General features: G+C 72.8%; 54 protein-coding genes and 1 tRNA gene (2 of these 55 only partly in view). 31 read left to right on the forward strand and 24 right to left on the reverse strand.

Annotated elements, in window-relative coordinates:
* The 3 genes in view from ACE3QY_RS02685 to ACE3QY_RS02695 are tightly spaced (at most 9 nt apart) and all read right to left on the reverse strand, a layout consistent with a single transcriptional unit that may run on beyond the window.
* Window positions 1-114, reverse strand: the beginning of a protein-coding gene (locus tag ACE3QY_RS02685; RefSeq protein WP_374454455.1) for a phosphotransferase family protein. Its footprint begins 780 nt before the window's first position; the window shows 114 of its 894 coding nt (coding positions 1-114); it begins with the start codon at window positions 112-114; the stop codon falls past the left edge of the window.
* 9 nt (window positions 115-123) lie between these two features.
* Entirely contained in the window at window positions 124-1,470 is a 1,347-nt protein-coding gene (locus ACE3QY_RS02690; RefSeq protein WP_374454457.1) for a sensor histidine kinase, read from the reverse strand.
* A complete protein-coding gene (locus tag ACE3QY_RS02695; protein ID WP_374454458.1) occupies window positions 1,467-2,150 on the reverse strand; it encodes a response regulator transcription factor in 684 nt (227 codons plus the stop codon). The genes ACE3QY_RS02690 and ACE3QY_RS02695 overlap by 4 nt, the downstream gene beginning before the upstream one ends.
* 153 nt (window positions 2,151-2,303) lie before the next feature.
* Between ACE3QY_RS02695 and ACE3QY_RS02700 the strand changes: the two genes are divergently transcribed.
* Both ACE3QY_RS02700 and ACE3QY_RS02705 read left to right on the forward strand, forming a co-directional pair.
* Window positions 2,304-2,789, forward strand: a complete 486-nt coding sequence (locus ACE3QY_RS02700; RefSeq protein WP_374454459.1) for a hypothetical protein — start codon at window positions 2,304-2,306, stop codon at window positions 2,787-2,789.
* Window positions 2,790-2,822: 33 nt separating this feature from the next.
* Complete coding sequence (locus ACE3QY_RS02705) at window positions 2,823-4,304, forward strand: methyltransferase (protein ID WP_374454460.1); 1,482 nt, start codon at window positions 2,823-2,825, stop codon at window positions 4,302-4,304.
* Here the strand turns inward: ACE3QY_RS02705 and ACE3QY_RS02710 are convergent.
* On the reverse strand, window positions 4,297-5,064 hold the full coding sequence (locus ACE3QY_RS02710; protein WP_374454461.1) for a hypothetical protein: 768 nt from the start codon (window positions 5,062-5,064) through the stop codon (window positions 4,297-4,299). The two genes, ACE3QY_RS02705 and ACE3QY_RS02710, sit on opposite strands and share 8 nt — an antisense overlap.
* A 230-nt stretch (window positions 5,065-5,294) precedes the next feature.
* Between ACE3QY_RS02710 and topA the strand changes: the two genes are divergently transcribed.
* On the forward strand, window positions 5,295-8,021 hold the full coding sequence (gene topA / locus ACE3QY_RS02715) for a type I DNA topoisomerase (RefSeq protein WP_374454462.1): 2,727 nt from the start codon (window positions 5,295-5,297) through the stop codon (window positions 8,019-8,021).
* A gap of 342 nt (window positions 8,022-8,363) precedes the next feature.
* Here the strand turns inward: topA and ACE3QY_RS02720 are convergent, their stop codons facing one another.
* From ACE3QY_RS02720 to ACE3QY_RS02730, 3 genes are all read right to left on the reverse strand, one after another.
* On the reverse strand, window positions 8,364-9,557 hold the full coding sequence (locus ACE3QY_RS02720) for an IS110 family transposase (RefSeq protein WP_374454463.1): 1,194 nt from the start codon (window positions 9,555-9,557) through the stop codon (window positions 8,364-8,366).
* 155 nt (window positions 9,558-9,712) lie between these two features.
* Window positions 9,713-10,114, reverse strand: coding sequence for a hypothetical protein (locus tag ACE3QY_RS02725; RefSeq protein WP_374454464.1), 402 nt, complete (start codon window positions 10,112-10,114; stop codon window positions 9,713-9,715).
* A 65-nt stretch (window positions 10,115-10,179) separates the two neighbouring features.
* On the reverse strand, window positions 10,180-10,881 hold the full coding sequence (locus ACE3QY_RS02730) for a hypothetical protein (RefSeq protein ID WP_374454465.1): 702 nt from the start codon (window positions 10,879-10,881) through the stop codon (window positions 10,180-10,182).
* 61 nt (window positions 10,882-10,942) lie between these two features.
* On the opposite strand from ACE3QY_RS02730, the gene tmk reads away from it, so the two are divergent.
* The 4 genes from tmk to ACE3QY_RS02750 are packed head-to-tail and all read left to right on the forward strand — an operon-like array spanning window position 10,943 to window position 14,545.
* Complete coding sequence (gene tmk, locus ACE3QY_RS02735; protein ID WP_374454466.1) at window positions 10,943-11,581, forward strand: dTMP kinase; 639 nt, start codon at window positions 10,943-10,945, stop codon at window positions 11,579-11,581.
* Window positions 11,578-12,750 carry a DNA polymerase III subunit delta' gene (locus ACE3QY_RS02740; RefSeq protein ID WP_374454467.1) on the forward strand — a complete coding sequence of 391 codons (1,173 nt, stop codon included), beginning with the start codon at window positions 11,578-11,580 and terminating at the stop codon, window positions 12,748-12,750. Before tmk ends, ACE3QY_RS02740 begins: the two co-directional genes overlap by 4 nt.
* Window positions 12,747-14,303: an alpha/beta hydrolase gene (locus ACE3QY_RS02745; RefSeq protein ID WP_374454468.1), complete on the forward strand. Its 1,557-nt coding sequence runs from the start codon at window positions 12,747-12,749 to the stop codon at window positions 14,301-14,303. The genes ACE3QY_RS02740 and ACE3QY_RS02745 overlap by 4 nt, the downstream gene beginning before the upstream one ends.
* Before the next feature lie 53 nt (window positions 14,304-14,356).
* Complete coding sequence (locus ACE3QY_RS02750) at window positions 14,357-14,545, forward strand: DUF6767 domain-containing protein (RefSeq protein WP_374454469.1); 189 nt, start codon at window positions 14,357-14,359, stop codon at window positions 14,543-14,545.
* Here ACE3QY_RS02750 and ACE3QY_RS02755 read toward each other — a convergent pair.
* Entirely contained in the window at window positions 14,517-14,960 is a 444-nt protein-coding gene (locus tag ACE3QY_RS02755) for an OsmC family peroxiredoxin (protein WP_374454470.1), read from the reverse strand. The two genes, ACE3QY_RS02750 and ACE3QY_RS02755, sit on opposite strands and share 29 nt — an antisense overlap.
* 129 nt (window positions 14,961-15,089) lie before the next feature.
* Between ACE3QY_RS02755 and ACE3QY_RS02760 the strand changes: the two genes are divergently transcribed.
* Window positions 15,090-15,162: transfer RNA gene (locus ACE3QY_RS02760), tRNA-Thr, on the forward strand.
* 41 nt (window positions 15,163-15,203) lie between these two features.
* Here the strand turns inward: ACE3QY_RS02760 and ACE3QY_RS02765 are convergent.
* A complete protein-coding gene (locus ACE3QY_RS02765) occupies window positions 15,204-15,779 on the reverse strand; it encodes a TetR/AcrR family transcriptional regulator (RefSeq protein WP_374454471.1) in 576 nt (191 codons plus the stop codon).
* Window positions 15,780-15,907: 128 nt separating this feature from the next.
* Here ACE3QY_RS02765 and ACE3QY_RS02770 point away from each other — a divergent pair, with 128 nt between their 5' ends.
* Genes ACE3QY_RS02770 through ACE3QY_RS02780 form a run of 3 tightly spaced genes read left to right on the forward strand, consistent with a single transcriptional unit; the run spans window position 15,908 to window position 19,281 of the window.
* Window positions 15,908-16,489, forward strand: coding sequence for a hypothetical protein (locus ACE3QY_RS02770; protein ID WP_374454472.1), 582 nt, complete (start codon window positions 15,908-15,910; stop codon window positions 16,487-16,489).
* Window positions 16,482-17,975, forward strand: coding sequence for an NAD(P)/FAD-dependent oxidoreductase (locus tag ACE3QY_RS02775; protein ID WP_374454473.1), 1,494 nt, complete (start codon window positions 16,482-16,484; stop codon window positions 17,973-17,975). The genes ACE3QY_RS02770 and ACE3QY_RS02775 overlap by 8 nt, the downstream gene beginning before the upstream one ends.
* Before the next feature lie 43 nt (window positions 17,976-18,018).
* Window positions 18,019-19,281 (forward strand): hypothetical protein, encoded by a 1,263-nt coding sequence (locus ACE3QY_RS02780; RefSeq protein ID WP_374454474.1) that lies wholly within the window; start codon window positions 18,019-18,021, stop codon window positions 19,279-19,281.
* On the opposite strand, the gene ACE3QY_RS02785 is transcribed toward ACE3QY_RS02780, so the two are convergent.
* Window positions 19,278-20,444 (reverse strand): ROK family protein, encoded by a 1,167-nt coding sequence (locus ACE3QY_RS02785; protein WP_374454475.1) that lies wholly within the window; start codon window positions 20,442-20,444, stop codon window positions 19,278-19,280. The two genes, ACE3QY_RS02780 and ACE3QY_RS02785, sit on opposite strands and share 4 nt — an antisense overlap.
* Window positions 20,445-20,535: 91 nt before the next feature.
* Between ACE3QY_RS02785 and zwf the strand changes: the two genes are divergently transcribed.
* The 6 genes from zwf to ACE3QY_RS02815 all read left to right on the forward strand — a co-directional run bounded on the left by zwf (window position 20,536) and on the right by ACE3QY_RS02815 (window position 28,361).
* Window positions 20,536-22,014, forward strand: coding sequence for a glucose-6-phosphate dehydrogenase (gene zwf, locus ACE3QY_RS02790; RefSeq protein ID WP_374454476.1), 1,479 nt, complete (start codon window positions 20,536-20,538; stop codon window positions 22,012-22,014).
* 5 nt (window positions 22,015-22,019) lie between these two features.
* Window positions 22,020-23,879: a phosphogluconate dehydratase gene (gene edd / locus ACE3QY_RS02795; protein WP_374454917.1), complete on the forward strand. Its 1,860-nt coding sequence runs from the start codon at window positions 22,020-22,022 to the stop codon at window positions 23,877-23,879.
* Window positions 23,863-24,486, forward strand: a complete 624-nt coding sequence (gene eda, locus ACE3QY_RS02800; protein WP_374454477.1) for a bifunctional 4-hydroxy-2-oxoglutarate aldolase/2-dehydro-3-deoxy-phosphogluconate aldolase — start codon at window positions 23,863-23,865, stop codon at window positions 24,484-24,486. The genes edd and eda overlap by 17 nt, the downstream gene beginning before the upstream one ends.
* A gap of 11 nt (window positions 24,487-24,497) precedes the next feature.
* The gene (locus tag ACE3QY_RS02805) at window positions 24,498-25,490 is read left to right on the forward strand and encodes an aldo/keto reductase (protein WP_374454478.1); all 993 of its coding nucleotides are present in this window, start codon (window positions 24,498-24,500) and stop codon (window positions 25,488-25,490) included.
* A 4-nt stretch (window positions 25,491-25,494) separates the two neighbouring features.
* Entirely contained in the window at window positions 25,495-26,508 is a 1,014-nt protein-coding gene (locus tag ACE3QY_RS02810) for an App1 family protein (protein ID WP_374454479.1), read from the forward strand.
* Between the two features lie 173 nt (window positions 26,509-26,681).
* Window positions 26,682-28,361 (forward strand): methyl-accepting chemotaxis protein, encoded by a 1,680-nt coding sequence (locus ACE3QY_RS02815; RefSeq protein WP_374454480.1) that lies wholly within the window; start codon window positions 26,682-26,684, stop codon window positions 28,359-28,361.
* Window positions 28,362-28,755: 394 nt separating this feature from the next.
* Here the strand turns inward: ACE3QY_RS02815 and ACE3QY_RS02820 are convergent, their stop codons facing one another.
* Window positions 28,756-30,258: a hypothetical protein gene (locus ACE3QY_RS02820; RefSeq protein WP_374454481.1), complete on the reverse strand. Its 1,503-nt coding sequence runs from the start codon at window positions 30,256-30,258 to the stop codon at window positions 28,756-28,758.
* Window positions 30,259-30,394: 136 nt separating this feature from the next.
* On the opposite strand from ACE3QY_RS02820, the gene ACE3QY_RS02825 reads away from it, so the two are divergent.
* Window positions 30,395-30,805: a hypothetical protein gene (locus tag ACE3QY_RS02825; protein ID WP_374454482.1), complete on the forward strand. Its 411-nt coding sequence runs from the start codon at window positions 30,395-30,397 to the stop codon at window positions 30,803-30,805.
* A 30-nt stretch (window positions 30,806-30,835) separates the two neighbouring features.
* On the opposite strand, the gene ACE3QY_RS02830 is transcribed toward ACE3QY_RS02825, so the two are convergent.
* Window positions 30,836-31,648: an IclR family transcriptional regulator C-terminal domain-containing protein gene (locus tag ACE3QY_RS02830; RefSeq protein ID WP_374454483.1), complete on the reverse strand. Its 813-nt coding sequence runs from the start codon at window positions 31,646-31,648 to the stop codon at window positions 30,836-30,838.
* Window positions 31,649-31,651: 3 nt separating this feature from the next.
* Window positions 31,652-33,133 carry an amidohydrolase family protein gene (locus tag ACE3QY_RS02835; RefSeq protein ID WP_374454484.1) on the reverse strand — a complete coding sequence of 494 codons (1,482 nt, stop codon included), beginning with the start codon at window positions 33,131-33,133 and terminating at the stop codon, window positions 31,652-31,654.
* Between the two features lie 173 nt (window positions 33,134-33,306).
* Here ACE3QY_RS02835 and ACE3QY_RS02840 point away from each other — a divergent pair, with 173 nt between their 5' ends.
* From ACE3QY_RS02840 to ACE3QY_RS02865, 6 genes are read left to right on the forward strand one after another with little or no spacing between them, the layout of a single operon-like run.
* On the forward strand, window positions 33,307-34,470 hold the full coding sequence (locus tag ACE3QY_RS02840) for a CaiB/BaiF CoA transferase family protein (protein ID WP_374454485.1): 1,164 nt from the start codon (window positions 33,307-33,309) through the stop codon (window positions 34,468-34,470).
* Window positions 34,467-35,252 carry a citryl-CoA lyase gene (locus tag ACE3QY_RS02845; RefSeq protein WP_374454486.1) on the forward strand — a complete coding sequence of 262 codons (786 nt, stop codon included), beginning with the start codon at window positions 34,467-34,469 and terminating at the stop codon, window positions 35,250-35,252. The genes ACE3QY_RS02840 and ACE3QY_RS02845 overlap by 4 nt, the downstream gene beginning before the upstream one ends.
* A 13-nt stretch (window positions 35,253-35,265) precedes the next feature.
* The gene (locus tag ACE3QY_RS02850) at window positions 35,266-36,144 is read left to right on the forward strand and encodes a hypothetical protein (RefSeq protein ID WP_374454487.1); all 879 of its coding nucleotides are present in this window, start codon (window positions 35,266-35,268) and stop codon (window positions 36,142-36,144) included.
* Window positions 36,141-36,500, forward strand: coding sequence for a hypothetical protein (locus ACE3QY_RS02855; RefSeq protein ID WP_374454488.1), 360 nt, complete (start codon window positions 36,141-36,143; stop codon window positions 36,498-36,500). Before ACE3QY_RS02850 ends, ACE3QY_RS02855 begins: the two co-directional genes overlap by 4 nt.
* Window positions 36,500-37,486 carry a zinc-binding alcohol dehydrogenase family protein gene (locus ACE3QY_RS02860; protein WP_374454489.1) on the forward strand — a complete coding sequence of 329 codons (987 nt, stop codon included), beginning with the start codon at window positions 36,500-36,502 and terminating at the stop codon, window positions 37,484-37,486. The genes ACE3QY_RS02855 and ACE3QY_RS02860 overlap by 1 nt, the downstream gene beginning before the upstream one ends.
* Entirely contained in the window at window positions 37,483-38,520 is a 1,038-nt protein-coding gene (locus ACE3QY_RS02865; protein ID WP_374454490.1) for an aldose epimerase family protein, read from the forward strand. Before ACE3QY_RS02860 ends, ACE3QY_RS02865 begins: the two co-directional genes overlap by 4 nt.
* On the opposite strand, the gene ACE3QY_RS02870 is transcribed toward ACE3QY_RS02865, so the two are convergent.
* Window positions 38,507-39,649 (reverse strand): MFS transporter, encoded by a 1,143-nt coding sequence (locus ACE3QY_RS02870; protein ID WP_374454491.1) that lies wholly within the window; start codon window positions 39,647-39,649, stop codon window positions 38,507-38,509. The two genes, ACE3QY_RS02865 and ACE3QY_RS02870, sit on opposite strands and share 14 nt — an antisense overlap.
* Before the next feature lie 38 nt (window positions 39,650-39,687).
* On the opposite strand from ACE3QY_RS02870, the gene ACE3QY_RS02875 reads away from it, so the two are divergent.
* On the forward strand, window positions 39,688-40,248 hold the full coding sequence (locus ACE3QY_RS02875; RefSeq protein WP_374454492.1) for a TetR/AcrR family transcriptional regulator: 561 nt from the start codon (window positions 39,688-39,690) through the stop codon (window positions 40,246-40,248).
* 1 nt (window position 40,249) lies between these two features.
* Here the strand turns inward: ACE3QY_RS02875 and ACE3QY_RS02880 are convergent, their stop codons facing one another.
* Together ACE3QY_RS02880 and ACE3QY_RS02885 are read right to left on the reverse strand one after the other, a co-directional pair.
* Window positions 40,250-40,891 (reverse strand): response regulator, encoded by a 642-nt coding sequence (locus ACE3QY_RS02880; RefSeq protein WP_374454493.1) that lies wholly within the window; start codon window positions 40,889-40,891, stop codon window positions 40,250-40,252.
* Window positions 40,879-42,081 (reverse strand): sensor histidine kinase, encoded by a 1,203-nt coding sequence (locus ACE3QY_RS02885; RefSeq protein ID WP_374454494.1) that lies wholly within the window; start codon window positions 42,079-42,081, stop codon window positions 40,879-40,881. The genes ACE3QY_RS02880 and ACE3QY_RS02885 overlap by 13 nt, the downstream gene beginning before the upstream one ends.
* 155 nt (window positions 42,082-42,236) lie before the next feature.
* Between ACE3QY_RS02885 and ACE3QY_RS02890 the strand changes: the two genes are divergently transcribed.
* Window positions 42,237-43,394 carry a serine hydrolase domain-containing protein gene (locus ACE3QY_RS02890; protein ID WP_374454495.1) on the forward strand — a complete coding sequence of 386 codons (1,158 nt, stop codon included), beginning with the start codon at window positions 42,237-42,239 and terminating at the stop codon, window positions 43,392-43,394.
* Between the two features lie 6 nt (window positions 43,395-43,400).
* On the opposite strand, the gene ACE3QY_RS02895 is transcribed toward ACE3QY_RS02890, so the two are convergent.
* Complete coding sequence (locus ACE3QY_RS02895) at window positions 43,401-43,961, reverse strand: sugar O-acetyltransferase (protein WP_374454496.1); 561 nt, start codon at window positions 43,959-43,961, stop codon at window positions 43,401-43,403.
* Between the two features lie 148 nt (window positions 43,962-44,109).
* Here ACE3QY_RS02895 and ACE3QY_RS02900 point away from each other — a divergent pair, with 148 nt between their 5' ends.
* Window positions 44,110-45,486, forward strand: coding sequence for an L-serine ammonia-lyase (locus ACE3QY_RS02900; protein WP_374454497.1), 1,377 nt, complete (start codon window positions 44,110-44,112; stop codon window positions 45,484-45,486).
* On the opposite strand, the gene ACE3QY_RS02905 is transcribed toward ACE3QY_RS02900, so the two are convergent.
* Window positions 45,467-46,720, reverse strand: coding sequence for an MFS transporter (locus ACE3QY_RS02905; protein WP_374454498.1), 1,254 nt, complete (start codon window positions 46,718-46,720; stop codon window positions 45,467-45,469). The genes ACE3QY_RS02900 and ACE3QY_RS02905 overlap by 20 nt on opposite strands.
* A gap of 188 nt (window positions 46,721-46,908) precedes the next feature.
* Between ACE3QY_RS02905 and ACE3QY_RS02910 the strand changes: the two genes are divergently transcribed.
* Window positions 46,909-47,940: an NADPH:quinone reductase gene (locus ACE3QY_RS02910; RefSeq protein ID WP_374454499.1), complete on the forward strand. Its 1,032-nt coding sequence runs from the start codon at window positions 46,909-46,911 to the stop codon at window positions 47,938-47,940.
* Between the two features lie 18 nt (window positions 47,941-47,958).
* Here ACE3QY_RS02910 and ACE3QY_RS02915 read toward each other — a convergent pair whose 3' ends face one another.
* Together ACE3QY_RS02915 and ppk2 are read right to left on the reverse strand one after the other, a co-directional pair.
* Window positions 47,959-48,987 carry an alanine racemase gene (locus tag ACE3QY_RS02915; protein ID WP_374454500.1) on the reverse strand — a complete coding sequence of 343 codons (1,029 nt, stop codon included), beginning with the start codon at window positions 48,985-48,987 and terminating at the stop codon, window positions 47,959-47,961.
* Between the two features lie 33 nt (window positions 48,988-49,020).
* Window positions 49,021-49,833, reverse strand: coding sequence for a polyphosphate kinase 2 (ppk2, locus tag ACE3QY_RS02920; protein ID WP_374454501.1), 813 nt, complete (start codon window positions 49,831-49,833; stop codon window positions 49,021-49,023).
* A gap of 48 nt (window positions 49,834-49,881) precedes the next feature.
* On the opposite strand from ppk2, the gene ACE3QY_RS02925 reads away from it, so the two are divergent.
* Window positions 49,882-52,149, forward strand: a complete 2,268-nt coding sequence (locus ACE3QY_RS02925) for an aminotransferase class III-fold pyridoxal phosphate-dependent enzyme (protein ID WP_374454502.1) — start codon at window positions 49,882-49,884, stop codon at window positions 52,147-52,149.
* Between the two features lie 10 nt (window positions 52,150-52,159).
* Entirely contained in the window at window positions 52,160-52,636 is a 477-nt protein-coding gene (locus ACE3QY_RS02930; RefSeq protein WP_374454503.1) for a PPOX class F420-dependent oxidoreductase, read from the forward strand.
* Between the two features lie 12 nt (window positions 52,637-52,648).
* Here the strand turns inward: ACE3QY_RS02930 and ACE3QY_RS02935 are convergent, their stop codons facing one another.
* Entirely contained in the window at window positions 52,649-53,755 is a 1,107-nt protein-coding gene (locus tag ACE3QY_RS02935; RefSeq protein WP_374454504.1) for a sensor histidine kinase, read from the reverse strand.
* Window positions 53,748-54,425, reverse strand: coding sequence for a response regulator transcription factor (locus ACE3QY_RS02940; RefSeq protein WP_374454505.1), 678 nt, complete (start codon window positions 54,423-54,425; stop codon window positions 53,748-53,750). The genes ACE3QY_RS02935 and ACE3QY_RS02940 overlap by 8 nt, the downstream gene beginning before the upstream one ends.
* An 87-nt stretch (window positions 54,426-54,512) precedes the next feature.
* On the opposite strand from ACE3QY_RS02940, the gene ACE3QY_RS02945 reads away from it, so the two are divergent.
* A complete protein-coding gene (locus ACE3QY_RS02945; protein ID WP_374454506.1) occupies window positions 54,513-55,139 on the forward strand; it encodes a D-alanyl-D-alanine carboxypeptidase family protein in 627 nt (208 codons plus the stop codon).
* Here ACE3QY_RS02945 and ACE3QY_RS02950 read toward each other — a convergent pair.
* Together ACE3QY_RS02950 and ACE3QY_RS02955 are read right to left on the reverse strand one after the other, a co-directional pair.
* The gene (locus ACE3QY_RS02950) at window positions 55,031-55,930 is read right to left on the reverse strand and encodes an alpha/beta fold hydrolase (RefSeq protein WP_374454507.1); all 900 of its coding nucleotides are present in this window, start codon (window positions 55,928-55,930) and stop codon (window positions 55,031-55,033) included. The two genes, ACE3QY_RS02945 and ACE3QY_RS02950, sit on opposite strands and share 109 nt — an antisense overlap.
* A 68-nt stretch (window positions 55,931-55,998) precedes the next feature.
* Window positions 55,999-56,006, reverse strand: the final stretch of a protein-coding gene (locus tag ACE3QY_RS02955) for an SRPBCC family protein (RefSeq protein WP_374454508.1). The gene runs 436 nt beyond the window's last position; the window shows 8 of its 444 coding nt (coding positions 437-444); the start codon falls outside the window, past its right edge — the gene reads right to left on this strand; its stop codon occupies window positions 55,999-56,001.

Below are 56,006 nucleotides of genomic sequence, written 5' to 3' on the forward strand. Positions count from 1 at the left end.
GTGGGCGCCCCACCCGACAGGGAGGTGCTCGACGTCATCGGCGCGCGGCTCCCAGCATCGGCGGACGACATCGAGCACGTCGTCGTCGGACACGTCGGGTGGCGGCTCCAGCACGGCGCCACCTCACACCGGCGGCGCCGCCTCCGGCAACCGGATTGCGAAGCACGCGCCTCCCTCGGGCGCGGCGCCGGCGGTGATCGTGCCGCCCATCCGCCGCACCAGCCCGGCGCCGAGGGCGAGGCCGAGGCCGTGGCCCCCGGTGGCCCGACGGCCGCGGTAGCGCTCGTGCAGCACGCCGGGCTCGAAGGCGACCGGGAGATCCTCCGGCGCCAGGCCGGGGCCCGAGTCGCGCACCTCGACCACGCCGCCAGCCCGCGCCGCCAGCACGATCGTCCCGCCGCGCGGCGTCACCCGGAGGGCGTTGTCCAGCAAGCCGTCGAGCACCTGCCGCAGCCGCGCCGGGTCGGCTCGTACGACGACGGGCGCGGCCTCGGCGACCACCGACACCCCGGCCGCGCGAGCCCGGGCCGACCACGCCTGGGCGGTCGTGGTGACGAGGTCGCCCGCATCGACGTCGGAGGGGGCGATCCGGAAGTCGTCGGCCTGGAGGCGGGCCAGTGCGAGGAGGTCGGCGACGTAGCCCTCGAGGCGCTCGGCCTCGCCGACGAGGGTCGCGCCGACCTCGCGGACGTCCTCGGGCGGGATGGTGCCGTCCGCCAGCCCCTCGGCGTAGCCGCGCACCGCGGTGAGCGGCGTGCGCAGCTCGTGGGAGACCGACAGGAGGAACCGGCGCTGCCGGTCCTCGCTGGTGCGCAGCGCGCCGTCGAGCTGGCCGAGGGCGACGGCCACGTCGGCGACCTCGGACGGCCCGGAGGTCGGCAGGGCGACGCCCCGCTCACCGGACGCGAGCCGACGGGCGGCGGCCGCGGCCTGGGTCAGCGGAGCGCCCAACCGTCGGGCGAGCCAGGCAGCCAGGCCGAGCGCCACCAGCGAGCCGAGGCCGAGCGCGAGGACGACGCGGCGGCGTACGGCACCGAGCGCCTCGTCGGCGCTGGACACGTCGGAGGCCAGGACGACGGCGCCGCCGCCGACGGAGGGCCGCGCCTCGACCAGCACGGGCACGCCGTCGAGCTCCCCGCTCGCGGACACCGACCGGCCGGCGCGCAGGTCGGCCAGCTCACCCTCGGTGAGGGCCGCGGCCGCGCCGGTCGCCCGGTCGGCCGTGACGATGCCGATGCTCAGCCCGGAGACCGCGGTGACGCGGTCGAGGCGCTCGAGGCGGTCGGCGACGAGGGTGAGCTGCGGGATGCGGGAGAGCAGCTCCACCTGGCGGGACAGGGGCGTGCGGACGGCGTCCTCGCGGGCGCCGGCGAGCAGCGGCGCCACGAGCAGGCCGGCGAGCAGCGCCGACACCGCGGCCACGGCCGCCATGGCGAGCGCGAGGCGGCCCGTCAGGCCGCCCGGCCTCACGTCCGGCTCCGGGCGCGGTAGCCCACGCCGCGCACGGTCTCGACCGGGCAGTGCTCGCCGAGCTTGGAGCGGAGCTGGGCGACGTGGACGTCGACGGTGCGGCTGGTGCCGTAGTCCGCCTGCCCCCACGCCCGCGAGAGCAGCTCGGCGCGGTCGAAGACCCGGCCGGGGGAGCCCATCAGCACCTCGAGGAGGTTGAACTCGGTGGTGGTGAGGTGGCAGGTCTCGCCGTCGACGGTCAGGGTCCGCGACCCCGGGTCGAGGACGACAGCGCCGTCGCGCACCGTCCGGGGTCCGGCGGGGGCGCTGCTGCGGCGCACCACGGTCCTCACGCGCGCCACCAGCTCGCGCGGAGAGAACGGCTTGGTGACGTAGTCGTCGGCGCCGAGCTCGAGCCCGAGCACCCGCTCGACCTCGTCGTCGCGCGCGGTCACGAACAGCACGGGCGTCCAGTCGCCGGCGTCGCGCATGGCACGGCAGACGTCGGTGCCCTCCCCGTCGGGCAGGCCGACGTCGAGCAGCACGACCGCGGGGCGGAGGCGGCGTACGGCCGCGAGCGCGCCGACCACGTCGGTCTCGAGGTGCACGCCGAAGCCGGCGGCGGTGAGGTAGCGGCGGACGAGGTCGCTGATCGCCGGCTCGTCCTCCACGACGAGCACGAGTCCACGCGGCTGGTCCACGCCACGAACGCTAGTGGCCGTAGCCCGGCGGGACAGGCGGACGACGACGTCCTTACGCAACTCGAACACAGCCCTGACACGGCCGCCACCCGCCGCGACCACCGTCGTGGTCAGGAGCCGGCACCACGGCCGGCCCACGAGAAGGAGACGGACATGCCACTGATCCAGACGGCCGGGCTCTTCACCGCCGGCCTCATCGCCACCACCTCGCTGGTCGCCGGAGTGACGTCGAACGGCACCGACGACGCCGCGACGGACATCCAGGACGTCCCGTGCGGCGCGCTGTGGTCCAGGCTGCCCGCGGACCTGCGCGACGACCTCGCCGCCGTCCGGGACCTGCCCGAGGGCGAGCGCATCGCCGCCCTCGAGCAGCTCCGGGAGGACGCCCTCGACGGCGACTACGGGGACCGGGTCCAGCAGCTCGCCGAGGGCCGGGACGAGCGGGTCCGTGCGGTCCGGCGGTTGCTTCCCGCCGACCTCAGGGTCGACCTGCGCGAGGCCCGCGACCTGACCGGGGACGAGCAGGTCGCGGCGCTCCGGGCGATCCGCGACGGCGCGCTCGGCGGCGACTACGGCGACCGGGTCCAGCAGGTCGCGGTGACCGTGCAGCAGCGCCTCGAGGCCTGCGAGACGCCCTGACCCTGCCGCAGGGGCGTCTGCGAGGCTGGTGCCATGCCCTCGGACACCGACGTCGCCGGCCCCCTGCGCGAGGCCCTGCTCGCGGCCGACTTCACCTACGACCGTGTCGCGGAGGCGATCGGCGAGGACGCCCACCGGGCGCTCGGTCGCAACGAGACCCTGCCCGCCCTGCGGCGTACGACGTCGGGCGGGCCCCTCGACACCCTCGTCCGCCTATTCCTGCTCCAGACCACCGTCGCGCGCAAGGAGGCGGACCGGGCCCTGCCCGGCCTGGTCGACCGGCTCTGCAACGCCGGCCTGCTCGAGCAGAGCGTCAGCGAGGTGGCGGCGCGCACCGACTGTCGCCCGTACGCCACCTCCGAGGCAGGCCAGGACCGTGACCTCTGGATCGTCTCCGACCTCACCCCGGGCCTCGACGGGTCGCCCGTCGCCGTCGGACCCGACCACGTGCTCGGCATCTCCAGCGCCTCGACGAGCCTGGCCCAGCTCACCATGCGCGAGCCGGTCGGCAGCGCGCTCGACCTCGGCACCGGCTGCGGCGTGCAGGCGCTCCACCTCGCCGGCCACGCCGGTCGGGTCGTCGCGACCGACGTGAACGCCCGCGCACTCTGGATGACCCGGCTCAACGCCGCACTCAACGAGGTGGACGTCGACGTCCGCGACGGCTCCTTCTTCGAGCCGGTCGCGGGGGAGCGCTTCGACCTGATCTCCACCAACCCGCCCTTCGTGATCTCGCCGGCGACCGGCGAGCGGCTCGTCTACCGCGACTCCGGCCTGCCCGGCGACCGCGTCGTCGAGCACATCGTCCGCACCGGACCCGACCACCTCGCCGACGGCGGCTGGCTCCAGGTGCTGGCCAACTGGGCGATCGTCGACGGGCAGCCGTGGGACCAGCGCCTCGGCTCGTGGCTGCGCGACGACTGCGACGCGCTGGTCGTCCAGCGCGAGACGCTCGACCCGGCGTCGTACGTCGAGCTGTGGCTCAAGGACAGCGGTCACCACGGCGGCCCGGAGTACGCCGCCCGCTACGACACCTGGCTGTCGTGGCTGGAGGAGACCGGGATCGAGGGTGTCGGCTTCGGCTGGATCAACGTGCGCCTCGGCGGCGCGGGCTCCCACCAGCTCCTCGAGTGGCCCTACGGCGTCGAGCAGCCGATCGGCCCGGCCATCCACGCGTGGGGCGACGCGGTCACCGACCTCCGGGGCCTCACGGACGACGACCTGCTGGCGATGACCCTGCGCGCCCGCGGGGACGTCCAGCAGGAAACCGTCGGGCGGCCGGGCGCCGAGGACCCGGAGGCCATCGTGCTGCGCCAGCAGCGCGGCTTCCGCCGGGCGCGCACCGCCGACACGATCGAGGCCGCGTTCGTCGGTGCCTGCGACGGCGACCTCACCGTCGGCCAGCTCCTCGGCGCGGTCGCGCAGCTCACCGAGCGTGACGCCGACACCCTCCGGACGACGTACCTCCCGGTCGTGCGCGAGCTGGTCGGGGAGGGCTTCCTCGAGCTCAGCTGACCTCATCGAGCCGCACCTGCTCCGCCAGCGCCTCGTCGCGCATGAGCACCAGGTCGGCGACGACCCCGGCCGACAGCAGCTCCGGACGCCCGGTGGCATAGAGGTCGGGGTGGTCGCGCGGCCACGGCCGTGGCGCGGTCCAGCCCACCCGGCGCAGGTGGCCGGCCACGGCGTTGCCGTGCGGGGTGAGCGAGGAGACCCCGAGGTGGGTGGCGACGGTCCCCTGGGTCACCGGTCCCGCCGGCCCGATCGCGGCGTTGGCCTTGCCGACCAGCCACACGACCCCGGCAGCGATGCGGTCGGGCGCGGTGCGCTCGGCCAGCCACGGCGCCCGGTCGCGCAGCAGGAGCAGGCAGCGGCGCAGCGGTGCCTCGAGGTCGGGCGTGAGCAGCGCGTCGCAGACGTCGCCGGCCAGCTCGTCGACGACCAGCCACGGCTCGTCGGCAACCGGGTCGAGCACGTCGCGCAGGAGCGGCACGCGCGGATCGGGCGCCAGGGCGACGAGCGCCTCGCGCCCGCCCACGATCCCGTCGAGCCACGCCAGCACCTGCGCGTGGCGCGGCGGAGGGGGAGGGCTGTGCACCACCTGCGGCCGTCGCTCGGCGTCGAGCTCGCGGGCCAGGCCCGCCCACCGCGTGTCGTGGTGGCTCTCGGTCCAGGCGTCGACGAGCCGGCCGTCGAGGAAGACCAGGTGGCTGACCCGGCCGTCCCCGGCGAGCAGGGTGGGCGGCGGGCCGAAGAGCGAGTAGTCGTCGTACATCGAGGGTGTCCTTCCGAAGGGCGTCACCTCACCTTCGGGGGGTCCTCCGACACGGGGACGGTGAGCCGGCCGGACCCTGTGGAGGAGTCGCGGACGGCCCCGGCTGTGGACGGAAAACGGCGCGGTCCAGACCGGGCGAGCCGCGTCCCGGGGTGGCCATCTGCGGATGTGGCGCTACCGTTGCGGCGCTGAGCAACATCTCGGCAGCGTCAAGAGGGAGCAGAGAAGAAGTGGCAAAGCTCGTCATCGTCGAGTCCCCGGCCAAGGCCCGCACCATCGGTGGGTACCTCGGCCAGGACTACGTCGTCGAGTCCTCGATCGGACACATCCGCGACCTGCCCAACAACGCGGCGGACACCCCGGCGAAGATCAAGGACAAGCCGTGGGGCCGCCTCGCGGTCGACGTCGACAACGGCTTCGAGCCCTACTACGTCGTGCCCCGCGACAAGAAGAGCCACATCGCCAAGCTGAAGAAGCTGGTGAAGGAGTCCGACGCCCTCTACCTCGCCACCGATGAGGACCGCGAGGGGGAGGCCATCGCCTGGCACCTCCTCGACGAGCTCAAGCCGCCGAAGGGCCTGCCGGTCCACCGGATGGTCTTCCACGAGATCACCAAGCCCGCGATCCTCGCCGCCGTCGACAACCCGCGCGAGATCAACGACGACCTCGTCGAGGCCCAGGAGGCGCGCCGCATCCTCGACCGCCTCTACGGCTACGAGGTCTCCCCGGTGCTGTGGAAGAAGGTCATGTCCGGCCTCTCCGCCGGCCGCGTGCAGTCCGTGGCGACCCGCTTGGTCGTCGACCGCGAGCGCGAGCGGATGAAGTTCAAGGTCGCCTCCTACTGGGACCTCGACGCCACCTTCGACGCCGGCACCGGCCACGACCCGCGGATGTTCCCCGCCAAGCTGCACAGCATCGACGAGGTCCGCGTCGCCCGGGGCTCCGACTTCGACAACACGGGCGTCCTGAAGGGCAAGGCCGACCGGGTCCACCTGAGCCGCGCCGACGCCGAGGCGCTGGCCACGGGCCTGAGCGAGACGTCGTACGCCGTGCGCTCGGTGGAGTCCAAGCCCTACCGCCGCTCGCCCTACCCGCCGTTCCGCACGACCACCCTCCAGCAGGAGGCGAGCCGCAAGCTCGGGATGAGCGCCAGCGTCACCATGTCGGTGGCCCAGCGCCTCTACGAGAACGGCTACATCACCTACATGCGTACGGACTCCACGACGCTGTCGGGTGCGGCGATCGGGGCCGCCCGCGACCAGGTGCGTGAGCTCTACGGCGCCGAGTACCTCCCGGACTCCCCGCGCACCTACGCCTCGAAGGTCAAGAACGCCCAGGAGGCGCACGAGGCGATCCGCCCGGCGGGCGACACGTTCCGCACGCCCGCCCAGACAGGCCTGTCCGGCGAGCAGTTCCGGCTCTACGAGCTGATCTGGATGCGCACCGTCGCCTCCCAGATGAAGGACGCGACGGGCAACTCGGTCACCATCCGCCTCGGCGGCGCCGCTGCCGACGGCCGCGACGTCGTCTTCAGCGCGAGCGGTCGCACCATCACCTTCCACGGCTTCCTCAAGGCCTACGTCGAGGACATCGACGACGCGTCCAAGCGCCGCGACGACGCCGAGACCCGCCTGCCCAACCTCACCGAGGGCGCGCCGGTCTCCGCCGCGACGCTCACCCCGGAGGGCCACGAGACCAAGCCGCCGGCCCGCTACACCGAGGCGACGCTGATCAAGGAGCTCGAGGACCGCGAGATCGGCCGCCCGTCGACCTACGCCTCGATCATCGGCACGATCCTCAACCGCGGCTACGTCTACAAGAAGGGCACCGCGCTGGTGCCGGCGTGGCTGGCGTTCTCGGTGACCCGGCTGCTGGAGGAGCACTTCCCACGGCAGGTGTCCTACGAGTTCACCGCCTCGATGGAGGACGTGCTCGACGAGATCGCCAACGGCCAGCGCGACCGCGCGACCGAGCTCGGCGAGTTCTACTACGGCTCCGGCGACGTGATCGGCCTCAAGACGCTGGTCACCGACCTGGGCGAGATCGACGCCAAGGAGATGGCGACCTTCGCCATCGGCACGCCCGACGACGGCATCAACCTCCGCGTGGGTCGCTACGGCCCGTACGTCGAGGGCCCGGGCGAGGGCGAGGCGGGAGCACCGGTCCGCGCCAACGTCCCCGACGACCTGCCGCCCGACGAGCTGACCGTGGCCAAGGCCAAGGAGCTGCTCGCCAACCCGGCCGGCGAGGAGCAGGTGATCGGCAACCACCCCGACACCGGCCTGCAGATCGTCGCCAAGAACGGCCGCTTCGGCCCCTACGTCACCGAGCTCCTGCCCGACGACGCACCGAAGAGCGCCAAGCCGCGCACCGGCTCGCTCTTCAAGTCGATGACCCTGGACACCGTCTCGCTCGAGCAGGCCGTCAAGCTGCTCGACCTGCCGCGGGTCGTCGGCGTCGACGAGGACGGCACCGAGATCACCGCCCAGAACGGCCGCTACGGGCCCTACCTCAAGAAGGGCACCGACTCGCGGAGCCTGACCTCCGAGGACCAGATCTTCGACATCACCCTCGACCAGGCCAAGGCGATCTACGCCCAGCCCAAGCAGCGCGGCCGTGGTGCGGCCACCCCGCCGCTCAAGGAGCTCGGCAACGACCCCGTCTCCGGCCAGCCGGTGATCGTCAAGGCGGGCCGCTTCGGCGAGTACGTCACCGACGGCGAGTACAACGCCACGCTCCGCAAGGACGACACCGTCGAGTCGATCACCCTCGAGCGCGCCGCCGAGCTGCTGGCCGAGCGTCGCGAGCGCGGCCCGGCGAAGAAGGCGGCCAAGAAGGGCGCGAAGAAGGCGCCCGCCAAGAAGACGGCTGCCAAGAAGACCGCGGCCAAGAAGACGACTGCCAAGAAGACGACAGCCAAGAAGACGACAGCCAAGAAGACGACGAAGAAGTCCTGACCCCGACGGTGGAGTCCTGAGCCCGGCCTAGCTGGCTGTAGGGGCTGTCAACTGCGTTGTGGCGCGCATTGGTGTGCTCCGGCGGCGGTGTCGTCGGAGTGAGTTCCGCGACGGGGTGAGGCTCAGTCGGCGACGGTCGCCGGGGCGCTCACGCTGACGTATGCGACCTCGAGTTGGGTCATCTGGCGTCGTTCGAGCTGCGGACGGGGGCGAAGGGCTGGGCGCCAAGCTAGTTGCGGCGTAACACCAGGGTGTCCGCCATAGCGGCAGCGGCGTCTGATCCAGCCCTTCGTCACTGACCAGCCTGCACCCGATCGCGTGGCGTGGAAAGGGGGGCCTCGCTCAGACCTCCCGCGTCCAGCGGGTCGGGTCGTAGGGGTGTTGGTCGCGGACCAGGGCGTAGGCGATCCGGTTGGCACGGTTTGCCAGTGCGCAGGCGATCACTCCGCCCTTCTTGCCGCGGGCCCGGAGCGCGGCGGCGTAGGTCTTGGCGGCCGGGTCGTTGAGCCACAATCCGACGCCGAGGTCGATCAGGGCACGCCGCAGCTCGACGCTGCCTTCCCGGCTGATGGCGCCGTCGCGGCGCTTGCCGGCGGACTCGTACTGCATCGGTGACAGGCCCGCTGCGCGGTAGATCTGCTTGGGTCCTGGCCACCGGACCGGGTCGCCGATCGCCGCGCCGTAGGCACTGGCCCGGATGGTCGCCCAGCCGGGCACGCTGGTCAGGACTATGAACGGCGTCTGGGGCAGCAACAAGCTCAGGTGGTCTTCGGCCTGCGCGGCCTGCTGGTCGAGCACGGTCAACATTCGCAGATCGTTGGCCACGATCTCGCGCGCGACGACTGCATCTCGGGTGGGCAGCGCGTCCCTCGCGGCAGCGACCACGCGGACAGCCACACGACGCTGGACGACCAGCCCACGGGTCGCGGCGAACCGGATGAACCGACTCTCGCCCAGCGATGCCAGGCGCGTTGGATCGGTGAAGTGCTCGGCCACGAGCCGGCCGACCTTGGTGCCCAGCACGTCGGGCAGCGCCAACGTCAACCCCGGGAACGCACGGTCGAGTTGGCCGAGCAGCTGGTTCTTCAACGCCGTCCTGGCCTCGATCCGCCGGGACCGGTGACCCACCCACGCGGCTAGCTCGACGAGCATCACCTCGCGTTCGGCGACCGGGCTGCCCCGACCCGCCAGCACCAACTCTGTGATCGCCTCCAGATCGATCGCGTCGGTCTTTACCCGACGCCTGCCCTGGACTCGTCGCTGCTCGGTGACATGGGCTGGATTGAGCTCCACCAGCACCCAGCCGGCCGGCCAGGACGACGTCATCATCAACGGCTGGTGGTAGTGACCGGCAGCCTCGATCCCGACCTTGACCGCGACATCGGCACGCACGAGCTCCTGGATCCGCGCGACCGTCGAGTCCAGACCGGCCCGTGTCATCGCAAAGTCGACCGGCCCGAACAGCCGGTGCCGCTTCTCGTCGGTGACCGAGCAGGCCACCGTGTTCTTCCCGACGTCGACGGCCACCACGACCATCGACGATGAGCAATCATGATCAGACACAACCCACCTCCGGAGGGCTCGCCAGGAGGAACCGGCGCGCCAACGCCAGATCCTCGAAGGAATCAGATGGATCCCTTCTGGCACCTCCGGAGGTGACTTGTGAAGGACTACCGACCTATATCAGCGGCTCACGGCTCCACGGTCGGCGCAGGCGTCCCGGCCTTGGCGTCCTTGAGCTCGAGGACGGCGCCGACGACCCAGGCGATGCCGCCAAATAGGGTCAGGTAGAGGCCGATCGCTGCGGCACCGTTCATGTCGAGCAGGCCGATCAGGGTGACCAGCCCGGAGAACACGAGCGAGGCGATCAGGCTCGCGCGCGCCGGCACCTTGACCTGCGGGAGCAGGCCGACCCGGATGGCGAGGGCGACCGCGCCGAGGATCGCCAGGATCAGCGTGAGCACGCCGTCGCCGCGGATGCCCGAGATGCCGATGCCGAAGATCGACACCCACGGCAGGAACGCCGCCAGCGCGACGACGACGATGGCGATGCCGGACACGCGCTGCGGCGTGGAGAAGCGGGAGAGGTCCATGCGCGCACGCTAGTGGTGAAGTGGTGTCTGGGTGGAGCATTCGGCCCGGACGGGGGCCGAATTCGTCAGCGCATCGCTGCGCCGATGGCGCTGGCCAGGAGGAACGCCCAGCCGCCGGTCAGCCGGCGGCTTCCCGGCCGCGGTGGCAGCAGCCCGGTCAGGCCGCCGAAGAGCAGGAACAGGGGTGCGCCGATCGGTGTCAGGAGGACGAACCAGGCCCATCCCCACCGGGTCGCGCGCCACGGCTCGATCGCGCCGATCAGGAGCAACGTGGCGCACACGGCGCCGAGACCGACGAACGCGAGCCAGCCGGGAGCCCGGAAGCCCAGGATCGTCGTCCAGGTGCCCCCGTAGTAGTCCCTCGTCGGGCCGGTGATCGTGACCTCGCGGCCGTTGGTGGTGAGCGCGTCGACGACATCGCCGACCACGACCTCGTCGGCCGGTCGCCGCACCTTGCGGGCCTGCCGTTCGCTGGACGCCTGCGTGACTGTGGTGACGTACGCGATGCCGTGCTCACGCCAGCGGACCGTGACGGGGCCGTAGCCGATGGAGTCCTCAGGCTGCTGCGCCGACATCAGCACCTCGGACACATCGCCGTCGCCGATGGCCTGCCGGAGGTCCGACACCTCGACCTCGCGCTCGCCGAGCAGTACGGCGCCGACGTACATCACCGCGAGCACGACGAGGAGCGACCACGCAGCGACGCGGTCCCACCGCCCCGCCGGCGGCGCCGGCTTCGCCGTACGCTCCACGACCTCCGTCGTCACCCGGTCCCCCTTCGACTGGTCGGATCCTAGACCTGTCCCACCCCGCCCGTAGGGTGTGCGCGTGAGCACAGGAGTCTTCTCGGAGCGCGGGCTCTTCGTCTGCTTCGAGGGCGGCGAGGGGGCCGGCAAGTCCACCCAGTCGCGCCTGCTGCACGACTGGCTGGTCGAGCGCGGCAGGACCGTCCTGCTCACCTTCGAGCCGGGAGACACCCCGGTCGGCAAGGAGCTGCGCCGGATCGTGCTCGACCCGGCGACCGGCGACCTCTCCGACCGCACAGAGGCCCTGCTCTACGCCGCCGACAAGGCCGAGCACGTCGACCACGTCGTGCTGCCCGCCCTCGACCGCGGCGAGGTGGTGATCACCGACCGCTACGTCGACTCGACCCTGGCCTACCAGGGCGCCGGCCGCACGCTCGACGTGTCCGAGGTCGAGGCCGTCGCCCGGTGGGCCACCGGCGACCTGCGCCCCCACCTGACCGTGGTGCTCGACCTGGAGCCGGAGGCCGGGCTGGGCCGCTTCGACGAGCGCGACCGCATCGAGGGGCAGTCGCTGGAGTTCCACCAGCGCGTGCGGCAGGGGTTCCTCGACCTCGCCGCCGCCGACCCCGACCACTATGTCGTCCTCGACGCGCGAGCGCCGATCGAGGAGATCGCCACCGCCATCCGCGATCGCGTCACGCCCCTCCTGGACGCCCGATGACGACGACCGCCCGCATGGTCTGGGACGACCTGGTCGGCCAGCAGCCCCTCATCGGCACCCTGCGCGAGGCGGCTGCGGGCCACGGCATGACCCACGCCTGGCTGTTCACCGGTCCGCCCGGGTCCGGCCGCTCCAACGTCGCGCGCGCCTTCGCTGCCGCGCTCCAGTGCGAGACGGGCACCGGCTGCGGCGCGTGCGAGGCCTGCCGGCTGGTGACGAGCGGGTCGCACCCCGACGTGACCGTCGTACGCTCCGAGACGACTGTGCTCTACGTCGACGACATGCGCGACCTCGTGCAGGCGTCGGCCAAGTTCCCGGCGATCGGGCGCTGGCAGATCATCCTCGTCGAGGACGCCGACCGCCTCGGCACGCCGGAGAACCCGCGCACGGGCAACGCGCTGCTCAAGGCGATCGAGGAGCCGACGCCCAAGACCGTCTGGCTGCTGTGCGCGCCGACCCGGGCGGACGTGCTGCCGACCATCGCGTCCCGGGCGCGCCACGTCACCCTGGCCACCCCGACCGCGCCCGAGGTCAGCGACTTCCTGGTGCGACAGGGCATCGACCCGACGATGGCCTCGTTCGCCGCCCGCGCCAGCCAGGGCCACATCGGCCGCGCCCGGGCGCTGTGCGTCGACGAGGACGCCCGCCGCCGCCGGCGCGAGGTCGTCTCGCTGCCGTCCCGGCTCACCTCGCTCGGCGCGGTGATGACGGCGGCCACCAACCTCGCCGAGATCGCCAAGGAGGAGACCGCAGCGATCACGGCCGACGCCGAGCGGCGCGAGCTCGAGGGGCTGCAGTCGATGTTCGGCAGCGAGCGCAAGGACACCACCAGCCGGGCTTACCGGTCGGCGCTGTCGGCGCTGGAGAAGCTGCAGAAGCAGAAGGCCCGCCGGCGCGTGCTCGACGTGATCGACCGCTGCCTGATGGACCTCGTCTCGGTCTACCGTGACGCCATCGCCGTCGCCGTCGAGGCCCCCGGCGAGCTGGTAAACGAGGAGCTGCGCGGTGACGTCGAGGTCGTCGCCCGCGCCGCGTCGCCCGAGCAGCTGCTGCGCATGATCGACGCGATCTTCACCGCCCGCGAGCAGATGCTGGAGTTCAACGTGCCGCCACAGCTGGCCCTGGAGTCGATGACCGTCGCGCTGCGGCTGCCGCAGGGCCGCGCGTGAGGCGGGCCCTCGCGCTGGTGGCGGTGCTCGCCCTGGCGCTGACGACCTTCGTCGCGGTCGGGCTGGCGCTCGGTGGTGACTCCGGCGACTCGCCGCGGGTACTGCCGACCCCGTCGCCCACGACGCCGCCGCCCGCCTCGGTGACCGAGGCGCCCGAGCCGGCCCTCGAGGACTACTACTCCCAGCGCATCGACTGGCAGCCGTGCGAGGGCAACGACGACCAGGACTGCGGCACGCTGACGGTGCCGATCGACTATGCCGACCCGCGGGGCGAGACGATCGACCTCGCGCTCCTGCGCGTCCCCGCCTCCGGGGCGCGGGTCGGCTCGATGGTGGTCAACCCGGGCGGCCCCGGCGCCCCCGGCACGTCGTACGCCGCCGCCGGCGGCCTCGTCTTCCGCAAGCCGCTCCTCCAGGCGTTCGACGTCGTCGGCTTCGACCCGCGCGGCACGGGTCGCTCCGCTCCGATCGACTGCCTGAGCGACGAGGAGATGGACGCCTACATCGCCGCCGACCCGACGCCCGACACGCCGGACGAAGTGGCCGACTACGAGGACACCGTGCTCGGCTTCGGGGCGGCCTGCAAGGCCAGCTCCGGGCCCCTGCTGGGGCACGTCACCACCATCGAGACCGCCCGCGACATGGACGTCCTCCGCTCCGCACTGGGCGAGGAGGCGCTGACCTACCTCGGCGCCTCCTACGGCACCAAGCTCGGCGCGACCTACGCCGAGCTCTTCCCGGAGCGGGTCGGCCGGTTCGTGCTCGACGGCGCCGTCGACGTCTCGCTCGACCTCGAGACGATGTCGCTCGACCAGGCGGCCGGCTTCGAGACCGCGCTGCGTGCCTACGTGCAGAACTGCCTCGACTCCACCGACAACTGCTTCCTCGGCGACTCGGTCGACGAGGGCCTGGCGAAGATCAGCGGGCTGCTCGAGTCCATCGAGGACGAGCCGCTGCCCGCGGGCGACCGCGAGCTGCAAGTCGGCAACGCCTTCTACGGGATCGTCGCGCCGCTCTACAACCGCGACTACTGGTTCCTGCTGAGCACCGCGCTCGCCTCGGCTCTCGATGGCAAGGGCTCGGCGCTGATGGAGCTCTCCGACCTCTACGCCTCGCGGGGCTCCGACGGCTCGTACGACAACAACTCGATGGAGGCGATCTACGCGATCAACTGCCTCGACGACCCCAGCTCCATCGGGTTCGACCAGGTGCCTTCACAGTTCGCGGCGTTCGAGGAGGCCTCGCCCACCTTCGGCAAGGTGTTCGCCTGGAGCCTCACCGGCTGCCGTGGCATCGAGGTGAGATCGTCGGAGGAGCCGCTCGAGATCCGCGGCGAGGGCGCCGCGCCGATCCTCGTCCTCGGCACCAGCCGTGACCCCGCGACGCCCATGAAGTGGGCCGAGGCGCTGGCCGCGCAGCTCGAGTCCGGCGTGCTCGTCGAGCGCGACGGCGACGGGCACACGGCGTACAACTCGGGCAACGAGTGCATCGACGCAGCCGTCGAGGACTACCTGGTCGAGGGCACCGTCCCCGACGACGGCACGACCTGCTGACCTCGGGACCTTCGGCCCTCCCGTCCCCGGCACCCGCTGCCTAGCGTGGTGGCATGACGACCGTGGCCGCCCGGTGCCCCCTGCGCCCGGGCGACTTCTGCACCCTGTGCGTGCCGGGGGCGACCGGGCCGCAGGACTGCCCGACGGTCGCGGAGGTGATGCGCGACCCAGACCTCCGCGACCGGCTCGCCGAGCTCCGCCGCGAGGCGGCGCTCAGCTCTCCAGCGCCGCGTCGAGGGTGATGTCGACGGCCGCGAGCGCCTTGCTGATCGGGCAGCCGGCCTTGGCCTTCTCGGCCGCGTCCTTGAACCCCGCCTCGTCGAGGCCCTCGACCTCGCCGCGCGCGGTGAGCTTGATGCGGGTCAGCTTGAAGCCACCGGCCTCCTTGTCCGGCCCCAGCGTCACGTCGGCGGTCACGTCGAGGGAGTGGACGGTGCCTCCGGCCTCGGTGACGAGGTTCGAGAGCGACATCGCGTAGCACGCGGAGTGCGCGCCGGCGATGAGCTCCTCGGGGCTCGTGGCGCCGTCGGCGTCGTCGGCCGCGCGCTTGGGGAAGCTCACGTCGTAGGTGCCGACCCCGGAGCTGGTGAGCTCGACCTGACCGGATCCGTCCTGGAGTCCGCCGGTCCATGCGGTGCGTGCGGAGCGAGTGGGCATCGTGCCTCCTGAGGTGAGGTGGTGCGGTCGCTCCCGACGCTAGCGGGTCCGTCCCGACCCGTGATTTCTGTCCGGGCCGCGGGGCTCCGTATACTCGCCCGCGGTCCGTCGAGCACGCTCGAGGACCACGCCGCCTTAGCTCAGTCGGTAGAGCGAATCACTCGTAATGATTAGGTCGTCGGTTCGATTCCGACAGGCGGCTCCGACGCCCCGGGGACCCGAGACCCCGGGGCGTCTTCCACGTCACAAGGTGGCGACGAGCCCGTCCACGCCACTGCGGAAGATCCGGATCACGTCGTCCGGGTCGGCCAGGCACCCGGCCGCCATCGCGCCGTCGCGCAGCATCACGAACAGCTCGGCCGAGCGCTCGGGGTCCGTCGCCGACGCGGCCTGCATCGCCGAGGTCACGAGCTCCATGAACCATCGCCGGTGCTCGAGGACCGCCGGGTGGGCGGGGTGCTCCTCGTCGGGGTACTCGGCCGCGGCGTTGAGGAACGCGCAGCCGCGGAAGCTGGGGTTCTGGATCTGCGCCTCGACCGCTGCCGCGACCTGGCGGATCGCGTCGACGCCTGAGGGCGCCTCCTCGAGCAGCGCGGTCAGGGACTCTCGCTCGGCCTGGCTGGCGGCCTGCAGGTAGGCCACGATCAGCCCGTCCTTGCTGCGGAAGTGGCGGTACAGCGTCGCGCGGGTCACCTGCGCCTCGTCGACGATCTCCTCGACGCCGACGGCGTGGATGCCCTTGAGGTAGAAGATCCGGCTCGCCGTCGCCAGCAGGCGGGTGCGCGCCTCGGACACACGCTCGGTGCCGTCGTCAGCCATGCCTTGAGTGTACGGGGAGACCGATCGTTCGCACCCGCGAGCGATAAGACAGAACGTTCGGTTGCATCTGGGAGCCAATCCGTGCAAGATGAGACCGATCGTTCTGTCTCGTTCCAAAGGAGCTCTTCATGACCACCGCCCATGCCGTCGCGCCGCAGACCAGTGCGTCGCGCCTCAGGCGCCTGTACCTCGCCCGCTTCGCCTTTGTACTCGTCTGGGCCGCAGCCTTCGCCGCCAGCGCGTCGCCGCTGGGGGCCGTGGGGTTCGCGCTCGCCGTCGCCTACCCCCTCGTCGACGTCGTGGCGCTGCTCGTCGACGCTCGCGAGGCGTCGGCGACCGGCCGTCCGACCCGTGTGCTCCACCTCAACGTCGCGTTCAGCCTCGCCGCGGCCGTCGCGCTCCTCGCCGTCGGCAAGGACGACGTCGCGGACATCCTCGTGGTCTGGGGTGTCTGGGCCATCGCCTCCGGTGCGACCCAGCTCGCCGTCGGGATCGCGCGCCGCGCCGAGCTCCGGGGCCAGGGCCCCATGATGGCCAGCGGCGCGATCTCCGTGCTCGCCGGCGCGTCCTTCGCGGCCACCGCCCAGGACGCCACCTCCGCGACCGGCATCGCCGGCTACGCCACGCTCGGGGGGATCTTCTTCCTCGTCGCCGCCCTTCGCCTGGGTCGCCGGTCGGCTGCCTCCGTCGAGGGTGGTCCGCGTGCCTGACCTGGTGGAGCGCACCGTCGACGTCGTCGTGATCGGCGCCGGCCCGGCGGGCGAGAACGTCGCCGACCGGGCCGTGCAGGGTGGCCTGACCGTGGCGATCGTCGAGCAGGAGCTCGTCGGCGGGGAGTGCTCGTACTGGGCGTGCATGCCGACCAAGGCACTGCTCCGCAGCGGATCGGCACTCCGGGCCGCCCGACAGGTCGCGGGCGCACGCGATGCGATCACCCGGAGCCTCGACGTCGCCGCCGTGCTGGCGCGACGTGATGCCTTCGCCTCCGAGTGGAAGGACGCGGGGCAGGTCGAGTGGCTCCGAGGTGCCGGAATCGAGCTCGTCCGTGGACGGGCGCGACTCGACGGCGCCCGCCGGGTCGAGGTCGTGTCGGACGACGGCACGCGCGCAACCCTGCTGACCGCGCGGCACGCGGTGGTCGTCGCGACCGGGACGTCCGCGCTGGTGCCACCGATCCGGGGACTTGCCGACGCGGCACCGTGGACGAGCCGAGAGGCTGCGTCCGTCACGACGGTCCCCGACACCCTCGCCATCATCGGCGGAGGCGTGGTCGCGACGGAGATGGCCCAGGTGTTCTCGAACCTCGGGTCGGCGGTCACCCTGCTGGCCCGTGACGGTGTGCTCCCGGCGGCCGAGCCCTTCGCCGGAGAGCGGGTCACGGCGTCGCTGGAGGCCGCGGGCGTCCGGGTCCACCTCGGTGACGAGGTCGTCGCGGCCCGCCGGGAGGACGGCCAGGTCGTCCTCACCACCGACGGCGACCTCGGCGAGGTGGTGGCCGACGAGGTGCTCGTCGCGGTCGGCCGGACCCCCAACACGCGCGACCTCGGGCTGCGCTCCGTCGGGCTCGAGGACGGCGGCTGGTTGAGGGTCGACGAGACGCTGCGGGTGCTCGACGCGAGCGGGGCCGTGCTCGACGACGGCTGGCTCTACGCCGTCGGGGACGTCAACGCGCGGGCCCTCGTCACCCACCAGGGCAAGTACCAGGCGCGCGCTGCCGGGGACGCGATCGTCGTACGCGCCTCGGGTGGCCTCGTCGACGACGAGCCCTGGGGGTGGCACGCCGCGACCGCCGACCATCGCGCCGTCCCGCAGGTGGTCTTCACCGACCCGGAGGTCGCCTCGGTCGGGCTGACGGCGGCGGCGGCCGAGGCCGCCGGGCACCGCATCCGGGTGGTGGACCACGACCTGGGTGCCGTGGCCGGCGCGGCCCTGCACGCCGACGGCTACGACGGCCACGCGCGCCTGGTCGTCGACGTGGACCGGGACGTCGTCCTCGGCGCCACCTTCGTCGGGCAGGACGTCGCCGAGCTGGTCCACGCTGCGACCCTCGCCGTCGTCTCGGAGATCCCGATCAGCCGGCTCTGGCACGTCGTGCCCGCCTTCCCCACTCTCAGCGAGGTGTGGCTGCGCCTCCTCGAGACCTACGGGCGGACGACGAGCCAGGTTTCCCTCACACCCTCCCGGGGTATGGCGTGATCCGACGCACCCACTGCGTCGCCCACACCGCCCAGGAGAGACCTTGTCGAAGTCCCGCATCGCAGCGTCGGTCGCCGTTGCCGCACTGTCCCTGTCCGTCGTCGCGCCCGCGGCCCAGGCGGTGGAGACCAGCCAGAGCCAGCCGAGCAACGCCAAGCCGGCAGCGGCCTCGCTGAAGGTCCTGAAGGCCAGGCTGCGCAAGGCCGTCGCGGCCAAGAAGAAGGCCGACGCCGCGGTCACGGCCGCGACGAAGAAGCTGCAGTCCGCCAAGGAGGCGGGCACGCCTGCCGTCTTCGCCTTCCAGGCCGCGACCGTCGCCCTCGACGAGGCCCGCGCCAGGCACACCCCGGCGAAGGCGGCGCTCGACAAGGCCCAGGCCCTCGTCAGCAACGAGAACGCCCTCTGGGCCGACCTCAACACGCGGATGACGGCCGCCCAGGCGGGCTACCAGCCCCTCCGTGAGGCGCGCGACGCCGCGCAGGCCAAGCGCACCGAGATGCAGAACGCCGTCCAGGCGTTGCGCGCCCAGCAGAGCACGGCCGCGACCAACCAGAACGAGGCAGCGGCCTACGCGTCGCAGCTGATGACGAACGACATCCCGCAGGTCCAGAACGCCTTCAACGCGGCGTGGGCCAACGAGCAGAACGCGTTCGCCTACAAGGAGGCCTGCCGCGAGGACTTCGCGCGGCGGAAGGCGCAGTGGGACGACACCCGCAAGAACCTCGGGTACTGGGAGGGGCTGCGCAACGGGACGTGGCGCCGGGTCCCGGGCCTCGACGAGGCGGAGGCCCTGCTCGACCGGGCCCAGGCCGAGTACAACCAGGCCAAGAATCAGCGGCTCGACATCGAGGGCCACCTGAACCAGCTCAACGCCCGGCTCGCCGAGGTGCAGGCCGACATCAACCGCTGGGCCGCGGTGTTCGCCGACCTGCAGCGCCAGATCGACGCCTACGCCCAGCCGCTCGCCGACCAGTCCGCGATCGTCGCCGCCGCGAACGCCGCGATGACGGCGTACTTCGACCAGCACATCCAGCCGCTCTACGACGAGGCCGAGCAGCTCGACAAGGACCTCAAGGCGGCCCGGGCGAACCTGCCGTCCCTCGTCGCCAACGAGAAGTCGCTCGCCGCGGCGCTCGCGCAGGCCACCGCCGCCCTGGCCGCGGCGACGCCTGCCCAGCAGTCCGCGCAGGGCGCGATCGACGCGGCGAGCCAGGTCCTCACCGGGGCGAGGGCCGACCTGGTCAAGGCCACGTCGAAGGTCCGGAAGCTGAAGAAGCAGGTCCGGAAGGCCAAGGGCCGCCGCTAGGACCTGAGGTCGGCCAGCGCCGCGTCGACCGCCGCCGGAGAGAGCACCGCGTCCAGCGCGAGCTGGGCGCAGCCGACCAGGCCGGCGCGCTCGCCGTGGGCGACCGGCACGACCTGCAGGTCGCGCCCGGCGAGCGCGGTGGTCGACGCGAAGAGTCCCTCGCGCAGGCCCGCTGAGAAGACGTCGAAGGCGCCCGCCATGTCGCCACCGACGGCGACCACGCGGGGGTTGGTGACGATCACGATCGCGGCGAGGGCCTCGCCGATGTGGCGGCCCGACTCGCGCACGACTGCCCGGGCCCGGCCGTTGCCCTGGACGGCCTGGGCGACGAGGTCGCGGACGTGCGAGTCCGCCAGCGCCCACCCACCGGCGACAGCCTCCAGGCACCCGACGTCGCCGCACCGGCACGGGAGCCCGGCTGCGGCGGCGACCTTGACGTGGCCGAGCTGGCCGGCGGCGCCGCGGTGCCCGCGCACGATCCGGCCGTCGGCCACCAGCCCGAGTCCGATGCCCGTCGACGCCTTGAGGACGAGGGCGTCGTCGCGCTCGGCCAGCGTCGTCGGCGCGACCCGCAGCTGTGACAGCGCCATGACGTTGCAGTCGGTGTCGAGGAAGACCGGGGCGGCGGTCACCTGGCGTACGAACGGCTCGAGGGGTACGCCGTCCCAGCCGGCGAGCGCGGGCGAGTCCACGCTCATCACCTGACCCGCGTCGACCACGCCGGCGAGGGACATGCCGACGCCGCGCACGTCGTCGGCGGTGCGGCCCAGGGAGGCCAGCATCTCGGCCAGGTGGCGGACCACGACGGGCATCACCACCTCGGGACCGGCGCCGACCTCCTGCTCGTGGCTGACGGACGCGAGCTCGGTGCCGTCGAGGTCGTGCACGGCCACCTGGGAGCGGCTGCGGCCGAGCGCGATGGCGAGCACGAGCCCGGCTCCGGCGTTGAGGACGAGCGTGCCGGCGGGGCGCCCGCCGGTGGCCGACTCCAGCTCGCCCTCCACCACGAGCCCCGCCTGCTCGAGGGTCGCGAGCCGGGCGCTGACCGCCGTACGGGACAGGCCGGTCACCCGGCCCAGCTCGCCACGCGTCGTGGCGCGGCCCGAGCGGATGAGGGCGAGGACGTCGCCCGCGCCGGGGGACGGGACGGGTGCGAGGGTCATGGTGCGGCGATTGTGTCATCCCGCGAGATAAGTACAAGAAAAACTGAAGTTACGTTGCGCAGCGACCTAACCGTCCGTAGCGTGCTGCCCCATGGTCCTTCCCTCGGTCGTGGAGCCCTGCGACTTCACCGTCTTCGGCGGCACCGGCGACCTCGCGCTCCGCAAGCTCCTGCCGGCCCTCTACCTCCGCGACCGCGACGGGCAGCTGCCCGAGGGCTTCCGGGTCATCGGGGTGTCCCGCGCGGAGGCCGACGACGAGGCCTACCGGGTGATGGTCCGCGACGCCCTCACCCAGCACGTCCGGCCGCAGGACCTCGACGAGGACGTGGTGGGGCGCCTGCTCGGGCGGCTGCACCACGTCACCCTCGACATCGAGGAGATCGGCGACTGGCACCTGCTGCACGCCCGGCTGAAGGAGGGGGCGCCGGGCGAGGACGTCATCCGGGTGTTCTACCTGGCCGTCGCGCCGGCGCTCTTCGGCGCGATCTGCCAGCACCTCGACGAGGTCGGCCTGGTCACCGAGCGCTCGCGCGTGGTCCTCGAGAAGCCGGTCGGCAGCGACCTGGCCAGCGCCCGCGCCATCAACGAGGCGGTCGGCCGGGTCTTCGACGAGTCGAGCATCTTCCGCATCGACCACTACCTCGGCAAGGAGAGCGTGCAGAACCTGCTGGTCACGCGCTTCGCCAACACCTTCCTCGAGCCGCTGTGGAACAGCCGCTGGGTCGACCACGTCCAGATCACCGCCGCCGAGACCATCGGCGTCGGGGAGCGCGGCGCGTACTACGACCGGTCCGGTGCGCTGCGCGACATGGTGCAGAACCACCTGCTCCAGCTGCTGTGCCTGGTGGCCATGGAGCCGCCGACGTACGTCGACCGGGAGACGGTCCGCGACGAGAAGCTCAAGGTGCTGCAGGCGCTGCGCCCGATGACGCCCGAGCTCGTCGACCGCGACGTCGTCGCCGGGCAGTACGGCGTCGGGCTCTGCGACGGCAGCCCCGCCCGGGCGTACGTCGACGAAGTGGACGGTCCGTCCGACACCGAGACGTTCGTCGCGCTGCGCACCGAGGTGCAGAACTGGCGCTGGGCCGGCGTCCCCTTCTACCTGCGGACCGGCAAGCGGATGCCCGAGCGGGTCTCGGAGATCGTCGTGGTCTTCAAGGAGCCGCCGCACGCGATGTTCCCCCACAGCGAGGGCCCGACCGAGCCGAACCGGCTGCACATCCGGGTGCAGCCCGACGAGGGCATGCAGCTCCACATGACGGCCAAGGAGCCCGGCCCGGGCGGCATCCGGCTGCGCCCGGTCTCGCTGGACCTCAGCTACGAGGGAGCCTTCGGCACTCGCTCGCCCGACGCCTACGAGCGGCTGCTCATGGATGTCGTCCGCGGCAACACGACCCTCTTCATGCGGCGCGACGAGGTGGAGGCCGCCTGGACCTGGGTGGCGCCGATCCTCGACCACTGGTCGCGCCCGACCCACCGACCCCGGCGCTACCCCGCCGGCACCGACGGACCCGCAGCCGCCACGACGCTCATCGAGCGCGACGGCCGATCCTGGCAGGAGACCGCATGACCACCATCGACCCGGTTGTCGCCGAGGTGACCGATCGCATCACCCGCCGCAGCTCAGCGACGCGGACGGCGTACCTCGAGCGCGTCGCCGCCGCGACGAGCACCGGCCCCGCCCGGGGTCGCCTGGCCTGCGCGAACCTCGCCCACGGCTTCGCGGCCGCGGAGGGCCCGGTGAAGGACGGGCTGAAGTCCGGCCGCAAGCCCAACGTGGCGATCGTGTCGTCGTACAACGACATGCTCTCGGCCCACCAGCCCTTCCGTGACGTGCCGGAGGCGCTGAAGAAGGCGATCGTCCGGTCCGGCGGCCTGGCCCAGTTCGCCGGCGGCGTGCCGGCGATGTGCGACGGCATCACCCAGGGTCGTGCGGGCATGGAGCTGTCGCTGTTCAGCCGCGACCTGATCGCGATGTCGACCGCGGTGGCGCTCTCGCACGACATGTTCGACGCGGCGATGATGCTCGGCGTCTGCGACAAGATCGTGCCCGGCCTGCTCATCGGCGCGCTGTCGTTCGGCCACCTGCCGACCGTCTTCGTGCCAGCCGGCCCGATGCCGTCCGGCCTGCCCAACGGTGAGAAGGCGCGCGTGCGCCAGCTCTACGCCGAGGGCAAGGTCGGTCGCGAGGAGCTGCTCGAGGCCGAGGCGGCGTCGTACCACTCGGCCGGCACCTGCACCTTCTACGGGACCGCCAACAGCAACCAGATGCTGATGGAGGTGATGGGGCTGCACCTGCCGGACGCGACGTTCGCCAACCCGGGCACCCCGCTGCGTGAGGCCCTGACGCGCGCCGCGGGGGAGCGGGCCGTCGCCATCACCGCAGCCGGCGGCGAGCCCACGCCGGTCGGCCACCTCGTCGACGAGAAGGCGATCGTCAACGCCTGCGTCGCGCTGCTGGCCACCGGCGGCTCGACCAACCACACGATGCACCTCGTCGCGATCGCCGCGGCCGCCGGCATCACGCTGACGTGGGACGACCTGTCGGACCTGTCCGCGGCGGTGCCGCTGCTGACCCGGATCTACCCCAACGGCTCGGCCGACATCAACCACTTCGTCGCCGCCGGTGGTACGCCGTTCCTCGTGCACACGCTGCTGAAGCACGGCTACCTCCACGACGACGTGCTCACCGTCTCCGGCCGCGGCCTGTGGCGCCACACGACTGAGGCCCGGCTCGACGGCGACCGCGTCACGTGGGAGGAGGGTCCCAAGGCCTCCCTCGACATGGCCGTCCTCCGCGGCGCCGACGACCCGTTCGCGCCCGACGGCGGGCTGCGGATGCTGTCGGGTCGGCTCGGCCGGGCCGTGGTGAAGACCTCGGCCGTGAAGCCGGAGCACCGCGTCGTCACCGCGCCCGCGCTGGTCTTCGACGACCAGGCCGACTTCCTCGCCGCCTTCGCCGAGGGCCGCCTCGACGGCCGCGACCTCGTCGCCGTCGTCCGCTACCAGGGTCCGGCGGCCAACGGGATGCCCGAGCTCCACAAGCTGATGCCCGCCCTCGGCGTGCTGCAGGACCGCGGCCAGCGCGTCGCGATCGTCACCGACGGCCGCATGTCCGGCGCGTCGGGCAAGGTCGCCGCGGCCATCCATGTCACCCCGGAGGCCGCGCTCGGCGGGCCGATCGCCCGCGTGCGTGACGGCGACCTGCTGACGGTCGACGCCGATGCCGGGCTCCTGGAGGTCGCCCTCTCCGACACCGACCTGGACCGCCGTGAGGCGACCGGTCGCGCCCCGCACGACGTCGAGTGGGCCGGCACCGGGCGCGAGCTGTTCTCCGGCTTCCGCGCCATCGTCGGCACCGCCGAGACGGGCGCCAGCGTCATCCGTCCCCTGCCCGCCCCCTCGGAGGAGGCCCCAGTTGCCCAGCACGTCTGAGTCCGTCCTCTCGCTCGCGCCGGTCGTCCCGGTCGTCGTCCTCGACGACGTCGCGCACGCCGTGCCGCTCGCCCGCGCCCTCGTGGCCGGCGGCCTGCCGGTCATCGAGCTGACGCTCCGCACACCGGTGGCGCTGGAGGCGCTGGCGGCGATCGCCTCCGAGGTCCCCGAGATCACCGTCGGCGCCGGCACCGTCCTCACGCCGCGCCACGTCGATCAGGCCGTCTCCGCCGGCGCCGAGTTCCTCGTCTCGCCCGGTGCGACCCCCGACCTGCTCCGCGCGATGGGCGCCTCGGGCGTCCCGTTCCTGCCCGGCACTGCCACCGTGTCGGAGGTGATGGCGGTCCTCGAGGCCGGCGTGACGGAGATGAAGTTCTTCCCCGCCGAGGCCTCGGGTGGTGCGGCGTACCTGAAGTCGATCGCCTCGCCGGTCCCGACGGCCCGGTTCTGCCCGACGGGCGGCATCACCGCGGCGACCGCGCCGTCGTACCTCGCACTGCCGAACGTCGGCTGCGTCGGCGGGTCGTGGCTGACCCCGGCGGACGCGCTCGCCGACAAGGACTGGGACCGCGTACGGCGGCTGGCGGCGGAGGCCGCGGCCCTGTGAGACTGCGGGGCATGGAGCACCGCACTCTCGGAAGGACCGGCCGCGAGGTCTCGGTCGTCGGCCTCGGCACCTGGCAGCTCGGCGCCGACTGGGGCGAGGTCAGCGAGGCGGACGCCCGCGCGGTCCTGGAGGCGTCGGCCGAGGCGGGCGTGACGTTCTACGACACCGCGGACGTCTACGGCGACGGACGCAGCGAGCAGATCGTGGGGGCCTTCGTGGCCGACCACCCGGACGCCGGCTTCACCGTCGCGACCAAGATGGGGCGCCGGCTCGACCAGGTGCCGTCCAACTACGTCGAGTCCAACTTCCGAGCGTGGCTCGACCGCTCGCGGCGCAACCTCGGGGTCGACACGATCGACCTCGTGCAGCTGCACTGCCCGCCCAGCGAGGTCATCGACGACGGCGCGACCTACGACGTGCTCGACGCGCTCGTCGACGAGGGCGTCATCGCGGCGTACGGCGTCAGCGTCGAGACGGCCGACCAGGCGCTGAGCGCGATCGCGCGGCCGCACGTCGCGAGCATCCAGATCATCCTCAACGCCTTCCGGATGAAGCCGCTCGACGCGGTCCTCCCGGCGGCCGTCGACGCCGGGGTCGGGATCATCGCGCGGGTGCCGCTGGCGTCGGGGCTGCTGTCGGGGAAGTACGACCTCGACACCACCTTCGCCGAGGACGACCACCGCACCTACAACCGCGACGGCAGCGCCTTCGACGTCGGCGAGACCTTCTCGGGCGTCGACTACGCGACGGGCGTGTCGGCGGCGCAGGAGTTCTCGGCGCTGGTGTCGTCGGCGTTGCCCGACGTGACGCCGGCGCAGGCCGCGCTCGCGTGGGTCGTCCAGCAGCCGGGGGTCACGACGGTCATCCCGGGCGCGCGGAACCCCGCGCAGGCGTCCGCGAACGCGGCGGCCGGCTCCGTCGGCGAGCTGCCTGCGGCCTTCCTCGAGGGCGTGCGCGACCTCTACGACCGGCAGATCCGCGAGCAGGTCCACGCCCGCTGGTGACGCCGTGAACCTCCACCGGTGGGTCGTCGCACTCGAGTCCGCATGGGACCGGGCCCGGCTCCGCCGCGCGGAGGCCCGGACGCCGGCGCACTTCCGGATCGAGCCCTACATCGGCCACGGTGGCCCCGCGGGCGTCGTCGTACGAGGTCGGGTGCTGGACAACCCGCTCGCCACCGAGGCGGTCGAGGGTGAGGGCGTCGGCGCGGCCGTGCGGCGTACCTTCACCAACTTCCTCACCAACGAGCTGCCGGGTGTCCCGCTCCGGGTGACTGTGGGCGCCGAGTCGGTCGACGCGGTCACCGACGACGAGGGCTACTTCCTCGTCCGGGTCCCGGCGGCGGCGCTCACGAGCCCGTGGACCATCGGGACCGTCTCGCTGGCCGGCGACTACCGCGGCGTGACCGCTGCGGACGCGCAGGTCGAGGTGCGCGTGCCCGCCTCCTCCGCCCGGTTCGGCGTCCTGTCCGACATCGACGACACGATCCTGGAGACCGGAGTGCAGAGGGTGCTGCGCATGGTCGTGCAGACCTTCGCCGGCTCGTCGCTCACCCGGACGCCTTTCCCCGGTGCGGTGGAGCTCTACCGGGACCTGGCCGCCGACGTGAACCCGGTCTTCTACGTCTCGTCGAGCCCGTGGAACCTCCACTCCTTCCTGCTCGCCTTCCTCCGCCACCGCGGCTTCCCGCTCGGTCCGGTGCTGCTCCGCGACCTGCTCGGCACCTCAGCCGGCCGCGAGCAGAAGCACGACCGCATCCGGGAGGTCCTCGAGCTGCATCCCGACCTGCCGTTCGTCCTCATCGGCGACTCCGGCGAGCACGACCCGCAGATCTACGCCGACATCGTGCGCGAGCACCCCGACCGGGTCCTCGCCGTCTACATCCGGGAGGTGCGGCTCGATCCCGGCGACGGGCGGGTGGAGAAGGTGTCGGACGTCTGGGACTCGACCGTCCCGTTCGTCCTCGCCGCCGACTCCGACGCCGTACGCCACCACGCGTCCGGCCTGGGACTCCTCGGGTGACGAAGAACACCCGCGCGGCGGCCAAGATGACCCGGACGCGTCATCCGGGATAGCCACCCTGGCGCGCCGCGTACGGGACCTTGTACCTGTTCTGCGCGCGACCCCTCACCCAGGCCCGTCCGCCGGCCGAATGCACGGGAGACACCTGCACCTGTTGTGACACCGGAGGACGCATGACCACGCTGACCGCACCGCCCGGGCCCCGGCTCGAGCGCCCTGACGACGCTCTCGCCGTCGCTCCCGCCGTTGCCCGCCCCGAGAGGCGCCGCGGACTGCTCGGCCGCTTCCGCGACCTGCGGACCGGACGCAAGCTGCTGGCCGGCTACGTGGTGCTCGTCGCCATGATGGCGATCGTGGGCACGATCGGCCTGCGCCAGCTCGGCGCCACAGAGGAGCGGATCGAGCGGTTGTACGACGACAGCTTCGTGGCCTCGCTCCTGCTCGCCGACGTACGCACGGACGAGGCGCTGGTCTCGGCGGTGCTCGAGGAGGCGATGGCAGAGGGCATGACGGACGAGCTCGAGGGCGAGCTCGACGCGCTCGCCTCGGACGTCAACGGCAAGTGGGACACCTACCTCGCCACCGACACGACCGGGCGCGAGGCGGTGATCGCCGAGTTCGAGGACACCCTCTCGCAGTTCCGCACGGTGCGCGACGACAAGGTGCTCACGCTCCTGGACGAGGGCGACCTCGCACGGGCGGCCGACGTCAAGCACGACGAGCTCGACCCGCTGCGCGACGAGCTCGCCGCCGACCTGGACGACGTCATCGACGTCGAGAAGTCGATCGCGGAGGACCTCATCGCGCAGTCGAAGGACGCCTACGCCTCCGCACGCGTGCTGATCCTCGGCCTCGTGCTGCTCGCGGCCGCCCTGGGCATCGCCCTGGCCGTGGGGATCGGACGCCTGGTGGCGCGACCGCTCGAGCGCACCGTGGGCGTGCTCGAGGAGGTCGCGGCCGGTCGCCTCGACCGTCGGCTGGAGGTGGAGTCCGCTGACGAGGTCGGCCGGATGGGACTCGCGCTGAACGCCGCCCTGGAACGGCTGTCGCAGACGATGGGTCAGATGGACCAGAACGCGCAGTCGCTGGCCACGGCGTCCGAGGAGCTGTCGGCGGTGTCGGGCCAGATGAGCGGCTCGGCATCGGAGTCCTCGTCGCAGGCGGGCCTGGTGTCGGCCGCGGCCGAGCAGGTCTCCCGCAACGTGCAGACCGTGGCGACGGGCACCGAGGAGATGTCGGCCTCGATCCGCGAGATCGCGGCGAACGCGAGCAGCGCGGCGTCGGTCGCGGCGCAGGCCGTGGTGGTCGCCGAGTCGACGAACGCGACGGTGGCCAAGCTGGGCGACTCCTCGGCCGAGGTCGGCAACGTGATCAAGGTGATCAACTCGATTGCCGAGCAGACCAACCTGCTCGCCCTCAACGCGACCATCGAGGCCGCCCGTGCCGGCGAGGCCGGCAAGGGCTTCGCCGTCGTCGCCAACGAGGTCAAGGAGCTCGCCCAGGAGACCGGCAAGGCGACCGGGGACATCGCTCGCCGGATCGAGGCGATCCAGGTCGACACCGAGGCCGCGGTCGCGGCGATCGGCGAGATCGCGGAGATCATCGGTCAGATCAACGACACCCAGGCCACCATCGCGTCCGCGGTGGAGGAGCAGACGGCGACCACGAACGAGATGAGCCGCAACGTCGCGGAGGCCGCGACCGGGTCGGCCGACATCGCCCAGAACGTGACGGGCGTGGCCCGCAGCGCCTCGGACACCCAGGCGGCCTCGAGCAGCACCAGCCAGGCTGCCGACGAGCTGGCCCGGATGGCAGCGGAGATGCGCACGCTGGTGGGTCAGTTCGAGTACTGAGGCACGGGAGTAGAGCTCGACGCCGTGGTCGATGGCTTGGCCACGGCGTCGAGCTGCTGTGCGGAGGTCAGGACGTCGGCCCCGCGGCGCGTCCTGGAAGGCATGCCCTCATCCGCTCATGCCGATGTTCGGATGTCCGTCGGTCCGCATCGCCAGCGCGCACGTGCGCAGGTGAGCGCGGTCGTCACGCGGGCAGCTGGGCAGAGGTCATGAGTTTTCGCGGTTCGAACCGGCAATTCTCACGACGTCATGGGAGGTGGTCGCTGGGGCGAGCGCTGACCATGACGTCCTCGGAGTCAGACGTCCGCTCATGCCGTGCGGTCGTGCGCGCGATCGCGGTATCCGTGACGCACTCTGTACGTCGCCACGACCACGATTAGCTTCCGACCACGCGTCAGGCCCAGGCGTATGACACGGCGGTCGTGAAGTAGAGCTCGACGCCGTCGTCGATGGCGTCTGTCATCGCGTGGGCCTCCTGCTGGGTGAGCCGTGTCGTGCCGGTGTGGTCGACGAGGAATGCCTGGCCGTGTGGGGTTTGCCAGAGGTGGCGGCCGGGTCCGACGACGCGGGTGGTGAGGCCGCCGTGGGTCTTGGTGCGGTGGTGGCGGCGGCGGAGGGGGCCGGAGTTGTGGGGGCCGGTCTGGCCGGGTGGTCCGGTGTCGTCGTAGGGGACGGCGTGGTCGTAGTCGACGCTGTCGCGGGTGGCGGTGCGGGGTGTGTAGGGGAAGCAGTCGCCGCCGGTCTGGGTCCAGACGTGGTCCTTGATGACCGCGGGGTGCTCGTAGGCGTCGACCCGGCGTCGCATCCGCAGGTCGAGGACGGGTGTGACGGTGATGTCGGCGTGGCCGAGGACCTCGGCCAGTTGGCGTACGTCGATGGGGCCGAGGCCCTCGATGCGGGCGACGCCGGTGCCGGTGCGGAGCGCGTCGTCGGTGAGGTGGACGAACAGGCGCCCGCGGCCGCGCATCTTGGCGAGTCGCCGGGCCGGCATCGTCGCGAGCTTGTCGATGGTGTCGGCGAGGTGGTCGGGCGCCCAGGCCGGCCGCCCCTCGGGCTCGTCGGTGTCGGTGTGCTCGGTCTGGTCGTTGTGCTCGGCGTCGGTGTGCTCGGCGTCGGTGTGGTCGGTGTCGGTGTGGTCGAGGAGCAGCTTGAGGAGGTCGGCGGGGCGGGCGAGCCAGCCCATCGCGATCGAGCGGAGCTCGTCGTGGTTGTGGTCGGCGCCCATGGTGGTGGCGAGGATGTCGGCGATGCGGTCGAGCATGGCGTCGAGCCAGGCGGCGTCGCCGGCGGTGACGCGGGCGATGAGGTGGCGGTAGCCGAGCTCGTCGGAGCGTGACAGTGACACGTAGCGCTGGTGGCGGGACCGCTCCTGTTCGGCGCGGTGGGTCTCGGGGTCGGCCTCGATGACCTTGGCCCGGGCGACCTCGAGCACGGTGGACGGTGCGTGCCCGGCGATGGCCTTCGCCACGGCCCGGTCGACCCTGACGACCTGGTCGGCGAGCAGCGCACGGGCGATGACAGCGACCTTGCGTGCCACCCAGGGCTCGCAGTCGCCGGCCTCGACGACCGCCCAGGTCGACGGCAGCCGGTGGACCAGGTCGAGCCCGTCGGCGATCAGCGCCCGGGTCGTGGCGGGGTGGGTCTCGCGTGCCATCGCGAGCTCGGGGATCGCGTGCTCGCGCACCGACGGGGTGCCGTCACCACCGGGGGTGGCCATCGGGTCGCGGTCATCGCGCGGGTGGCCGTGCAGGACCGCCCACTGGATCCCCAGCCTCAGCTCCTCGACCTCCGCCAGCCGACGCGCACGCAGGGCGTGTGTGGCCAGACCCAGCACGTGCGTCGCCGACGCCTCGTCCGCCGGCAAGGGCGGCTGAGGGAGGGAGTGGGCGATTGACATGCCTCATTCTATCGAACACATGTTCGAAGAACAAGGGCGAATTCAAGGGGGGAGAACTCGAGCGGTCTCGGGAGGACGGCGCACGGGTGATGCAACTGGGACCATGGCGGCAGAGGTCTCGTCCGAGGAGCCGCCCGTGATCGACATCCGGTTCTACCAAGCCGCAGTGGTCGTCATCCCGACCCTGCTCATCGCTGCAGGCTTCGCCAGCTCCGTGCTCGACCCCTCGACCCGACGGTCGGACGACGAGCGACGTCGCCTCATTGGCGGATGGGGGATCGTCCGGGGGATCTTCGCCCTGTGCTTCGTCATCGTCGCCGAGCTGCTGGGACTCGTCACCCTCGCCGCCGACGAGCCGGCGGTGTGGACGTTCGTCGTCATCCTGACTGCCATCACCTTCCTGGCCGCCAGCCTGGCGACGATGGCCATGTACCGACTGGTCGAACCCCTCCGAGGGACATGGCTCGAGGGCGTGGAGTGGCTGGTCATCTTCACGACATCCGTGTTCGCTGCGGCAGCCATCAGCGTCGCTCTCCTGAAGGGGTGAGCTCGCCCGGGCCCGTGGAGGCGTCGAGGTTCAGCCTCGCGCGCCCGCCACCTCGACATGAGGCCGGGAGGCCCAGAGCGCCCAGTCGGCACTGACCTCACTGGCAGCGCGCACCAGCTGGGGAAGGTGCTCGTCGACGAGCGTGTCGCGCGACGTCTCGGCAGCGTGGACCGTCACGCTCATCGCCGCGCGCACCTCCCCGTCTCCGTCACGGACGGGCACGGCGATGGACCGCACCCCCGGGGCGAGCTCCTCGTCGGCGAGGGCCCAGCCGCGGGCACGGACCTGGCTGAGCTCGTCCATCAGCTCGTCATGGGTCCGGCCGGCGTACGGCGGGAGGCCGGAGCGGCTGGGGATCTCCAGCACGGACCCGACCTCGCGCGGCGGCAGCGCGGCCAGCAGCACCTTGCCCTTCGACGTCTGCGCGGCCGGGAAGAGCGTCCCGATCTCGACCCGCAGCGCGATGATCTTGGGCACCGAGACCCGCGCGGTGTAGACGATGTCGGAGCCGTCGAGCTGGGCCAGCGACACCGACTCGTTGATGCGGCCGACGAGGTCCTCCATGTGGGGGCGGGCGACGTCCCACAGCCCCAGCGAGCCGACGTACGCCATGCCCAGGCCGATCACCCGCGGCGTGAGGGAGAAGGCGCCGTCGCGCACCCGCACGTAGCCGAGCTCCTCGAGGGTGAGCAGCAGCCGGCGGGCCGTCGGACGGGCGAGCCCGGCGGCCGTCGCCACCTCGGAGAGCGTCATCGTCGGCCGGTGCGGACCGAAGCCGGCCAGCACGTCGAGACCGCGAGCCAGCGACTCCACGAAGTCGGGCCCGCTGCCACGACCGGCCATGGGCTACCTCCCCGAGTTCGGCTCGCCGAAGACCGTACCGCGAGCGCCATGCGTGGTGTGCGAGCGGTAGTCGGTGTACTGGTACGGGTTGTCGAGCACCTTGTGGTCCTCGCCCGGCAGGTCCGGATTCATGCCCTGCTGCCAGACCTCCTCGCCCATCGCGGCGCGCAGGTGGTCGACGGTGTTCTCGACCTCGGTGCGCACCGACGCGAGGTCGGCGCCGACGAGCTTGTGGTCACGCTTCACGACACGGCCGTCCACGACGACGGTGTGAACGTCGCCGCGCTGGGCCTGGAAGGCCACGTGGCCGTAGGGGTTGAGCAGCGGGAACGACACAGGGGAGTCGTCGTTCTTGATGAGTACGACGTCCGCCTTGGCGCCCGCGGTGAGGCGACCGAGGTCGTCACGTCCGAGCGCGGCCGCGCCGCCGCGCGTGGCCCACTCGACGACCTGCTCTGCCCGCAGTGCGGAGTGCGTGACCGTGTCACCCGCGGCGTGCGCCTCGAGGTGCTCGCGCGAGCGGTCCGCGCCGAGGGTCGTGCGCATCGCGCTGAACAGGTCGCTGCTCCACCACACGGACGTGTCCATGGAGAGCGAGACCGGGATGCCGTGGCGGCGGACCTGCCAGGTGGGCGGGTAGCCCTGGCCGGCGCTCTGCTCGGACTCGGTGGAGACCGACACCGAGCCGCCGGTGGCGGCGATGCGGTGGTAGCTGTCGGTGGTCAGGGTCGCGGCGTGCACGTAGACCGTGTCGGGCTGCATGAAGCCGTGCTCGTGCATGAGCCGGATGCCGTCGTCGTTCGTCGCACCCCACACGCCGGCGTGGGTGGTGACCGGGAGGCCGAGGTCCTGGGCGAGCTCGAAGGCGGCCTTCTCCGGGAAGGCGGGGTCGCCGGTCACGTCGAAGGCGAGCTGGAAGCCGAGCATGTCGCCGTCGGACCCGCGGTGGCGCCCGAAGAAGGACCGGACTGCCGGATCGGCGGTCCACTCCCACGGCGCCGCCTGGATGTTGCCGTACGCCAGGACGTAGCGGCCCGGTGCCGACCGCAGAGCCTCGACCGCGGCCTCGGCGTGGTCGACGGTCTGGAGGCCGTGCGACCAGTCCACGGTCGTGGTGACGCCGGCCTCGAGGGCGTCCCAGGCCGAGAGCAGGTTGCCCGCCCGGATGTCCTCGGGCCGGAACTTGGCGCCGTGCTCGAGGTAGTACCAGACGAAGTACTGGGTGAGGGTCCAGTCGGCGCCGTAGGCCCGCATCGCGGTCTGCCACATGTGGCGGTGGGTGTCGACCATGCCCGGCATCACGATGCCCCCGGACGCGTCGACCACCTCGGCGCCGTCGGGGGCGGAGAGACCCGTCCCGACCTCGGCGACCCGGTCGTCGACGACGAGCACGTCGGCATCGGTGAGCACGGTGTGCTGGTCGTCCATGGTGAGCACGGTGCCGCCGGTGAAGAGCACCGGTCGACGGTCGGCCGTGGTGGGCATCGGTCCGCTCCTTCTCTCGGACGGATGTCCGTATGACGGTCGTCGTGATGCACGTCACTGTGCGCCGCCGTGGTCGCACGTGTCAAGAGTGGTCTTGACAGGCCGATGTGAGCGTGCTGACACTGGGCGACCGACCAACGGACAGGTGTCCGTGTCTGCGGAGGGAAGTGCACGTGGCCGACAGTCCGAAGCAGGGACCACTCGCGGGGCTGCTGGTGGCCGACCTGTCCCGGATCCTGGCCGGCCCCTACGCCACGATGCTGATGGGCGACCTCGGGGCCGAGGTGGTCAAGGTCGAGGGTCCGCAGGGCGACGACACCCGCACCTGGCAGCCGCCGGTGCGCGACGGCGTCTCGACGTACTTCCTCGGCGTCAACCGCAACAAGCGCTCGATCGCGCTGGACTTCAAGGACCCCGACGACCTCGCGGTCGCCCGCAAGCTGGTCGCCCGCGCCGACATCGTGCTGGAGAACTTCCGCCCGGGGGCGCTGGCGCGCTTCGGCCTCGACTACGCGAGCGTGTCGGAGGCGAACCCGGGCGTCGTCTACGCCTCGATCAGCGGGTTCGGCAGCGGCGAGCAGGGTGCGAAGCTGCCCGGCTACGACCTGATCGTCCAGGCCATCAGCGGCCTGATGAGCCTCACCGGCGACCCCGACGGCGAGCCCTACCGCGCCGGCATCTCGGTCTTCGACGTGCTGGCCGGGCTGCACGCGACGATCGGCGTCCTCGCCGCGCTCCAGGACCGGCAGCGCACCGGCCGGGGGCAGCAGGTCGAGGTCAACCTGCTCTCCTCCGCGCTGTCGGGGATGGTCAACCAGTCGAGTGCGTACGTCGCCGGCGGCACCGTGCCGTTCCGGATGGGCAACTCCCACCCCAGCCTGTTCCCCTACGAGCCGCTGCCGTGCGCCGACCGTGACCTCATCGTCACCGCCGGCAACAACGGGCAGTTCCGCAAGCTCGTCGAGGTCCTCGGCGTCCCCGAGCTCGCCGACGACCCGCGCTTCGCGCGCAACGAGGACCGCACGGCCAACCGCGACGAGCTGCGCCCGCTGCTCGTGGAGCGGCTCGGCACCCGCACGGCGCAGGAGTGGTTCGAGGACATCATCGGCGCGGGAGTGCCGTGCGGGCCGATCAACACCGTCGACGGAGGCGTCGCCTTCGCCGAGCAGATCGGCCTCGACCCGGTCGTCACGGTCGGCACCGGCGACGCGGCGTTGCCCGGCGTGCGGCACCCGATCCGCTTCTCCGACGCCGAGGCCCGCTACGACCTGCCACCGCCGGCGCTCGACGAGCACGGTGCCGAGATCCGTGCGTGGCTCGACGAGGAGATGACATGACCCCCGAGTACCCGACCTCCCTGGGCACGTCCACCGCCGACGAGATCCGGCTGCTCGGCCAGGACCTCACCGCCGACCTGATGGGTGAGGTCGGCTTCGGCGAGCTGGCCTTCTGGCTGGTCGCGATGCGCCGCCCGACTCCGCCCGAGACGCGGCTCTTCGAGGCGGTGCTGGTCGCGCTCGCCGACCACGGCTTCACCCCGACGGCGATCGCTGCGCGGCTGACGTACCTCTCCGCACCCGACTCCCTGCAGGGGGCGCTCGCCGCCGGCCTGCTCGGCGGCGGGTCCCGCTTCCTCGGCGTGACCGAGGACTGCGGCGGCTACCTCCACGACGTCGTCGTCGCCACGGAGGAGCTGCCCACCGACGACGAGGGCTACGACGCGCTCGCGCTCGACGCCGTACGCCGCACGAGGGAGGCCGGCCGCTACGTCCCGGGCCTGGGCCACCCGGTCCACAAGGAGCGCGACCCGCGGACGCCCGTGCTCATGCGCATCGCCGAGGAGGAGGGTCTGCTGGGCCCGCACCTGCGCCTCTTCGCCGCCATCGGACGAGTGCACCCCGAGGTGCTGGGCCGCACGCTGCCGCTCAACGGGGCCGGCGTCTGCGGCGCCGCGCTGGCCGACCTCGGCCTGCCCGTCGAGATGCTGCGCGGCTTCGCGCTCCTGGCGCGCGCTGCCGGGCTGCTCGGCCAGCTCGCCGAGGAGCGCCGTCGCCCGATCGGCATGGACGCCTACCTGAGCGTCGACCGCAACGCCGTCTACGTCGACCCCGAGAGCTGAGGAGCCGCCCCGCATGGCCGAGATCGTCGCCGTCATCGCCTCGACCCACCACCCGTTCTACTACCGCGCGAGCACCGCGGTCGGGGAGGATCGGCCGCCCTTCGCGGACGAGTGGGTCCGCAAGATCGAGGCCTTCCGCGAGACGCTGACCCGCGCGCGTCCCGACGTCCTGGTCATGGTCGGCAGCGACCACTTCCACCAGCTGTGGCTCGACAACATGCCGCAGTTCCTCGTCGGCAAGGCGCCCTTCTACGACGCCAACTGGTACAACGAGGAGCGCGAGTTCGGCCTGCCGCGGATGACGCTGGCCGGCCAGGAGGACCTCTCCGCCCACGTGCTCCGCGGCGGCCTCGACCTCGGCTTCGACCTCGCCTTCAGCAACGAGCTGCGCATCGACCACAGCATCACCTGCCCGATCATCACGCTGCGTCCGGAGGCGGACCTGCCGATCGTGCCGATCTACACCAACATCTTCGCGCCGCCGCTGCCGCAGCCCGGCCGGTTCGTCGCGCTCGGCAAGGCCATCCGTGAGCTCGTCGAGTCGTGGCCGTCGGACCAGCGCGTGGCGATCATCGGCACCGGGCACCTCTCGCTCGAGCTCGGTGGACCGCGGCAGTTCGGCGAGCACGGCCCCGACCCCGAGTTCGACCGCCGTGCGGTCGAGTGGATCGCGAACGGCGACATCGACGGCTGCTGCCGCGAGGTGACCCTCGACAGCCTCCACCTCCCCGGCAACGCCACGCACGGCTTCATGGACTTCATGCTGATGATGGGCGTGGCCGGCGAGGGCGCGAAGGCGGACCACGTCGACTCGCTCGACCTCTTCCACACGATGGAGGCCTACTTCACCTGGTACCCGAACGGGGCGCCCCAGATCGGAGCAGCACAGTGAGCAAGTACCTGCTCGACAAGTTCCTCTTCACCGTCGACCGCGACCCGGCGCTCGTCGAGCGCTACCGCGAGGACCCGCGCGGCACCGTCGAGTGGTGGGAGGCGGAGGAGGCCAACCGGATCCTCAACTGCATCTCCGACGAGCGCTCCACCTGGCTCGCCTTCGACGACGTCGAGCGCGAGGCGCTCGCGACGCAGGACCACGTGAAGCTCTTCGAGCTCGGCGCCCACCCGTTCCTCACGCTCACCCTCTTCATCGCGATGTTCGAGCGCGACCACGGCCCGCTGGAGTACCAGCTGGCCTACGGCGAGGCGATGAAGCACCTGACGCTGCCCTACCCCGACATCTCGACCTGATGCACGCCGCGGTCCTGCGCGCCCACGGGTCCGCACCGACGTACGCCGAGCACCCGGACCCGGTCGTCGGCGACTGCGTGCTCGTGCGCATCACTGCGGCGCCGGTCGTGCCGCTCGACCTGCTGTGCGCCAGCGGTACGTCGTACTTCGGGAGGCGCGCGCTGCCCTACGTCCCAGGTGTGCAGGGCGTCGGCGAGGTGGTGTCGGGCGGCGACCTGGCACCCGGGACCCGGGTCTTCGTGTCCACCTCGGCGGGGATGGCCGACGGCGACGGGGCGATGGCCGAGCTGTGCGTGGCGCCGGCGTCGGACGTCGTCGCAGTGGATCGGAGTGTCCACGACGTCGCCCTTGCTGCGCTCGGGCTCTCGGGCGTTGCTGCCTGGCAGGCCCTCGGCTGGCGCGCCGGGCTCCGGCCGGGCGAGAGCGTCGTCGTGCTCGGGGCCGGTGGCGCCGTCGGGCAGGCCGCGATCGGTGCGGCGCGTGCGCAGGGTGCCGGTCGTGTCGTCGCGGTGTGCCGAGCCGGCGACTCGGCCGCGCGCGCGGCGGCGCAGGGTCCGGATGCGGTGGTGGAGCTCGGCGACCCCGACCCCGGCGTGCTCGCCGAGGCGTTGCTCGAGGTGCTCCCGGCCCGAGCGGACGTGGTGGTCGACCCGGTCTTCGGGTGGGTGGCCGAGGCCGCGGTGCGGGCGATGGCTCCCGGTGGTCGTCTGGTCAACCTCGGCGGCTCCGCCTCCGACATCGCCACCGTCTCGTCCGCGGTCCTGCGGGGCAGCGGGATGTCGCTGCTCGGCTACACCAACAACGCGCTCAGCCCCGATCAGCGGGCGGAGGCGCTGACGGCGATCGCGGCGCTCGCCGCGGACGGACGGATCGGCGTCGCGCACGCGGCGCGACCGCTCGGCGAGGTCGAGGACGCGTGGCAGGTGCAGCAGGGCGGAGGGTCCGGCGTCCGCCAGGTCCTCGTGCCCGACAGGATGGGTCCGTGACCACAGACCGCGTGTTCGGCCAGCTGCCCGACGGACGTGACGTCCGCCTGCTCACCATCGGCGCCGAAACCGGACCGGTGGTCGAGGTGCTGACGCTCGGTGCGACGGTGCACCGGCTGCTCGTCACCGGCGGGGACGGCGTGCGCCGCAACGTCGTGCTCGGGCACCCCGACGTCGCGGAGCGGCTCGCCAGCAGCGACTACGTCGGCGGCACCATCGGGCGCTACGCCAACCGCATCGCCGGCGGTCGCTTCCCGCTCGCCGGCCGCGAGGTCGAGGTGCGGGCCCACGACCGCGGCAACAGCCTGCACGGCGGACCGGAGGGCTTTGACGTACGACTCTGGGACGTCGTCTCGCACACCGACGATGAGGTGGTGCTGACCCTGGTCAGCCCCGACGGCGACCAGGGCTTCCCCGGGACCGTCACGGCCACCGTCCGCTACTCGGTCGACGGCGACACCGTGCGGGTGGCGATGGAGGCGACCACCGACGCGACCACCGTGGTCAACCTCACCAACCATGCCTACGTCAACCTCGACGGCGAGGGCGCCGGCACGATCGACGACCACGAGCTGCTCGTGGAGGCCGACGAGTACACCCCGGTCGACGCCACCGGCATCCCGCCCGGTGGCCACGAGACGGTCGAGGGGACACCGTTCGACCTCCGCGTGCCGACGGCCCTCGGTCCTGTCCTCCGGACGGCCCACCCGCAGCTCGTCGACGCGCAGGGCATCGACCACAACTACGTCGTCCGCGGCTCGGGGCTGCGCCGGGCGGCGGTGCTCACGTCTCCGGCCACCCGGACCAGCGTCGAGCTGTGGACCGACCAGCCCGGCGTGCAGGTCTACACCGGCAACTTCCTCGACGGCACCCGCCGCTCCACCACGGGCGGCCTCTACCGGCAGGGCGACGGCATCGCGCTCGAGCCCCAGCTCTTCCCCGACTCGCCCCACCGGCCGGAGTGGCCATCGGCCGTCCTCGAGTCGGGCGAGACCTACTCCGCCACGCTGGAGTGGCGGTTCACCGAGGTCTGAGCCGGAGACCGGCCGCGCACACGGCGGCCGCGAGGACGACCGAGATGACCGGCTCGGCCGCCTGCAGCGCGTCGAACCCGACGGCCCCGGCGGCCTGGCCCACAGCCAGCGCGATGAACAGCAGCGACGTCCCGCGGCCGGCGCCGTCCGGCCACGCGCGGCGCGCCGCCAGGATCAGCACGCCCGACAGGCACATGTAGCCGGCGCCGAAGCACGCCATCGCGACGTACGTCGACCACGCGGGACCGAGGGTCAGGCCGAGGCCGAGGAGGAGGTTCGCCGTGACCACGGCGCCCACGGACACCGCCCAGGCGCCTCCGATGCCGCGGCGTTCCACCAGCCTGCCGGTGAGCGGTCCGAGCAATCCGCCGATCCCCAACGCGATCCAGAGCAGGCCGACCCGGTCGTCGCCCACGGCGCCTGTCCCGGTGGCGAGGAGCGGACCGTAGCTCCAGATGAGCGCCGAGCCGGCACCGACGACCAGCGCGGCGAGCGCTGGTCCCGCCAGCGCACGCGGGTCGTACGACGTCTCGGTGGCCGTGGTCGTGCCCGGCTCCACCCGCCGGACCAGCAGGACGAGGCCGAGCGACGCGCCGGCGTTGACCGCCGCCATCGCCCACCACGCGGCCGCGATCGAGGGTGTCGTCAGGGCCAGCAACCCGGCGACGACCACGCCGACGGCAGTGCCCGTGTTGACGAGGGACTGGGCGGTCGCCGCCCGGCTCGGACCGACGACCGCGTCGACGAGTCGGACCAGCGCGGGGGAGGCCAGTCCGGCGCCGGTCCCGCCGACGAACACCAGGACCACGAACCATGCCGCGGACGACGTGGTCGCCACGCCGAGACAGCCGAGGCCGGCAGTCGCGCCGGCGATCGCGACGCCCGTGCGCGGCCACCGGTCGGAGGTCCGCGACGCCACCGCCGCGGCCAGTGCGTACGCCACGAACTGGGCCGCCGCGGCCCAGCCGGCCACGGGTGCGAGGTCCGGTCGCTCGGCGCCGAGGCGCGGGGCGAAGAGGCCGACACCGAAGCGCGCCATGCCGTAGGTCGAGGCGATGAGCAGCGTGCCGAGCACGGCCACCGCGAGTCCGCGCGTGGCGGGCGGGGCTACCGTCGTCGACGAAACCATAACGACCGTTCTATCAGAACGCACGTTATGCTTCCAGTGTGGCCAGGGCCGAGACACGCGAGCGCATCCTCGACACCGCGGAGCGGTTGTTCTTCGCCGACGGCATCGGCGTGACGGGCGTGGATCGGGTGGCCGCCGAGGCGGGCGTGGCGATCGCGACGCTGTACCAGCACGTCGGCAGCAAGGACGGGTTGCTCGCCGCCGTGCTCGACCGCCGCCTCGCGGCGTGGACGACCCAGTGGGAGGCCTCGATCGAGGCGGCCACCTCGCCGCGCGCGCGGCTGCTGGCGTTGTTCGACGCGCTCGCGGAGTTCCGGCGGACCTCGGGCACCACCCAGTGGTGCGCCTTCCTCGCCACGGCGTCCGAACGCCCCTCGGGCGACCCGGACGATCCCGTCGAGCTCCTCGTCCTGGCGGACACCTCCGTCCTCGCCACCCGGCTGCGCGCGCTCGCGCGGGAGGCGGAGGTCGCGGACGTCGACGCAGTCGTCGACCAGCTGCTGGTGGTCTACAACGGGGCGCTGGCCAGCCTGCTGCGTGGCTCACCGGCGGACCCGGTCGCCCGGGCCCGGACCATCGCCGAGGCGATCGTCCCGTGACTCAGCGGTTCTCGAGGTAGTGCAGCACGGCCGTGACGCGCCGGTCGGCGTCGTCGGAGGGCGGCAGGTCGAGCTTGGCGAAGATCGAGCGGATGTGCTTGTGCACCGCACCGTCGGTCACCACCAGCTCCTGGGCGATGGCGGCGTTGCCGCGCCCCTCGGCCATCAGCGAGAGCACCTCGCGCTCGCGCGCGGTCAGTCGCGCCATCCGCGGGTCGGGCCGCGCGACGAGCTGGGCGACCACCTCGGGGTCGATCGCCGTGCCGCCCCTGGCCACGTGCTCCAGCGCCTGCACGAAGGTCTCGACCCGGCCGACCCGCTCCTTGAGCAGGTAGCCCAGGCCGGCGCTTCCCTGCGAGAGCAGGTCGGTGGCGAAGGCCCGCTCGACGTAGGCCGAGAGCACCAGCACCGGGAGGCCCGGGCGCCTGCGCCTGGCCTCCACGGCGGCGCGGACGCCCTCGTCGGTGTGCGTCGGCGGCATGCGAACGTCGACCACGGCGACGTCGGGCTCGTGCCGGTCGACCGCGGCCAGCAGCTGCTCGCCGTCGCCGACCGCGGCGACCACCTCGTGCCCCTCCGCGACCAGCACTGCGCCGATGCCCTCGCGCAGCAGCGCGTCGTCCTCCGCAATCACGATCCGCACGGGACCTCCACCCTCAGCTCGGTCGGGCCGCCCGCCGGGCTGACCAGCGTCCACTGTCCGTCCATCGCCTCGACCCGCTGGCGGATGCCGGCGAGCCCCGACCCGTCGCCCTCGTGCGCGCCGCCCGTGCCGTCGTCGGTCACGACGGCCTCGACGGTGTCGTCCGCGCGGCGGCGTACGACGACCGCGACGCGCCGCGCTCCGCTGTGCCGCGCGACGTTGGTCAGGGCCTCGGCGACCACGAAGTAGACGGTGGCCTCGACCGCGGCGGCGCAGCGCCCCGGCACGTCGACCTCGACCGAGCAGGGGACCGGGCTGGCGGCGGCGAGCCCGTGCAGCGCGCCCTCGAGGCCGCGGTCGGCCAGCACCGGCGGCAGGATGCTGCGCACGACCGCGCGCAGCTCCGCCAGGGCGAGCTCGGCCGCGTCCTGCGCCTGCCCGAGCAGGTGCTCGGTCTGCTGCGGGTTGCCGGCGAGGCTGCGTCGGGCGGCACCGATCATCACGGTCGCGGCGACGACCCGGTTCTGCGCGCCGTCGTGCAGCGACCGCTCGATCCTGCGGAGCTCGGCCGCGTGCGCGTCCAGCGCCGCCGCGCGGGTGCGGGTGAGCTCGGCGACCCGGAGCGTGAGGTCGCCCGGCACCTCGCCGAGCAGGGTCCGCGCGACCCGGAGCTGGCGTCGCGCGGCGACCGGTGCACCCCCGACCGTCAGCGCGGCCCACGCCAGGCCGAGCAGGACGACGGCGGGCACGCCCGACCAGTCGTGCACGACCCACAGCCCCAGCGACGGGCTGGCCCAGCCGTCGGGCAGCGACCACCACCACAGCGGGAAGGTCAGGTCGCGCACCGCGGACAGCGGCGCGAGCACGGCCAGGAAGCCGACGACGGTGCCGGCCAGGGCGTGGCGGGCCAGCCAGTGCAGCTCGGCACGGGTGGCCGGGTCTCGGAGCGCCTCGCGCAGCCGGTCGGGTCGCGCCGACGGCGGCAGCACCTCCTCGCCCCAGCGCCCGAGGCGTACGCGCTCGCGGTCGGCGAGGCCGTGCACGGCACCCAGCGTCGCCCGGGACGTGAACCAGCCGAGCGTCACCGACCACACGAGGACGGCCAGCGCGAGCAGCGCGGTGCCGAACCCGCCGAGCAGCTGCTCCAGCGAGCGGAGGGTGCGCCGGAGGGCGAGCGGGGCGGAGGGCACGTCTGCACGGTAGGGGCCGGACGCGCTCGTCCCAAGGGATCCTGCCCAGGAGTAGTGCCTGCTGTACCACCGTCTCGGCAGGCAGCGGGATCGAGAACGAGCAGGCGCGCGACCACGGTTGAGGAACATCCAGATCCCCCCACCGAGGAGACCTCATGTTCGACATCTCGCACCGCATCTCACGTCGTACGGCGGCCGCGCTCGCCGCCGTAGCCGTCGCGCTGTCCGTGACCACCAACGTCGTCGACGCGAAGGCCGAGCCGGCCGGCCCGCAGCAGCGGCTCGACCGGCTCGTGTCGCACACCGGATTCCCCGGCGTGATCGCCGCCGTGGGTGACGCCGACGGCGTCCGTACCTACACCGCCGGCACGGGCGACCTCGCGACGGGCGAGGCCGTGCCCGCGGACTCGCGGGTCCGCATCGCCAGCAACACCAAGATGTTCACCGCCACGGTCGTGCTGCAGCTCGTCGAGGAGGGGAAGGTCGACCTCGACGCGCGCGTCGAGCGCTACCTGCCCGGCGTCGTGCGCGGACCCGGCGGCGACGGACGACGCATCACCGTGCGCCAGCTGCTCCAGCAGACCAGTGGGCTGCCCGACTACGACTCCCTGGTCATCGAGGCCGGCGGGTCGATGAGCGCGGTCGCGCACACCTACTTCGAGCCGCACGACCTGCTCGAGGCCGCGCTCGCCGAGAGGCGTCACTTCGCCCCGGGCACGAAGTGGGAGTACTCCAACACCAACTACGTCCTCCTCGGCCTGCTGGTGCAGCGCGTCACCGAGCGTCCTGTGGGGGAGGAGATCGCCCGACGCATCATCACGCCGCTCGACCTGCGCGACACCTACTGGCCCCGGGTCGGCGAGCAGCGCATCCGCGGCAGCCACCCCCACGGCTACCTCGCCGAGGAGCCCGGGGCGCCCTGGGAGGACATCACCCGGATGGACCCGTCGCTCGGCTGGGCCGCCGGCCAGCTCGTGTCCACGCCCAAGGACCTCGGCGCCTTCATGACCGCACTGGTCGGCGGCGAGCTCCTCGAGCCCGGACTGCTGGCGGAGATGCGGGAGACCGTGCGCGCGCCGCACTTCGATGCCGAGCCCGGCTGGCGCTACGGCCTGGGCCTGGCGCGCACCGAGCTCGAGTGCGGTGGGGTCGGCTGGGGCCACGGCGGGGACATCCAGGGCTTCGAGACCCGCAACCTGGTGACCGACGACGGCCGCTGGGCCGTCGTCGCCGTCACCGCGCTGCCGACGAGCATGGACATGGTCGCCGACGTCAGCAACACCGTCGAGGACCTCGTCTGCGACCAGCCGTGACAGCGCTCAGAGCTCGCGGACGACTCGCGCGGGCGAGCCGACGGCCACCACGCCAGGAGGGAGGTCGCGGGTGACGACCGATCCGGCGCCGACCACCGTGTCGGCGCCGATCGTCACGCCCGGGCAGACGATCACGCCACCGCCGAGCCAGACGTTGTCGTCGATGACGATCGGCTCGGCCGCCTCCCACTTGTCGCGGCGCGGACCGGGCTCCAGCGGGTGCGTCGCCGTCAGCAGCTGGACGTTCGGTCCGATCTGGACGTCGTCCCCGATGGTGATCGTGGCGACGTCGAGCAGGATCACGCCCCAGTTGACGAACGTGCGGGCGCCGATCGTCGTCTGGTAGCCGTAGTCGCACTGGAGCGGGGGCCGGATCTCGCTTTCCGGGCCAAAGGCGCCGAGCAATTCCTCCAGCAGGGTGCGACGACCTGCGCCGTCGTTGGGGTCCATCGTGTTGATGCGGTGCGCCAGCCCCTGGGCGCGTCGCGACTCCTCCCCGAGCACGGGGTCGTCCGCGATGTAGAGCTCGCCCGCTAGCATCCGGTCGCGCATCGTCCGCTCAGTCATGGGACCAACGTGCCGATCGCGTGTCGCCGCCCGTTGCGCGGTGCGCAACGCTCTGCGAATAGCGCAACTTGGGTCTTGTTTCGTCCGGTCTCGGAGCCTCATCATCGAGGGTGCTGCCGACAACGGCGTCGGCGGTGGAGGGAACGCCATGACCATCAGCGTGTTCGACCTGTTCAAGGTGGGCATCGGCCCCTCCAGCTCGCACACGGTCGGACCGATGAAGGCGGCGTACCTCTTCTCCGACGGGCTGCGGTCCGACGGTCTGCTCGCCGACGTGGCGCGGGTGCACGTCGAGCTCTTCGGCTCGCTCGGCGCCACCGGCCACGGGCACGGCAGCGTGAAGGCCGTCGTCCTGGGGCTGGCCGGCGAGCAGCCGCACCTCGTCGACCCGGTCGCGGCCGACCCGATGGTGCAGACGGTCCTCGCCACGGGGTGCCTGCCGCTCGCGGGCGAGCAGCGCGTGCCGTTCACGGTCGACGACGTGGTGCTGCACCGGCGCAAGCGGCTGGAGTTCCACACCAACGGCATGGTGTTCCAGGCCTTCGACGCGAGTGGTGCCGAGCTGCGCCGGCGCGAGTACTACTCGGTGGGCGGCGGCTTCGTCCTCGACGAGGACGACCTCGGCAACCCCGTGATCGTCGCCGACGAGACGCCGGTGCCGCATCCGTTCACGACCGCCGACGAGCTGCTCGCCATCACGACCGCGACGGGGCTGCGGATCAGCGACGTGATGCTCGCGAACGAGACGGTCCGCCGGTCCGAGGCCGCGGTGCGCGCCGAGCTGCTCGCGATCTGGCAGGTGATGCGGGAGTGCGTCGACCGGGGCAGCCGGACGACGGGCGTGCTGCCGGGCGGGTTGAAGGTACGCCGCCGCGCGGCCGAGCTGAAGGCGAAGCTCGACGTCGAGTGGGCCTCCGGCGTCGCCGACCCGCTCGGGGCGATGGAGTGGGTGACCCTCTACGCGCTGGCGGTCAACGAGGAGAACGCCGCCGGTGGCCGGATCGTGACGGCGCCGACCAACGGCGCCGCCGGGATCGTGCCGGCCGTGGCGCTCTACTACCACCACTTCGTGCCCGGTGCCGACGACGACGGCATCGTCCGCTACCTGCTGACCGCCGCCGCGATCGGCCTGCTGTTCAAGGAGAACGCGTCGATCTCCGGCGCCGAGGTCGGCTGCCAGGGCGAGGTCGGCTCCGCCTGCTCGATGGCGGCCGGCGGCCTGGCCGAGATCCTCGGCGGCACGCCGCAGCAGGTGGAGAACGCCGCCGAGATCGGCATCGAGCACAACCTCGGCCTCACCTGCGATCCCGTGGGTGGGCTGGTGCAGATCCCCTGCATCGAGCGCAACGCCGTCGCCTCGATCAAGGCCATCACAGCGGCGCGGATGGCGGTGCGCGGCGACGGTTCCCACCACGTCTCCCTCGACAAGGCCATCAAGACCATGCGCGAGACGGGGCGCGACATGAAGGACAAGTACAAGGAGACCGCGCGCGGCGGCCTCGCCCTCAACGTCGTGGAGTGCTGACCAGCTCCCGGGCCGGGGCCTCGTCGGCGGCGGGAGTGGTCGCCACCCGCAGGCGGCGCTGCTGCGAGGTCATCAGCAGCACGGCGACCACCGTGGCGCCGACCGTCACGGAGAAGGCCGCGGTCGCGCCGGACGCGTCCGCGAGGCGGCCCGCGAGGCTGGAGCCGAGGGCGTACCCGAGACCGGTCGCACTGGCGAGCATCGTCATCGCCGCGCCGACGCGCGTCGGCGGCACCACGCGCTCGGCGAGGGAGAACACGGCGATCATGTACGGCGCCACCGCGAAGCCCAGCACGAGCACTGTCGCGGTCGTGCCGAGGAGCGTCTCGACCAGCAGCAGCGGCAGCGAGAAGGCGAGCAGCGCCCACGCCGCGACCAGGGCGCGGCGCTCGTGGCCGATCCGCTCGGGGACGTACGCCGTCGCCAGCCCGGCGAGAGCGCTGCCGACGCCGAGCGTGGCGTGCACGAAGCCGGCCAGCCCGGGGCTGCCGAGGTCGGTGGCCAGCACGGTCGCGCCGGTCTGGGTCGCCCCGAAGAGCGACCCGATGGTCACCTGCGCGACGGCCAGCACGACGAAGGCGGGCACGAGGAGCCGGCCGGTGGCCGCGACGTGGCGGCCCTCGTGGGCGAGCCGGGCCGAGGAGTCGAGCGCGAACGCCGAACCGAAGACCGCGAGCAGCGCGGCCGCGAGCAGCAGCGCGCCCGAGGGCGAGAAGACGGCGACGGAGAGCCCGACCAGGGCGGGGCCGATGGCGAAGGAAGCCTCGTCGGCCGCCCCCTCGTAGGAGAACGCCGCGTCGACGAGACGTCGCTGGTGCGGGCCGGTCGAGCGCGTCAGCGGACGCCACCGCACCCGCGCCAGCGGCCCGACCTGGGGGAGGGCGAGGCCGGTCGCGGCTGCGGTGAGCACCACGAGGGCGTCCGCGGCGTCGGCGTGCACCACGGCGACGAGCGTCGCCAGGCCGGCCGCGCCGAGCAGGGACTGGGCGAGCACGACGTGGCGCTGGCCGATCCGGTCGGCCAGCGTGCCGGCCATCGGCGCGCCCACGGCGTTTGCGACGGCGAGCGCGCCGGCGCTCAGGCCGCCGAGGCCGTAGCTGCCGCTGGCGGTGGCGACGAGGAGGAGGGTGCCGAGCTGGCTCATGGCGAGCGGCAGCCGGCCGATGAACGCCACGAGGACGTAGGTCGGTCCGGCCAGCTGCAGGAGTCGGCGGTAGGAGGCGAGAGGGCTCACGGGCGGGTCTTTCTGGGTGCGTCGGAACGACGCGCCGAACCCACCTCCAAGACGCGTGAAACCCTCTGCTGCCACCGATTCTAGGGAGGCGGCCGGCTCCGTGCGCAATCCGGGCGGGCCTGCTGGCGGGCATGGATCGTCGGTGGTAGGCGTTGGGGGAGAACTGTCTGTCGACGAAGGGCAACTCGATGCGTGCTGTGGTCTACACCGAGAGCGGCGACTCCTCCGTGCTGGAGGTGGTGGACCGTGACGTGCCGGAGCCCGGGCGCGACGAGGTGCGGGTGCGGGTCATCCGCGCCGGGGTGAACCCGACGGACTGGAAGTTCCGCGCGGGCGGCATGGGCGAGCTCGCCTTCCCCGAGATCGTGCCCGGCCAGGACGGCGCCGGCATCGTCGCCGCGGTCGGGGCCGGGGTCACCGACCTCGCGGTCGGCGACCGCGTGTGGACCATGCTCGCCCAGCACACCCGGCCGGGCGGCACGGCGCAGGAGCAGCTCGTGCTGCCGGTGGCCAACGTGACCGTGCTGCCCGACACGGCGTCGTACGACGTGGGCGCCTCGCTCGGCGTCCCGGCGATCACCGCGCACCGTGCACTGACCACGTCCGAGGACGGGCCCGACCGGCTCGCACCCGGTGCCCTCGCCGGGATGACGGTGCTCGTCGCGGGCGGCGCCGGCGCGGTCGGCAACGCGGCGATCCAGCTCGCCCGGTGGGCCGGCGCCACCGTGATCAGCACCGTGAGCGGCGACGAGAAGGCCGCGCTCGCCACGGCTGCTGGCGCGCACCACACGGTCAACTACCGCGAGGGCGACACCGTCGCGGCGGTCCGCGAGCTCGCGCCGGACGGGGTGGACCTCGTCGTCGAGGTCGCGCCCGCGCAGAACCTGCGCGCCGACGTCCAGGTGATCAAGCCGCGCGGCACGATCGCGATCTACGCCAACAACGGCGGCGACGAGGTCACCCTCAGCGTGCGCGAGACCTTCTCGACCAACGCCCGCTTCCAGTGGGTGCTGCTCTACACCGTCGGCCAGTCCGCGCTGCGGGCCGCGGCCGAGGACGTCACGGCGGCGGTCGCCGCAGGTGCCTTCGGCGTCGGTGAGGAGCACGGCCTGCCCCTCCACCACTACCCGCTCGAGCGGACGGCCGACGCCCATGCGGCGGTCGAGGACGGCGCCGTCGGCAAGGTCCTGCTCGACGTCGGGGAGGTCCGGGCGGAATGACCGGCGGCTGATCGGAGATCAGGTGTTGGCGCCCCGCGCGTCCACCCGCCACGTGCCGTCGGCGACCACGAGCTCGTCGGCGAGGTTGACCGCCGTGCACACGTGGTTGGGCACGACGCGGACGCGGGTCCCGCGAGGTGCGTCGAAGCCGGTGACGGTGGCGTGGTGCTCGGACAGGGCGGTGATGACGGCGTCCGGGTGGTCGAGGAGCCGTCCGTGACCGGTCGCCCACGACGACCGGTCGGCCCCGAGCACCTTGCTGCCGGCGTCGAGCACCACCCGGTCGGGGTAGCGGCCGACGACGGTGGCGACGACCGTCAGGGCGACCTGCTGCGGCGCGATGGTGCCCAGCTCCCACTGCTGGGCGTCGCCGAAGACGTACACGCCGGGGCGGACCTCGGTCAGCACCTCGGCGCGGGCGTAGGCGACGGACGGTGTCGAGCCACCGCTGACCGCTGCGCACGGGACGCCGCCTGCCTCCAGCGCGTCGCGGGCGGCGCCGAGCTCGCGTTGCTCGTCGGCAGCGGCGGACGCCCGTGAGTCAGGTGAGTAGGAGTGGCCGGGGAACGTGAACACGCCGTCGACCGCCACGTCCGCCTCGGCCGCGGCGGTCGCAATGGCGAGGACCTCGCCCACGGGCACGCCGCTTCGGTGGTGCCCGCTGTCGACCTCGATGCGGACCCGCAGCCCCGCGCCGGCGAGGGGCGCGAGCCGGCGTACGGAGTCCACGGAGTCGACGCCGACGGTCACGCCGGCTCGGTCGAGCAGCCTCCGCAGACGGCCGGTCCGCTCGTCGTCCATCCAGAGCGGATAGGCGACGAAGAGGTCGTCGCACACCTCGGCGAAGACCTCCGCCTCGGAGACCGTCGCGACGGTCAGGCCGACGGCTCCGGCCGCGAGCTGGAGCCTGGCCACCTGGAGCGACTTGTGGGTCTTGGCGTGAGGTCGCAGGGCGAGGCGCGCGGCATCGGCCGCCCGCTGCATCGCGTGGATGTTGTCCTCGAGGACGTCACGGTCGACCGCGACGTGGGGTGTCGGCCTGCTCACCCCGCCATGCTCCCAGCCGGGTGCGACGACGCCTCAGAACAGCTGTGGGACGAACGTCTGCTCGTGGAGCGGCGGCCGGACGTACGGCACGTTCCGCACCTCGGGGAGCGTGACGCGGGGCGGTGCGACGTCCTCGTAGTCGAACTGCGCGAGCAGGTGGCTGATGCAGTTGAGCCGCGAGGCGAGCTTGTCGTCGGACGGCACGACGTACCAGGGCGCCTGCTTGATGTCGGTGTACTGGAAGGTGGTGTCCTTGGCCATCGAGTAGCGGACGTAGAGCTCGCGCTCGGCGAGGTCCATGTCGGAGAGCTTCCAGCGCTTGAGGGGCTCGTTGTTGCGGGCCTCGAACCGGCGCTGCTGCTCCTCCGCGCTGACGGAGAACCAGTACTTCAGCACCACGGTCCCCGAGCGGACGAGCATCCGCTCGAACTCCGGGCAGCTGCGCAGGAACTCCTGGTGCTCGTCCGCGGTGCAGAAGCCCATCACCCACTCGACGTTCGAGCGGTTGTACCAGGAGCGGTCGAACAGGACCATCTCGCCGGCGGCGGGCAGGTGCTCGACGTAGCGCTGGAAGTACCACTGCGTGCGCTCGCGGTCGGTGGGCTTGGGCAGCGCGGCGATCCGCACGGTGCGTGGACTGGTGCGCTCGGTGATCCGCTTGATCACCCCGCCCTTGCCGGCCGACCCGCGGCCCTCGAAGAGCACCACGACCTTGAGGCCCTGCGACTGGATCCAGTACTGCAGCAGCACGAGCTGCTCCTGGAGGCGCTTCATCTCGGCCTCGTAGACCGACGTGCGCAGTCGTCCCTTGGCGGTGTAGCGCTCGTCCTTGCCGGTGTCGCCCATCTCGCCTCCTGCGGGGTGCTGGCCCGAGACTACGACTAGCCTGCGGCCGTGGCACAGGACGTGTTGGAGGAGCCGCCTCCGCGGCTGGCGGAGGAGTCCGTGCGCCGGCTCGTGGCCGACCACTGGGGCCTCCCGGCCGACGAGGTGCGGCCACTGTCGAGCGAGCGCGACCTCAACGTCCTGGTCGACGACCACGTCCTCAAGGTCTCCAACCCGGCCGAGTCGCGGGCGCTCGTGGAGATGGAGGTCGCGGCCATGGCGCACGTGACGGCCGTCGACCCGTCACTGGTCGTCCCACTCACCGCGAGCTGCCTCGACCGCGGCGCGATCGCCGAGATCGCCGACGACTCCGGCCGCGTGTGCCTGGCGCGCATGATCACGACGGTGCCCGGTTCCGAGCTGGAGGGGCAGGTGGTCACCGAGGCGCTCGCCGAGCAGGTCGGCGCCGCGACCGCGCGGCTCCAGGCGGCGCTGCGCGGCTTCTTCCACCCGGCCGCGGGCTCCCGCGACCTCGACTGGGACGTACGACGGCTGCCTGCCGTCGCGGCGCGGGCCGGCCTCGCCGCCGATGACCCGCTCGGTGCGGTCGTCGCGCGCGTCTCCGCGTCGCTCGCGCGGGTCACCGCGCTGCCCGGCGGGATCCACCACGCCGACCTCACGCTGACCAACGTGCTCGTCGAGGACGGTGCGGTCACGGGCCTCATCGACTTCGGCGACCTGCACCACACCGCCGACGTCGCCGACCTCGCCGTCACCCTCACCTCGGTCCTGCGCAACACCAGCGCGACCCAGGTCTGCTCGCTGTGGGAGCTGGCCGGCGCGACCCTGCGCGGCTACCAGCGGCTCCGCCCGCTCCTCCACGACGAGGTCGACGTCCTCGGGGAGCTGGTCCTGTCCCGGCTCGCGCTCAGCACGATCATCTCCCGCGCCCGGGCGGCCGCCCACCCCGACAACACGGCGTACATCAACCAGTACGACGACGCCAACGCCCGGACGACGGCCGAGCTCGCGCAGCTCACGCCCGCCGAGCTGGCCGGGCGGCTGCACCGTCTCGCCGGGACCAGGGTGGCTCCGCGGACCGACCTGGCGGAGCGGCGCGCTGCGGTCATGGGCGGCGGGGTCGCCCCGCTGTTCTACGCGCAGCCACTGGAGATCGTCAGCGGCGAGGGTGCCTGGTTGACCGACGCGTCCGGGCGGCGCTACCTCGACGCCTACAACAACGTCGCGGTAGTGGGCCACGCCGACCCGACCGTGACGCACCGCGTGAGCCGCCAGCTCGGCCGGCTCAACACCCACTCGCGATACCTCCACCCCGAGGTGGTCGAGCTCGCCGAGCGGCTGGTCGCCACGATGCCGCCCGGGCTGGACACCGTCCTCTTCACCACGTCGGGCACCGAGGCCAACGAGGTGGCCTGGCGGCTGGCGACCGAGTGGACCGGTGGGTCGGGCGCGCTGATCGTCGAGCACGGCTACCACGGCTCCACGAAGTGGATGGCCGACCTGAGCTCCAACGAGTGGCCACCGGGCCACCGGCCCGAGGCGGTCGGGACCTTCCGCGCGCCGATCGCGCCAGCGGACCTCTCCGCGGCCTCGACGAGCGACCAGGTGCGGGCCGCTGCGGGGGCGCTCGCGGACCGCGGGCACCGGCCCGCGCTGCTGCTGGCCGACTCCGGCTTCACCAGCGAGGGCGTGCACGACGCGCCGGTGTCGTACTTCGAGGGGCTGCGCGCGGGTGCGCACGCGGCGGGTGCGCTCTACCTCGCCGACGAGGTGCAGGTCGGCTACGGCCGCACCGGGCCGGCGATGTGGCGCTTCGCGCAGTCGGGCGTCGTGCCCGACCTCGTCACCGTCGGCAAGCCGATGGGGGCGGGTTACCCGATGGGCGCCGTCGTCGCACGTCGCGAGGTCGTCGATCGCCTCGCCGAGCGCTACGAGTACTTCTCGACCTTCGCCGCGACGCCGGCCGCGGCCGCCGCCGGCAACGCCGTGCTCGACGTGCTGCACGACTGGCGGCTCCCCGACAGGGCACTCGTGATCGGCGCGCACCTCCAGCAGCGCCTGCGCGACCTCGCTGCCTCGACCGGCCTGCTCGGGGAGGTGCGCGGGACCGGGCTGGTGGTCGGCGTCGACGTCCTCGGTGGACGGGAGGTGGCCCGCGCACTGCTCGAGTCCCTCGTCCGCGAGGGTGCGCTCGCCGGGCTGACCGGGCCCCGTGGCGACGTGCTCAAGGTGCGGCCGCCGCTCGTCTGGGACGAGACCCACGTCGACCACTTCGCTGGCTGTCTCGCGCGGGCGCTGCGCGAGGTCCGCGGCTAGCCTCGACGGCATGGCTCCCCGGATCGCGACCAACACCGACGTCGGGCTCGACGACCTGCTCGACTTCGTCCGCCCGCGCCACCGGATGGTGCTGATGACCCGGAAGGCCGACGGCTCGCCGCAGGCCTCGCCGGTGGCCGGCGGGGTCGACGACAGCGGTCGGATCGTCATCTCGAGCTATCCGCAGCGCGCCAAGACGAGGAACGCGCGTCGCAACCCGGAGGTCTCGGTGCTGGTGCTCTCCGACGACTGGGACGACGCGTGGGTGCAGGTCGACGGCACCTGCGAGGTGCTCGACGCGACCGAGGGTGACGAGGCGCTCGATGCGTTCGTGGAGTACTTCCGCACCATCGCCGGCGAGCACTCCGACTGGGAGGAGTACCGCCGCGCGATGGTGAGCCAGGGCAAGTCGCTGCTCCGCATCACGCCGACCCGATGGAGCACGATCTCGACCGGTGGCTTCCCGCCGGAGGCCGCGCCGGCCTGACGTCGTACGTCGTCAGCGCCGGGGCAGCGTCACGGTCGCGACCAGGCCGCCGTCGGTCCGCGGGGCCAGGTCGAGCCGGCCGTCGTGCGCGGTGGCGATCCGCTGCACGATGGCCAGGCCCAGGCCGACCCCGCCGTGGTCGTCGTGCACCCGCTCGGTGCCGCGCCGGAACGGCTCGGCGAGGGTCTCGACCACGTCGCTGGCGAGGTGGTCGCCGGTGTTCTCGATCCGCAGCACGACGCCGGCCGGCGCCTCACGCGTGGTGACCCACGCGGCGCCGTCGCAGGAGAGGTTGTGGACGATCGCGTTGTGCAGGAGGTTCGTGGTCAGCGTGAGCAGCAGGGCCCGCGACCCCGACGTGGTCGCCGCGTCCCCTCCCGTCGTGACCGTGACGCCGCGCTCCTCGGCCAGCGGCAGCAGCACCTCGGCGGCCTCCTCGGCGAGGAGCGACAGGTCGACGGGCTCGTGGACGAAGCTGCGCTGGTCGGCCCGGCTCAGCACGAGCAGCGCCTCGGTGAGGTCGATCGCACGGGTGTTGACCGTCCGCAGCCGGTCCACGAGCAGGTCGACGTCGGGGGTGGGGTCCTTGGCGGCCACGTCGAGCAGCGTCTGCGTGATGGCGAGCGGCGTACGCAGCTCGTGGGAGGCGTTGGCCGCGAAGCGCTGCTGCTCCGCGACGTGGCTCTCCAGGCGCTCGAGCATCCCGTCGAAGGCGTCGGCGAGCTCGCGGAACTCGTCGCTGCGGCCGGGCAGCCGGATCCGGTGGTCGAGCGCACCGCTGCCGGCTGCTCGGGTGGCGGCGGTGATCCGGTCGAGCGGCGCGAGCATCCGGCCCGCCAGCACCCAGCCACCCGCCAGCCCGACGACGAGGAGCAGGACCATCATCCACGCGGCCTTGGGCGCGAAGGCGTCCCAGAGGTCCGAGCGACCGGGCATGAACGTGCCACCGAACCCGCCGTCGGGCGCGCCCGCGCCGGAGGTCGAGCCCGCCTCGTCGGGGACGTAGCGCAGCAGGAAGACCCACACCACGGCCAGCAGTCCCGCGCCGGCCACCACCAGGAAGCCGGCGTAGCTCAGCGCCAGCCGGAGCCGGACGCTCGGACCGGGCGGCCTAGCCACGGGCGCCGTCCGGGACGTCGATGCGGTAGCCGACGCCCGGCACGGTGGCGATGACCCACGGCTCGCCGAGTCGCTTGCGCAGTGCCGACACGGTGATCCGCACGGCGTTGGTGAACGGGTCCGCGTGCTCGTCCCACGCCCGCTCGAGCAGCTCCTCCGCGCTGACCACGCCGCCCTCGGCGCCCACCAGCACCTCGAGCACGGCGAACTGCTTGCGGGTGAGCGCGACGTAGCGGCCGTCGCGGTGCACCTCGCGCCGGAACGGGTCGACGCGCAGGCCGGCGAGCTCACGCACCGGCGGACGGTGGTGCCCGCGCCGGCGGTCCAGGGCGCGGAGGCGGAGGACCAGCTCCTGCAGCTCGAACGGCTTGGTGAGGTAGTCGTCGGCGCCGAGCTCGAAGCCGGACGCCTTGTCGTCGAGCCGGTCGGCGGCGGTGAGCATCAGGATCGGCACGCCGGAGCCCGACGCGACGATGTGGGCCGCCACTTCGTCGCCGGACGGACCCGGGATGTCGCGGTCCAGCACCGCGATGTCGTACGCGTTGAGGCCGAGGAGCTCCAGCGCGGCGTCGCCGTCACCGGCGATGTCGGCCGCGATCGCCTCCAGTCGCAGGCCGTCGCGGATGGCGCCCGCCATGAGGGGCTCGTCCTCGACGATCAGCACGCGCATGCCCCCGATGGTAGGGAGCGCCGTGTGTCGTCGGCGTATCGAAATCTCCATACGCCCATGCAACGTCGCGCTTCCTTCACTGGTCGCATGTCACCAGCACGCCTCGTCGCCCTCGCTCTCGCCCTGCTCGCCGTCGGCTGCGCCGCGTCCCAGGAGCCGTCGGTCCTCGCGCTGGACCGCGTCGCGGGCTCGTCGGCTGCGTTGCGGGGCCAGCTCCCGGCCGGCACGACGGCGTACGACGACCTCCCGGGCGTGACACGGCTCGAGCGCCGGCTGCGCGACGAGCTCCGCGCCGCCACCACCGCCGCCGCGGCGGACGGGGTCCGGATCGAGGTCACCAGCGGCTGGCGGTCGAGGGCCTACCAGGCCCGGCTGTTCGACGAGGCGGTCGTCGAGCACGGCTCGGAGTCCGCGGCCGCGGCGTGGGTCGCACGTCCCGGGACGTCGGTGCACGAGGCCGGGGCGGCCGTCGACCTGGGCCCCCAGGCGGCCATCGACTGGCTCGTCGAGCACGGGGCCGACCACGGGCTCTGCCAGGTGTACGCCAACGAGCCCTGGCACTTCGAGCTCGACCCGGACGCCGAGGACGTCGGCTGCCCTGACCTCTATGCCGACCCGACCGACGACCCGCGCCTGCGGAACCAGTCGAGCGCGAGCCCGGCGACCTCGTCGGGGGCGTCGTCGGTGATGAAGTGGGCCGCGTTGTCGACGTAGGCGAGCTCGAAGCGGTCGGCGTGGCGCTCCGGGTTGCGGCAGAGGCGCTCGAGCAGCTCGGGGGTCGTCGGGTGGTCGCGACGGCCGAAGACGACGAGCGTCGGCACCGGGAGCCGCTTGCGTCGGTAGACGCCGCGGGCCATCCGCATCGCCTCAGGCAGCACCATGCGACGCACGAGCGGACGCACCGCGGCGTCGACCTCGGGCCGCGCGAACTGGGCGAGGTGCGCCTCGACGGTGGCCTCCGACATAGGGCGAGCGGCGTAGCGCGGGGAGAAGGTGGGCCGCAGCGAGGCGCCGGGCTGGTGCCAGACGAACGGCGGCAGGTGCTGGAAGGCCGGGGCGAGTCGCGGGCTGAAGGTGATGAACGCCGGCCACACCGACAGCTGCACCGCCGTGCGGACGCGGTCGGGGTGGTCGTACGTCAGCTGCATCGCCGTGATCACGCCCATGTCGTGCGAGACGACGTGGGCCCGCTCGATGTCGAGCGCGTCGAGGAGCGCGAGGACGTCGCGGAGCCGGGTCTCGCGCTCGATCCGCGGGTCGTCGGCGACCGTCCAGCCGGCCCCGCGCAGGTCGGGGCACAGCACGCGGAAGCCGCCCGCGGCGACCAGCGGGGCGACCTCGTGCCACTGCCACCAGTGCTCGGGGAAGCCGTGCAGCATCAGGACGGGCTCGCCCTCGCCGATGCTCGCGAGGTGGGTCCGGAGTCCTGGCGTCTCGACGACGGCGTGCTCGAACCCGGGTGCATCGGGCAGTGGCGGCGACCAGGCCGTCGTGGGTGCGGTCATGGCGACCTCCCGTGACGTGGGAACTACATCTATAGTAGATCCGGTCGCGCGGGATGTCGACGGATGGCTCAGCCCT

The sequence above is a fragment of the Nocardioides sp. genome (assembly GCF_041913365.1).
Classification (GTDB): Bacteria; Actinomycetota; Actinomycetes; order Propionibacteriales; family Nocardioidaceae; genus Nocardioides.

Coding starts and splice junctions, on each gene's coding strand:
- ACE3QY_RS02930 (WP_374454503.1), top strand. CDS start 52,160: ATGGCTCCCCGGATCGCGACCAACACCGACGTCGGGCTCGACGACCTG.
- ppk2 (WP_374454501.1), bottom strand. CDS start 49,833: ATGGGCGACACCGGCAAGGACGAGCGCTACACCGCCAAGGGACGACTG.
- ACE3QY_RS02895 (WP_374454496.1), bottom strand. CDS start 43,961: ATGACTGAGCGGACGATGCGCGACCGGATGCTAGCGGGCGAGCTCTAC.
- ACE3QY_RS02700 (WP_374454459.1), top strand. CDS start 2,304: ATGCCACTGATCCAGACGGCCGGGCTCTTCACCGCCGGCCTCATCGCC.
- ACE3QY_RS02835 (WP_374454484.1), bottom strand. CDS start 33,133: ATGCCCACCACGGCCGACCGTCGACCGGTGCTCTTCACCGGCGGCACC.
- ACE3QY_RS02770 (WP_374454472.1), top strand. CDS start 15,908: ATGACCACCGCCCATGCCGTCGCGCCGCAGACCAGTGCGTCGCGCCTC.
- ACE3QY_RS02815 (WP_374454480.1), top strand. CDS start 26,682: ATGACCACGCTGACCGCACCGCCCGGGCCCCGGCTCGAGCGCCCTGAC.
- ACE3QY_RS02850 (WP_374454487.1), top strand. CDS start 35,266: ATGGCCGAGATCGTCGCCGTCATCGCCTCGACCCACCACCCGTTCTAC.
- ACE3QY_RS02860 (WP_374454489.1), top strand. CDS start 36,500: ATGCACGCCGCGGTCCTGCGCGCCCACGGGTCCGCACCGACGTACGCC.
- ACE3QY_RS02910 (WP_374454499.1), top strand. CDS start 46,909: ATGCGTGCTGTGGTCTACACCGAGAGCGGCGACTCCTCCGTGCTGGAG.
- ACE3QY_RS02805 (WP_374454478.1), top strand. CDS start 24,498: ATGGAGCACCGCACTCTCGGAAGGACCGGCCGCGAGGTCTCGGTCGTC.
- ACE3QY_RS02945 (WP_374454506.1), top strand. CDS start 54,513: ATGTCACCAGCACGCCTCGTCGCCCTCGCTCTCGCCCTGCTCGCCGTC.
- ACE3QY_RS02755 (WP_374454470.1), bottom strand. CDS start 14,960: ATGCCCACTCGCTCCGCACGCACCGCATGGACCGGCGGACTCCAGGAC.
- ACE3QY_RS02820 (WP_374454481.1), bottom strand. CDS start 30,258: ATGTCAATCGCCCACTCCCTCCCTCAGCCGCCCTTGCCGGCGGACGAG.
- ACE3QY_RS02950 (WP_374454507.1), bottom strand. CDS start 55,930: ATGACCGCACCCACGACGGCCTGGTCGCCGCCACTGCCCGATGCACCC.
- ACE3QY_RS02940 (WP_374454505.1), bottom strand. CDS start 54,425: ATGCGCGTGCTGATCGTCGAGGACGAGCCCCTCATGGCGGGCGCCATC.
- ACE3QY_RS02740 (WP_374454467.1), top strand. CDS start 11,578: ATGACGACGACCGCCCGCATGGTCTGGGACGACCTGGTCGGCCAGCAG.
- ACE3QY_RS02765 (WP_374454471.1), bottom strand. CDS start 15,779: ATGGCTGACGACGGCACCGAGCGTGTGTCCGAGGCGCGCACCCGCCTG.
- ACE3QY_RS02720 (WP_374454463.1), bottom strand. CDS start 9,557: ATGGTCGTGGTGGCCGTCGACGTCGGGAAGAACACGGTGGCCTGCTCG.
- ACE3QY_RS02845 (WP_374454486.1), top strand. CDS start 34,467: ATGACCCCCGAGTACCCGACCTCCCTGGGCACGTCCACCGCCGACGAG.
- ACE3QY_RS02710 (WP_374454461.1), bottom strand. CDS start 5,064: ATGTACGACGACTACTCGCTCTTCGGCCCGCCGCCCACCCTGCTCGCC.
- ACE3QY_RS02705 (WP_374454460.1), top strand. CDS start 2,823: ATGCCCTCGGACACCGACGTCGCCGGCCCCCTGCGCGAGGCCCTGCTC.
- ACE3QY_RS02900 (WP_374454497.1), top strand. CDS start 44,110: ATGACCATCAGCGTGTTCGACCTGTTCAAGGTGGGCATCGGCCCCTCC.
- ACE3QY_RS02890 (WP_374454495.1), top strand. CDS start 42,237: ATGTTCGACATCTCGCACCGCATCTCACGTCGTACGGCGGCCGCGCTC.
- ACE3QY_RS02830 (WP_374454483.1), bottom strand. CDS start 31,648: ATGGCCGGTCGTGGCAGCGGGCCCGACTTCGTGGAGTCGCTGGCTCGC.
- ACE3QY_RS02785 (WP_374454475.1), bottom strand. CDS start 20,444: ATGACCCTCGCACCCGTCCCGTCCCCCGGCGCGGGCGACGTCCTCGCC.
- ACE3QY_RS02725 (WP_374454464.1), bottom strand. CDS start 10,114: ATGGACCTCTCCCGCTTCTCCACGCCGCAGCGCGTGTCCGGCATCGCC.
- zwf (WP_374454476.1), top strand. CDS start 20,536: ATGGTCCTTCCCTCGGTCGTGGAGCCCTGCGACTTCACCGTCTTCGGC.
- ACE3QY_RS02750 (WP_374454469.1), top strand. CDS start 14,357: ATGACGACCGTGGCCGCCCGGTGCCCCCTGCGCCCGGGCGACTTCTGC.
- ACE3QY_RS02870 (WP_374454491.1), bottom strand. CDS start 39,649: ATGGTTTCGTCGACGACGGTAGCCCCGCCCGCCACGCGCGGACTCGCG.